Annotated in this window: 57 protein-coding genes, 3 pseudogenes and 2 other annotated features (1 of these 62 running past the window's edge); of the genes and pseudogenes, 50 read left to right on the forward strand and 10 right to left on the reverse strand. The window is 33.7% G+C overall.

Annotated elements, in window-relative coordinates; genetic code table 11:
• Nucleotides 1-296: 296 nt before the first annotated feature.
• Nucleotides 297-1,808 carry a M36 family metallopeptidase gene (locus tag COL05_RS22200; protein ID WP_098670169.1) on the forward strand — a complete coding sequence of 504 codons (1,512 nt, stop codon included), beginning with the start codon at nt 297-299 and terminating at the stop codon, nt 1,806-1,808.
• A gap of 107 nt (nt 1,809-1,915) precedes the next feature.
• On the opposite strand, the gene COL05_RS22205 is transcribed toward COL05_RS22200, so the two are convergent.
• Entirely contained in the window at nt 1,916-2,395 is a 480-nt protein-coding gene (locus COL05_RS22205; protein ID WP_001167914.1) for a hypothetical protein, read from the reverse strand.
• 82 nt (nt 2,396-2,477) lie between these two features.
• Here COL05_RS22205 and COL05_RS22210 point away from each other — a divergent pair, with 82 nt between their 5' ends.
• From COL05_RS22210 to COL05_RS22285, 13 genes are all read left to right on the forward strand, one after another.
• Nucleotides 2,478-3,842, forward strand: a complete 1,365-nt coding sequence (locus COL05_RS22210; protein WP_098670170.1) for a UDP-N-acetylmuramoyl-tripeptide--D-alanyl-D-alanine ligase — start codon at nt 2,478-2,480, stop codon at nt 3,840-3,842.
• Nucleotides 3,843-3,908: 66 nt separating this feature from the next.
• Nucleotides 3,909-4,120, forward strand: a binding site (T-box leader).
• Nucleotides 4,121-4,228: 108 nt separating this feature from the next.
• Nucleotides 4,229-5,527 carry an aspartate--tRNA(Asn) ligase gene (gene aspS, locus COL05_RS22220; protein ID WP_000443908.1) on the forward strand — a complete coding sequence of 433 codons (1,299 nt, stop codon included), beginning with the start codon at nt 4,229-4,231 and terminating at the stop codon, nt 5,525-5,527.
• A gap of 198 nt (nt 5,528-5,725) precedes the next feature.
• Nucleotides 5,726-6,490, forward strand: coding sequence for a vWA domain-containing protein (locus COL05_RS22225; protein WP_098670171.1), 765 nt, complete (start codon nt 5,726-5,728; stop codon nt 6,488-6,490).
• 14 nt (nt 6,491-6,504) lie between these two features.
• Nucleotides 6,505-7,275: a hypothetical protein gene (locus tag COL05_RS22230; protein WP_098670172.1), complete on the forward strand. Its 771-nt coding sequence runs from the start codon at nt 6,505-6,507 to the stop codon at nt 7,273-7,275.
• 29 nt (nt 7,276-7,304) lie between these two features.
• Complete coding sequence (locus COL05_RS22235; protein ID WP_098670173.1) at nt 7,305-7,667, forward strand: EsaB/YukD family protein; 363 nt, start codon at nt 7,305-7,307, stop codon at nt 7,665-7,667.
• A gap of 31 nt (nt 7,668-7,698) precedes the next feature.
• Complete coding sequence (gene essC / locus COL05_RS22240) at nt 7,699-11,706, forward strand: type VII secretion protein EssC (protein WP_142337620.1); 4,008 nt, start codon at nt 7,699-7,701, stop codon at nt 11,704-11,706.
• 127 nt (nt 11,707-11,833) lie between these two features.
• Nucleotides 11,834-12,106: a WXG100 family type VII secretion target gene (locus COL05_RS22245; RefSeq protein ID WP_000807831.1), complete on the forward strand. Its 273-nt coding sequence runs from the start codon at nt 11,834-11,836 to the stop codon at nt 12,104-12,106.
• A gap of 82 nt (nt 12,107-12,188) precedes the next feature.
• Nucleotides 12,189-14,864 carry a tetratricopeptide repeat protein gene (locus COL05_RS22250; RefSeq protein WP_098670174.1) on the forward strand — a complete coding sequence of 892 codons (2,676 nt, stop codon included), beginning with the start codon at nt 12,189-12,191 and terminating at the stop codon, nt 14,862-14,864.
• 23 nt (nt 14,865-14,887) lie between these two features.
• Nucleotides 14,888-17,485, forward strand: coding sequence for a hypothetical protein (locus COL05_RS31035; protein WP_142337621.1), 2,598 nt, complete (start codon nt 14,888-14,890; stop codon nt 17,483-17,485).
• Nucleotides 17,486-17,555: 70 nt separating this feature from the next.
• Entirely contained in the window at nt 17,556-17,993 is a 438-nt protein-coding gene (locus COL05_RS22270) for an SseB family protein (protein ID WP_071708777.1), read from the forward strand.
• Between the two features lie 56 nt (nt 17,994-18,049).
• Nucleotides 18,050-19,378 carry a WXG100 family type VII secretion target gene (locus COL05_RS22275; protein WP_180233476.1) on the forward strand — a complete coding sequence of 443 codons (1,329 nt, stop codon included), beginning with the start codon at nt 18,050-18,052 and terminating at the stop codon, nt 19,376-19,378.
• 16 nt (nt 19,379-19,394) lie between these two features.
• Nucleotides 19,395-19,934 (forward strand): ankyrin repeat domain-containing protein, encoded by a 540-nt coding sequence (locus COL05_RS22280; protein ID WP_000698515.1) that lies wholly within the window; start codon nt 19,395-19,397, stop codon nt 19,932-19,934.
• A complete protein-coding gene (locus COL05_RS22285) occupies nt 19,924-20,268 on the forward strand; it encodes a DUF2185 domain-containing protein (RefSeq protein ID WP_000867689.1) in 345 nt (114 codons plus the stop codon). The genes COL05_RS22280 and COL05_RS22285 overlap by 11 nt, the downstream gene beginning before the upstream one ends.
• A gap of 123 nt (nt 20,269-20,391) precedes the next feature.
• Here COL05_RS22285 and COL05_RS22290 read toward each other — a convergent pair whose 3' ends face one another.
• The gene (locus tag COL05_RS22290; RefSeq protein WP_000621737.1) at nt 20,392-20,577 is read right to left on the reverse strand and encodes a hypothetical protein; all 186 of its coding nucleotides are present in this window, start codon (nt 20,575-20,577) and stop codon (nt 20,392-20,394) included.
• A 300-nt stretch (nt 20,578-20,877) separates the two neighbouring features.
• Here COL05_RS22290 and COL05_RS22295 point away from each other — a divergent pair, with 300 nt between their 5' ends.
• From COL05_RS22295 to COL05_RS22360, 13 genes and pseudogenes are all read left to right on the forward strand, one after another.
• Nucleotides 20,878-21,081: a hypothetical protein gene (locus COL05_RS22295; protein WP_227557631.1), complete on the forward strand. Its 204-nt coding sequence runs from the start codon at nt 20,878-20,880 to the stop codon at nt 21,079-21,081.
• Between the two features lie 2 nt (nt 21,082-21,083).
• Entirely contained in the window at nt 21,084-21,548 is a 465-nt protein-coding gene (locus tag COL05_RS22300) for a hypothetical protein (protein WP_003268550.1), read from the forward strand.
• Between the two features lie 514 nt (nt 21,549-22,062).
• Nucleotides 22,063-23,094, forward strand: a pseudogene (locus COL05_RS22305) (pre-toxin TG domain-containing protein); the annotation flags it as partial.
• A 3-nt stretch (nt 23,095-23,097) separates the two neighbouring features.
• Nucleotides 23,098-23,481, forward strand: a complete 384-nt coding sequence (locus tag COL05_RS22310; protein WP_098148063.1) for an immunity 22 family protein — start codon at nt 23,098-23,100, stop codon at nt 23,479-23,481.
• Nucleotides 23,482-23,651: 170 nt separating this feature from the next.
• Nucleotides 23,652-23,858, forward strand: coding sequence for a hypothetical protein (locus COL05_RS32215; protein ID WP_098148070.1), 207 nt, complete (start codon nt 23,652-23,654; stop codon nt 23,856-23,858).
• Nucleotides 23,859-24,060: 202 nt separating this feature from the next.
• Nucleotides 24,061-24,843, forward strand: coding sequence for a recombinase family protein (locus tag COL05_RS22325; protein WP_098670175.1), 783 nt, complete (start codon nt 24,061-24,063; stop codon nt 24,841-24,843).
• Nucleotides 24,844-25,001: 158 nt separating this feature from the next.
• Complete coding sequence (locus COL05_RS22330; RefSeq protein ID WP_098670176.1) at nt 25,002-26,237, forward strand: IS110 family RNA-guided transposase; 1,236 nt, start codon at nt 25,002-25,004, stop codon at nt 26,235-26,237.
• A 108-nt stretch (nt 26,238-26,345) separates the two neighbouring features.
• Nucleotides 26,346-26,441 (forward strand): polymorphic toxin type 15 domain-containing protein, encoded by a 96-nt coding sequence (locus COL05_RS32010; RefSeq protein WP_257152589.1) that lies wholly within the window; start codon nt 26,346-26,348, stop codon nt 26,439-26,441.
• Entirely contained in the window at nt 26,434-26,817 is a 384-nt protein-coding gene (locus COL05_RS22335) for a polymorphic toxin type 15 domain-containing protein (protein WP_257152590.1), read from the forward strand. Before COL05_RS32010 ends, COL05_RS22335 begins: the two co-directional genes overlap by 8 nt.
• A 13-nt stretch (nt 26,818-26,830) precedes the next feature.
• Nucleotides 26,831-27,373, forward strand: a complete 543-nt coding sequence (locus COL05_RS22340) for a T6SS immunity protein Tdi1 domain-containing protein (protein WP_098670177.1) — start codon at nt 26,831-26,833, stop codon at nt 27,371-27,373.
• A 632-nt stretch (nt 27,374-28,005) separates the two neighbouring features.
• Nucleotides 28,006-28,168 (forward strand): annotated as a pseudogene (locus COL05_RS32470) (PepSY domain-containing protein); the annotation flags it as partial.
• Between the two features lie 99 nt (nt 28,169-28,267).
• Nucleotides 28,268-28,516 (forward strand) — a binding site (T-box leader).
• Nucleotides 28,517-28,632: 116 nt separating this feature from the next.
• The gene (locus COL05_RS22355) at nt 28,633-29,973 is read left to right on the forward strand and encodes a sodium-dependent transporter (protein WP_098670178.1); all 1,341 of its coding nucleotides are present in this window, start codon (nt 28,633-28,635) and stop codon (nt 29,971-29,973) included.
• Between the two features lie 37 nt (nt 29,974-30,010).
• Nucleotides 30,011-30,925, forward strand: coding sequence for an alpha/beta fold hydrolase (locus COL05_RS22360; RefSeq protein ID WP_098670179.1), 915 nt, complete (start codon nt 30,011-30,013; stop codon nt 30,923-30,925).
• Between the two features lie 42 nt (nt 30,926-30,967).
• Here COL05_RS22360 and COL05_RS22365 read toward each other — a convergent pair whose 3' ends face one another.
• Together COL05_RS22365 and COL05_RS22370 are read right to left on the reverse strand one after the other, a co-directional pair.
• Nucleotides 30,968-31,537 (reverse strand): nucleotidyltransferase family protein, encoded by a 570-nt coding sequence (locus COL05_RS22365; RefSeq protein ID WP_098670180.1) that lies wholly within the window; start codon nt 31,535-31,537, stop codon nt 30,968-30,970.
• A 31-nt stretch (nt 31,538-31,568) separates the two neighbouring features.
• Nucleotides 31,569-32,366: a lipid II flippase Amj family protein gene (locus COL05_RS22370; protein WP_098670181.1), complete on the reverse strand. Its 798-nt coding sequence runs from the start codon at nt 32,364-32,366 to the stop codon at nt 31,569-31,571.
• A 180-nt stretch (nt 32,367-32,546) separates the two neighbouring features.
• On the opposite strand from COL05_RS22370, the gene COL05_RS22375 reads away from it, so the two are divergent.
• The 6 genes from COL05_RS22375 to COL05_RS22400 all read left to right on the forward strand — a co-directional run bounded on the left by COL05_RS22375 (nt 32,547) and on the right by COL05_RS22400 (nt 37,958).
• Nucleotides 32,547-33,212 (forward strand): HAD family hydrolase, encoded by a 666-nt coding sequence (locus tag COL05_RS22375; protein ID WP_098670182.1) that lies wholly within the window; start codon nt 32,547-32,549, stop codon nt 33,210-33,212.
• Between the two features lie 205 nt (nt 33,213-33,417).
• Complete coding sequence (locus COL05_RS22380) at nt 33,418-34,857, forward strand: GntP family permease (RefSeq protein ID WP_098670183.1); 1,440 nt, start codon at nt 33,418-33,420, stop codon at nt 34,855-34,857.
• Between the two features lie 52 nt (nt 34,858-34,909).
• Nucleotides 34,910-36,112 carry an alcohol dehydrogenase EutG gene (eutG, locus tag COL05_RS22385; RefSeq protein ID WP_098670215.1) on the forward strand — a complete coding sequence of 401 codons (1,203 nt, stop codon included), beginning with the start codon at nt 34,910-34,912 and terminating at the stop codon, nt 36,110-36,112.
• 149 nt (nt 36,113-36,261) lie between these two features.
• Complete coding sequence (locus tag COL05_RS22390; RefSeq protein WP_098670184.1) at nt 36,262-36,960, forward strand: aspartate/glutamate racemase family protein; 699 nt, start codon at nt 36,262-36,264, stop codon at nt 36,958-36,960.
• Between the two features lie 87 nt (nt 36,961-37,047).
• Nucleotides 37,048-37,521 (forward strand): SAM-dependent methyltransferase, encoded by a 474-nt coding sequence (locus tag COL05_RS22395; protein WP_098670185.1) that lies wholly within the window; start codon nt 37,048-37,050, stop codon nt 37,519-37,521.
• Nucleotides 37,518-37,958, forward strand: coding sequence for a GNAT family N-acetyltransferase (locus COL05_RS22400; RefSeq protein WP_098670186.1), 441 nt, complete (start codon nt 37,518-37,520; stop codon nt 37,956-37,958). The genes COL05_RS22395 and COL05_RS22400 overlap by 4 nt, the downstream gene beginning before the upstream one ends.
• A 51-nt stretch (nt 37,959-38,009) precedes the next feature.
• On the opposite strand, the gene COL05_RS22405 is transcribed toward COL05_RS22400, so the two are convergent.
• Both COL05_RS22405 and COL05_RS22410 read right to left on the reverse strand, forming a co-directional pair.
• Entirely contained in the window at nt 38,010-38,537 is a 528-nt protein-coding gene (locus tag COL05_RS22405) for an HAD-IIIA family hydrolase (RefSeq protein WP_098670187.1), read from the reverse strand.
• 29 nt (nt 38,538-38,566) lie between these two features.
• Nucleotides 38,567-38,998 (reverse strand): GNAT family N-acetyltransferase, encoded by a 432-nt coding sequence (locus COL05_RS22410; protein WP_048540878.1) that lies wholly within the window; start codon nt 38,996-38,998, stop codon nt 38,567-38,569.
• 153 nt (nt 38,999-39,151) lie between these two features.
• On the opposite strand from COL05_RS22410, the gene COL05_RS22415 reads away from it, so the two are divergent.
• The 6 genes and pseudogenes from COL05_RS22415 to COL05_RS22435 all read left to right on the forward strand — a co-directional run bounded on the left by COL05_RS22415 (nt 39,152) and on the right by COL05_RS22435 (nt 43,654).
• Nucleotides 39,152-39,862 (forward strand): ABC transporter ATP-binding protein, encoded by a 711-nt coding sequence (locus COL05_RS22415; RefSeq protein ID WP_098670188.1) that lies wholly within the window; start codon nt 39,152-39,154, stop codon nt 39,860-39,862.
• Nucleotides 39,855-41,054, forward strand: coding sequence for an ABC transporter permease (locus tag COL05_RS22420; protein WP_098670189.1), 1,200 nt, complete (start codon nt 39,855-39,857; stop codon nt 41,052-41,054). The genes COL05_RS22415 and COL05_RS22420 overlap by 8 nt, the downstream gene beginning before the upstream one ends.
• A gap of 282 nt (nt 41,055-41,336) precedes the next feature.
• On the forward strand, nt 41,337-41,924 hold the full coding sequence (locus tag COL05_RS22425; RefSeq protein ID WP_098520439.1) for a YpjP family protein: 588 nt from the start codon (nt 41,337-41,339) through the stop codon (nt 41,922-41,924).
• A 107-nt stretch (nt 41,925-42,031) separates the two neighbouring features.
• Nucleotides 42,032-42,501: pseudogene (locus COL05_RS22430) on the forward strand (HAD hydrolase-like protein); the annotation flags it as partial.
• Complete coding sequence (locus COL05_RS32365; RefSeq protein WP_373605327.1) at nt 42,490-42,672, forward strand: HAD family hydrolase; 183 nt, start codon at nt 42,490-42,492, stop codon at nt 42,670-42,672. The pseudogene COL05_RS22430 and the gene COL05_RS32365, both read left to right, overlap by 12 nt.
• A 49-nt stretch (nt 42,673-42,721) precedes the next feature.
• On the forward strand, nt 42,722-43,654 hold the full coding sequence (locus COL05_RS22435) for an aminoglycoside phosphotransferase family protein (protein WP_098670190.1): 933 nt from the start codon (nt 42,722-42,724) through the stop codon (nt 43,652-43,654).
• Between the two features lie 36 nt (nt 43,655-43,690).
• Here the strand turns inward: COL05_RS22435 and COL05_RS22440 are convergent, their stop codons facing one another.
• Nucleotides 43,691-44,974: a S41 family peptidase gene (locus COL05_RS22440; protein ID WP_098670191.1), complete on the reverse strand. Its 1,284-nt coding sequence runs from the start codon at nt 44,972-44,974 to the stop codon at nt 43,691-43,693.
• 434 nt (nt 44,975-45,408) lie between these two features.
• Here COL05_RS22440 and COL05_RS22445 point away from each other — a divergent pair, with 434 nt between their 5' ends.
• On the forward strand, nt 45,409-46,173 hold the full coding sequence (locus tag COL05_RS22445) for a DeoR/GlpR family DNA-binding transcription regulator (protein WP_098670192.1): 765 nt from the start codon (nt 45,409-45,411) through the stop codon (nt 46,171-46,173).
• Between the two features lie 19 nt (nt 46,174-46,192).
• Nucleotides 46,193-46,813 carry an HAD family hydrolase gene (locus COL05_RS22450; RefSeq protein ID WP_098670193.1) on the forward strand — a complete coding sequence of 207 codons (621 nt, stop codon included), beginning with the start codon at nt 46,193-46,195 and terminating at the stop codon, nt 46,811-46,813.
• Between the two features lie 125 nt (nt 46,814-46,938).
• On the opposite strand, the gene COL05_RS22455 is transcribed toward COL05_RS22450, so the two are convergent.
• The gene (locus COL05_RS22455) at nt 46,939-48,396 is read right to left on the reverse strand and encodes a serine hydrolase (protein WP_098670194.1); all 1,458 of its coding nucleotides are present in this window, start codon (nt 48,394-48,396) and stop codon (nt 46,939-46,941) included.
• 198 nt (nt 48,397-48,594) lie between these two features.
• Here COL05_RS22455 and COL05_RS22460 point away from each other — a divergent pair, with 198 nt between their 5' ends.
• From COL05_RS22460 to COL05_RS22480, 5 genes are all read left to right on the forward strand, one after another.
• Nucleotides 48,595-49,551, forward strand: a complete 957-nt coding sequence (locus COL05_RS22460; protein ID WP_098670195.1) for a thymidylate synthase — start codon at nt 48,595-48,597, stop codon at nt 49,549-49,551.
• 19 nt (nt 49,552-49,570) lie between these two features.
• Nucleotides 49,571-50,059, forward strand: a complete 489-nt coding sequence (locus COL05_RS22465; RefSeq protein WP_098670196.1) for a dihydrofolate reductase — start codon at nt 49,571-49,573, stop codon at nt 50,057-50,059.
• A 155-nt stretch (nt 50,060-50,214) separates the two neighbouring features.
• Complete coding sequence (gene pbpC, locus COL05_RS22470; protein WP_098670197.1) at nt 50,215-52,200, forward strand: penicillin-binding protein 3; 1,986 nt, start codon at nt 50,215-50,217, stop codon at nt 52,198-52,200.
• Between the two features lie 242 nt (nt 52,201-52,442).
• On the forward strand, nt 52,443-53,078 hold the full coding sequence (locus COL05_RS22475; RefSeq protein ID WP_098670198.1) for an FMN-dependent NADH-azoreductase: 636 nt from the start codon (nt 52,443-52,445) through the stop codon (nt 53,076-53,078).
• Between the two features lie 111 nt (nt 53,079-53,189).
• Nucleotides 53,190-53,909 (forward strand): lysophospholipid acyltransferase family protein, encoded by a 720-nt coding sequence (locus COL05_RS22480; RefSeq protein ID WP_098670199.1) that lies wholly within the window; start codon nt 53,190-53,192, stop codon nt 53,907-53,909.
• Nucleotides 53,910-53,950: 41 nt separating this feature from the next.
• On the opposite strand, the gene trhA is transcribed toward COL05_RS22480, so the two are convergent.
• Nucleotides 53,951-54,607 (reverse strand): PAQR family membrane homeostasis protein TrhA, encoded by a 657-nt coding sequence (gene trhA, locus COL05_RS22485; RefSeq protein WP_000136894.1) that lies wholly within the window; start codon nt 54,605-54,607, stop codon nt 53,951-53,953.
• Between the two features lie 213 nt (nt 54,608-54,820).
• On the opposite strand from trhA, the gene COL05_RS22490 reads away from it, so the two are divergent.
• From COL05_RS22490 to COL05_RS22510, 4 genes are all read left to right on the forward strand, one after another.
• Nucleotides 54,821-55,006 carry a twin-arginine translocase TatA/TatE family subunit gene (locus COL05_RS22490; RefSeq protein ID WP_000492443.1) on the forward strand — a complete coding sequence of 62 codons (186 nt, stop codon included), beginning with the start codon at nt 54,821-54,823 and terminating at the stop codon, nt 55,004-55,006.
• 42 nt (nt 55,007-55,048) lie between these two features.
• The gene (gene tatC, locus COL05_RS22495) at nt 55,049-55,792 is read left to right on the forward strand and encodes a twin-arginine translocase subunit TatC (RefSeq protein ID WP_098670200.1); all 744 of its coding nucleotides are present in this window, start codon (nt 55,049-55,051) and stop codon (nt 55,790-55,792) included.
• Nucleotides 55,793-56,132: 340 nt separating this feature from the next.
• Nucleotides 56,133-56,384, forward strand: coding sequence for a DUF2535 family protein (locus COL05_RS22505; protein ID WP_000629012.1), 252 nt, complete (start codon nt 56,133-56,135; stop codon nt 56,382-56,384).
• A 152-nt stretch (nt 56,385-56,536) separates the two neighbouring features.
• Entirely contained in the window at nt 56,537-57,379 is an 843-nt protein-coding gene (locus tag COL05_RS22510) for a DegV family protein (protein ID WP_025991670.1), read from the forward strand.
• A 267-nt stretch (nt 57,380-57,646) separates the two neighbouring features.
• Here COL05_RS22510 and COL05_RS22515 read toward each other — a convergent pair whose 3' ends face one another.
• Nucleotides 57,647-57,671, reverse strand: partial view of an MBL fold metallo-hydrolase gene (locus tag COL05_RS22515; protein ID WP_098670201.1) — the end only. 950 nt of this gene lie beyond the right edge of the window; 25 of the gene's 975 nt are visible here — the last part of the coding sequence; the start codon falls outside the window, past its right edge; it ends in the stop codon at nt 57,647-57,649.

The raw sequence follows: 57,671 nt of genomic DNA on the forward strand, positions 1-57,671 counted from the left end.
ATTAAAGTTTCACTTTATCCGGCTAATTTCCTCATAATCCATTCAATTGATCCCTCTAGTAAAATTTTTTCTCCACACCACGCTAATTAAAATACTGTGTAAATTTCTTTCTAAAGTATTGTTTTTATTTCACACATAAATATTGAGAAAATTTCACTCCCCCTAAATGGAAAGGTAATAGAAATGTTCATAGAGAATTACTCGTAGATTCAATTTTTATCCCCCCATTTTGTGGGGAATGATTGCCTAGTGGTAATGGGATAAGGTTGAGCTACTTTATTAGGGGGAGTGGTTCTATGTTTAATAAAAAAATGGTGGCAATGGCAATGACTGTGCCGTTAGTAATGGGGACAATTTCTACAGTTTCGGCATTGGAAAAACAACAGCAAGTAAAGCTAGAAGCTTATTCGCCGCAGAAAAAAGCAACAGAATATTTAAAAGAAAATGCTGCGCAGTATGGATTAAAAGCAGACCTTTCAGACTTACAATATATTTCTACAACAGAAACGTCAGTAGCTTCATATGTTAGATTCCAACAAGTTGTGAATGGTGCGCCTGTATTTTCGAAACAAATTACAGTTACTCTTAACGGAGAGGGAAAGGGAGTACTTGCTGTTTCTGATTATCAATCTGTTAAAGGTGTGAAGGAAGCTACTACAAAAATTAGTGAAAAAGATGCAATACAAAAATCAATGGCGTATGTTGGAGAAGTAAGTGAACAAAACTTATGGGCTCCTACAGAGAAAGAATTTGGATATATTGTTGAAGAGGGAATTGCTCGTCCAGTATACAAAGTTGTAGTCCATTCTAATAATCCGTTTGGTGCATGGGAAACATTTATTGATGCAGAAAATGGAAAGTTAATTAAAAAAGTTGATATAAACCGTAAAGCAGAAGGATCAGGAAAAGTATTTTTACCTAATCCAGTCGTATCTAGCGGTAGTAAAGTAGGTTTAAAAGATAACAATGATGCAGATTCAACAGCATTAACGAACCAATTAAAGACTGTTACGTTAAAAGGTTTAGATGGGACAGGATTTTTAATTGGAGAGTATGTAACGATTTCCTCAAAAGCAAAAACGAAAGCTACAAACTTACAATTTAACTATACACGTGCAAATGATAGCTTTGAAGATGTGATGTCGTATTATCATATTGATACTTTACAACGTTACATTCAAAGTTTAGGTTTTAAAAATATTAATAATCGCTCTATTAAAGTGAATGTGAATGGAACAACGGCGGACAACTCATTTTATTCTCCGACAACGAAAGCTTTAACCTTTGGTACTGGCGGAGTAGATGATGCAGAAGATGCAGGTATTATCGCACATGAATATGGACATTCAATTCAAGATAACCAAGTTCCTGGCTTCGGTAGTTCTGCAGAAGGTGGAGCGATGGGAGAAGGATTTGGTGATTTCTTAGGTGCTACGTATGAAGATGCAGTATCGACAACAGGCTACGGAAAAGCATGTGTTGGAGAATGGGATGCGACTGCTTATTCTAGTTCAGATCCAACGTGCTTACGCCGATTAGATAATAATAAAGTGTATCCGAAAGATATTACGAATGAAGTACATGATGATGGAGAAATTTGGGCTCAAGGACAATATGAGATGGCGCAAGCATTTGGTCGTGATGTTGCAACGAAAATTATTTTACAATCGCACTGGTCGTTAACACCAAACTCTAAATTCAGTGATGGAGCAAAAGCAATTAAGCAAGCGGATGCTCTTTTATATGGCGGACAACATGCCGCTGATATCGATCGTATTTGGGCAGCGAGAGGAATTAGTACGAATTAATATAAAAAGTCGTGGCATGTATAAGCCACGACTTTTTAATTTGCCTTAGAACTGGTACTAGTAAAGTAAGCTATATGAATGATAATGTGAATTTATTCGCATTTCATTTATTTTTTTTCGTCTTTAAAAACAAAATGCTCTTTAAATTTTCTAGACTCCACTTTTTGACCATTTCGCATGGAGCGGAAAGGGTGTTCTTGCCAAGTAATCATTACATCAACTTCATCTGCTTTTGTAGCAACTGGAAAATTAGCATGTTCAAATCCAGTTTTTCCACTTGCTAAACGGTTTTCCTTTAGGGAGAAGAGTTCATATTTCGTTTTTGTTTTTGGCTCGTTGCGGAATACTTCGACTTGTACATTATATACTTCACTGTTTCCAACATTTTTCAATGAAAATTGATATGTTTGAAATTCATCTTTTTTAGCTTGAAGCATATTCTTGTTTGTTTTTTTCGGTTTATCAATATTCACTTGCCATTGATCAGAGTTTTGAGAGATTGGTAAAGATTTTGGTGAATAGGCGTACGTTTCGTTTACTACAATTAGGCAAAACAATAGGAGAAAGAAACTAATCGCTTTTTGCATATACACACCTCGCTATAAAATTTTTATTAATATGTGTAAATAAAACAGTAAATATGTAATTTAATGGAAAAAAGGTGATACTTTGATTCAAATGAATTTGAAAAAACTTGAAGAAGTAGTAAATGGAGAAGGATTACAAGAATCGTTTCATCTTATAGAGATACATGGTGTCTGCATAGATTCCAAAAACATGAAAGAAGGAAATTTATTTGTTCCAATCATTAGGATGAAAGATGGGCATGAGTATGTGAAAGAAGCAATGGATAATAGAGCTGTCGCTTCCTTGTGGAAAAAGTCTTACGGTACTCCGCCAAAAGGGATTCCAATTATATTTGTGGATGACACTTTGTTTGCTTTGCAACAATTGGCACAATTTTATCGAAGAGAGATAAATGTAAAAGTAATAGGAATTACAGGTAGTAATGGCAAGACTACGGTAAAAGATATAATAGGAAGCATTTTAAGTTCAACTTATAAAGTGCATAAAACAAAAGGTAATTTTAATAGTCAAATCGGTTTGCCGTTAACAATTTTAGAAATGGAACGAAATACTGAGTTCTTAATACTTGAAATGGGAATGAGTGAAAAAGGACAAATTCGAAATTTATCACGAATCGCACAGCCAGATGTAGCGGTGATTACAATGATTGGGCAGTCTCATTTAGAAACGCTTGGATCAAGAAAAGAAATTGCGAAGGCTAAATTAGAGATTATTGACGGGTTAAGAGAAAATGGTTTGTTCTTATATAATGGTGATGAGCCATTGCTTTCTCGAAATAATAAAACGTCGAGTGTAAATTGTAAGACATTTGGTGAAAAGGATACAAATGATTTGTTTCCAACGAACGTACAATTAGATGAATATGGTGTTCATTTTAAATTAAATCATTCAAAAATACAGTACGATGTTCCCTTACATGGAAAACATAATATTTTTAATACGATTGTCGGAATCGCTGTAGGTCAATTTTACAAAGTCCCTATAGAAAAAATACAAGAAGCATTGCAGCAAATAAATATTACACAAATGCGCTTTCAGTTTTTAACCGCTAAAACAGGTTTTACAATTATTAACGATGCATGGAATGCCAGTCCTTCCTCCATGAAGGCTGCAATTGAAACGTTGCAGAAATTAAATGCCTATAAGAAAAAAATGATAGTGATTGGGGATATGTTGGAGTTAGGCAAGAAAGCTGAAACATATCATAGAGAAATTGGTAAAATGTTAAATGAGGAGATTATTCAATATGTATTTACGTATGGAGAGTTAGCCAAAATTGTAGCGGAAGAAGCAAGAAAGAACTATCATACAGGAAAAATAAAGTCATTTGATAATAAAGCCGAGATAGCAGAGGAAGTATTAAAAGTAATAACGAAAAAGGATGTTGTTTTACTGAAAGGTTCACGTGGAATGGCTTTAGAGGAAATTGTACAAAACTGGATATGAAAAATTAAAATATATTTAAAAGTGCTTGCATTTTATAGTGTGAAGAGATAGAATACTCTGTAAATATAAAAAGTGATGATCAGGAAAAGTACATGATGCAAAGGTCTACAGAGAGCAATTGGTTGCTGAGAAGATTGCGATACCGCATGATGGAAAGACACCTGTGAGTGTTGCTTTGAACGTGATAATTAGTAAAAGCAAACGGTACCTACCGTTATCAGGGCTAAGATGGTCATTATGACAATTTGGGTGGTACCGCGGAAAAATCCGTCCCTATTTATAGGGGCGGATTTTTGTATTCTTTTAAGGGAGGTGAGTGACCGTGGATGATGACGATGACAACAACAATAACGTAAATAAATATAAAATTACCGGAGGGAAAAATAATGGAGTCAATAATGAAGCGTTCACTCACAAAAGAATGTACAAAGCAAGGCGGAAAAGTTGTATTACTTCAAGGGTGGGTAAAAAAGATTCGTCATCTTGGAAATGTTAGTTTTTTATTATTACGGGACAGAACAGGGGTAATTCAATGTGTATTAGAAAATGAATTAGCTGGATATAAAGTTGATGTAGAAAGTGTCGTCCATGTAATCGGCGAGATAGTCGAAACAACGAAAACAGAATTGGGTGTTGAATTACTTGCGCATGAAGTGAAAGTAATAAACGGTGCAGAACAACTTCCATTTGAAATAAATAAAAAGAAGTTACAAGTTGGCTTAGATCAACTACTTAATGAGCGGGTATTATCATTAAGACATGAGAGAATTGCGGCGATATTTAAAGTGAAATCTACGTTCGTTCATAGCTTTAGTGAATTCCTTGCAGAGAACGATTTCACACGTATATTTACTCCGAAAATTGTTTCGCAAGGGGCAGAAGGAGGAGCAAATGTTTTTAAGCTTCCATACTTCCAAAAAGAAGCTTATTTAGCACAATCACCACAGTTTTATAAGCAAATGATGGTAGCTGGGGGATTAGAGCGTGTTTTTGAAATTGCACCTGTATATAGAGCGGAACATCATAATTCTTCTCGTCATTTGAATGAATATATATCGTTAGACGTAGAGCTTGGCTTTATTCATGATTTTCATGAAGTGATGCAATTAGAAACGGATGTTTTACGTTATATGTTTCAACAAGTAGCAAAAAATTGTGAAAAAGAACTACAACTATTACAAATAGAAGTACCTGTTATTACAGAAATACCGAAAATTACATTGTTACAAGCACAAGAAATCTTAAAAAGTAAGTATCGTAAAGAATCTCCTGTAGGGGATTTAGATACAGAAGGTGAAAAGTTACTAGGGAAATATGTGAAGGAAACATATAAGAGTGAGTTTGTTTTCATTACACATTATCCGAAAGAAGCGAGACCGATGTATACGATGCCGAATAAAGAGAATCCAGCTATAACTGATTCGTTCGACTTACTATATAAAGGATTAGAAATAACATCAGGAGCACAGCGAATTCATAATTATGAAATGTTACTCGCTTCGTTTAACGAAAAAGGATTACATCCCGATAAGTTTCAATCGTATTTAAATACATTTCGATACGGTTGTCCCCCGCACGGTGGTTTTGGAATTGGGTTAGAGAGAGTTGTATATAAACTATTAGAATTAACAAATGTACGAGAAGCGAGTGCTTTTCCGAGAGATTGTACTCGTCTTATACCATAATATTAAACCCCTTCTATATTACAGAAGGGGTTTATGTATTTCAACATATGTTAAAGGGAATAATAGTTTTTTTGTGTGAAAATATGTAAATTATATTAAGAACATTTTATAATGAATTGAGAAAAAGAAAATTCATAAGTTATAATGAAATATGAATATAAAAAAGTTCATATAATAATGTATGGAAGGGTATGAAACATGTTATATCAAACTCAAGCAACACAACAAACACCAGCTTATATAATTTATCTTCTTGATGTAAGCGCATCAATGAACCAAATGATGGATGCAGGCGGAGAAGAAAAAAGAAGAATTGATATTGTAACGGATGCTCTTTCTTTAGCGATTCGCCAAATGGTATTTCGTTCAACAAAAGGTAGTCGCTTGCTCCCGAGATATAAGTTATCTATTTTAGCCTATAGCGATCATGTTTTTGATTTATTGGGCGGTGTGAAAACAATAGATGAGGTAGCAAGACTGCGTCCATTAGAAAAAATTCAAACGCATCGTTTAACTGATACAGCAAAAGCTTTCTCTGTAGTGGAGAAGTTATTGCAAAAGGAATTACTAAATTTACAAGATGGGCCAGCTCCTGTTGTTTGTCATATGACAGATGGGGCATCAACTGGTGAAGATCCAGAATTAATTGTACGAAGAATTATGAATATGTCTGTACCTGATGGAAACGTACTAATTGAAAATATTTTTATTTCAGATGAAATTATGCAAGAACAAATTTCTAATATAAAGAAGTGGGAAGGGATTATGCCAAATACAGAGATTACAGATGAATATGGTGCAAAGTTGCAAAGACTTTCATCGCCTATCCCTCAAAGCTATCGTGAGATGATGACGGAACATGGGTTTCATATTGCAGATGGTGCTGTGATGATGTTTCCTGGGACAAATGCGGACTTAGTATCACTTGGATTTCAAATGTCTGCTGCAACGCCGGTTCGATAGGAGGGGGGAGTAAGGTGAAATATACCCTATCGCAAAAGGAAGAAACGGTATTGCAAGAAAAGGAAACGAAACATTTTACTTATAGATATAGTTATGTAAGAGCAAAAGAAACGCAGGATTTAAACGAGAGTGGACAAGACTTTCTAGTATTTCTAGATAATGGATCTAGTTTCGTATTTGCCTTATGTGATGGTGTAGGGCTATCTTTTCATGGTGAAATTGCGGCGAAATTTCTTGGTATGAAGTTAGTAAACTTGTTTGATACATGTCAAGAAAGTGGACTGGATATTGCTACATTATTAAATGAACAGTTAAATAATTGGATAGAAGAAGCTTCAGAGGAAGTGAGTGCATTTCGATTGCCAGAAGAAACACCATGGTTACTACGCGATGTTTTGGAAGAAAAGCGAAAAAAAGGTAGTGAAACGATGTTTATTGGCGGAAAAATAGAACTCATTCCAAATCAAGATAAAGTACAAATAACGATAGTTACACATGGAGATTCATTTGTACAATTGTTTCAAGATAAGGAGAATTGTTCGAATATAATGAGGTTTAATAGAAATATAGAGAAAAGATGGTCTACACAGCGAGGCATTATTGGTGGGGAATTGGCGGTTTTTTCAAAGGCATTATCTAGGCAAGAAGCGAATCGGATAGTTATTCACTCAGACGGACTCACGCTGCTTAAGCGGTATAACTTTGAGGAAGTGTTAAAAGAAATTGAGAGGGAACAGAACTCTCCGACAAGCGATGATATTTCATTTTTAGATGTTTCTTGGTAACAAACATGATGGAAAAAAGGTGAATAAATGTGGAAGAGATTATTGTGACATACATAAAACAGTCAAATGAAGAAATTGATATTGCAATTCCAAATGACGTAAAAGTGGTGCAAATTATTGAAGCGATTTTACATCATGAAAAAATAGATGAAGCATTAAGCGGGATCTATGAAATTAGAGTGGCAAAAGATAAAGAAGAGTGGCATTCTATTCGAAATGATGAAACGTTGCGCGATAATGATGTGTGGGATGGACAATATGTAATGCTACATAAAAAAGGAGCAATTATCCCTTCTTTTGAAATGATGCCAGCAAAAGAAGTTTATAATGAACCTGTTAAACAAGATATGTCTTCTAGTGAAGAAGATTATGTATGGAAAATCATTGAGTAATAGTTTTGGGATGGGGAAGGAGAAATGTTTTGTGCAAAAATCACCGTATTTTCAACGCTCTCCGCGTGTGAAAGTAGATATACCAACAGGGGATGTTATTATTCATGATCCACCGAATATACCGGAGGAGCCGAAGTTTTCAATTGAAACAATGTTACTGCCTGCAATGATGACAGTTTTAACATTGGTATTATATTTTGTAATGATGAAATTTATGAAGATGAATTCAAGTTATATGCCATTAATGATGGTTTCAAGTATTCCGATGTTAGGATCATATATAATTACAACGATGGGGCATTTCCGTAAAAAGAAAGAACATCGTCAAATGGTTGAACAATTACAAACAAGATATTTAGAGCAAATTCAAAAGCATCGAGTGGAATTAGATACGTTAAAGGTTGAACAAGCAAAATATTTAATTACACAAAATCCAAGCCCATTAAAAAGTGTACAAAGAATTGAAAACAGGGAAAGTAATTTGTGGGAGAGAACACCTGAAAGTCCAGACTTTTTAGATATTCGTATTGGTACAGGAGAAAGACCATTCCTTGTAGAATTGAAGGTGCCTGAACAGAAAGGTTACGAAGAAAATCCATTAGTTACAGAAGCACAAAATGTGAAAAGAGATTTCAATACGATACCGAATGGACATATTTCAATTTCTTTGAAAAAAAATGATGTAATTGGTGTAGTCGGAAATAAAGAAGATAGACTAAACTTTATTCGAATTGTAACGACACAAATTATGACGCATCATGCACCAAATGAAGTGAAAATAGCAGCATTTTATCATGAGAAGGAGAAAAAGCAGTGGGATTGGATGAGGTGGCTTCCTCATGTATGGGATGAACAGAGAAGTATGCGCTTTTTATCTGAAAATCAACAGGATGCACAGAAACTAGCTGAAGTACTATTTACCCCACTTAATATGCGTAGAATCTATAATTCCTCTGCGCAAGCAGATGCAAAAGTTCCTTTAATTCCGATGTATGTATTTTTCTTATCAGCGAGAGAGTTTTTAGAAGATGATCCTTTAACTCCAATGTTACTTAGAGAAGGTGAAAGTGTAGGAGCTTCTACATTTATTTTTGCGGAACAAAAGGAACGCTTACCGATGGAATGTGATCTTGTAATAAGCTTAAATGGAGAAAATGGTGAGTTAGTAGAAACGTTTTCAAGTTCAGCTGAAAATAGTGGAACAACGCGTGCTAGTTTTAAAGTAGATCGACTTTCATTCGAGCGATGTGAACTAGGAGCGCGAAGCATTGCTCCAATTCGAATGAAAAGTTCTACAGCAGCCAACATTCCGAAAGTATTAACATTTTTAGACTTGTTTCAAGCTAAAAATATGGAAGAGCTACAAGTGCTAGAGAGATGGAAAGAAAATCGATATCCGACTTCATTACCGGTTCCAATTGGTGTAAGAGAAGGAAGTAAACCTGTTTTTCTAAATATTCACGATAAAATAGAGAAAAAAGGGCATGGTCCACACGGTCTAATGGCTGGTACAACAGGATCAGGAAAAAGTGAAGTAATTCAGTCTATAATAGCAGCGTTAGCAGCAACCTATCACCCTCATGAGATGGCATTTATGCTTATCGATTATAAAGGTGGTGGGATGTCAAACACATTTGCGGGATTACCGCATATTATTGCATCTATTACGAACTTAGAGGACCCGAACTTAATTGAGCGTGCCAGAATTTCATTAAAGGCAGAACTAGAACGGAGACAAAAATTATTCATTCAAGCTGGAAATGTTCAGCATCTAGATGAATATTATGAAACAAGCTGGCGTGAAAAAGAACCTTTACCACATTTATTTATTGTTATTGATGAGTTTGCTCAAATGAAAAAGGAACAACCAGAATTTATGGACGAGCTAATTAGTGTCGCTGCAATAGGAAGGACATTAGGAGTTCACTTATTATTAGCAACTCAAAAACCTTCAGGGGTTGTAAATGACAAGATTTGGAGTAACTCACGTTTTCGAATTTGTTTACGTGTACAAGATGACGCGGATAGTCGTGAAATGTTAAAGATTCCAGATGCATCTAAAATCAATGTACCAGGGCGAGGATATCTTCAAGTTGGTAGCAATGAAGTATTGGAATTATTCCAATCTGCATGGAGTGGAGCACCTTATAATCCAGATGAAGAGAAAGTTCTTGATATTGTTGACTTTACAGAAGTGAAGCTTTCCGGTGAAAGAATAAAAGTGAAAAAGCGTCCAAAACCAATGACAAATAGTCCAAAGCAACTACAAGCTTTTATTCAATATGTACAGAGCGTATCAGAAAAAGAAAATATTAAAGCATTACCAGGACCTTGGCTGGATCCATTACCGGAAAAATTATTGTTAAAAGAATTTTATGCTATGGAAGATTGGACAATTGCTGAGTGGAATAAATCAAAAGAATATTTACAAGTAACAGTAGGATTAATTGATGATGTTGCAAATCAAGCTCAATTTCCTCTGAAGTTAGATTTACAAGAAGGGCATTTAAATATTTATGGTATGCCAGGTACAGGAAAAACGACGATGTTGCAAACAATTATTATGTCTCTAGCTGTATCTCATACACCAGCAGAAGTGAATTTCTATATTATTGATTTTGGTCGAATGTTCTTAGATTTTAGAGATTTACCTCATATTGGCGGGATTATACAAGAAGGCGAAAATGAGAAAATGAAACGTCTATTCGGATTTTTAAAGAAGGAAATCACGCATAGAAAAGAGAGCTTTTCTAATATCGGTGCAAAGTCATTCTCTATGTATAACCGAATGGTAGAAAAGAAAATACCAGCAATAGTAGTAATGGTAGATGGTTATATAAGATTCAAAAATGAATTCGAGAAAGAAAATGAAGTATTAGAATTATTATTGCGTGAATCAAGTACATATGGAGTATATTTCTATTTTTCTCTGAATCAAACAATAGATATGTTCGATCGTGTTCGTAATAATATACCGATGGCACTTACATTTGAATTGCAAGATGGAACAGAATATCATAACTTAGTTGGCAGACCTAAATTCCCATTAATTGAAGTTCCTGTTGGCCGTGGATTAATGAAAGGGCAACCGCCGGAATTATTCCAAGCAGCATTGCCGTTTATTGGGGAAAGTGAACTTGAATACTCTCAACAATTAAAAACAATTATTCAAAAAATGAATGGAGTATGGAATGGTGAAAAAGCAAAAGAGATTCCAATGGTACCTAAAGAAATATTTGTAGAACATATGATTGAAAAATTAGAAAGAGCTCATATTTCAGCAGGTATAGAAACAGAGGATATTCGTTTGCAAAGTTTTTCTTTAGATGAAATGAGTCATATATTTATTGGGGGAAGAATAGAAGGTGGAAAAACATCGCTATTACAAACACTTCTATTCACTACTACATACCAATACTCTCCTGAAAAGGTTGAGCTATACTTAGTAGACCTTGGTGAAAGACCTACAGGCTTATTAGCTCTTGGAGATTTACCTCATGTGAAGAAGAAAGTTACAGATGGTATGCAATTAAAAGAAATGTTAGATGAATTGTTAGAGCTAATAAATAATAGAGAACCAATAATGCCTTCTATAGATCCAAACACAACAGTGGAGATTCCATATAAGAGAATAATCATTGCGATTGATGATATCGATCAAATGTTAACTATATTATCTACTGATTATGAGGCGAAAAATAAAATGGAACTAATAGTCCAAAACTGTAAAAATAAAGGGATTCACTTTATGACAGCTGCTACTACGTCTAGCTTAAATAGCTATTCTCATGAAAAATGGTTTGCGGAAATTAGAAAGAGAAGTATTGGATATTTATTGGGAACGACACAAAATAACGATGTGTATTTCTTTAATATGAAACTGCCACATACTGAAATGGATCAAGAATTATTAAGTGGGGATGGATATTGCATACGTAGAAAGCCAATAAAAATAAAATGTGCATATACACCATTACATTTACTTCGCACGATGACAGATAAAATTAGTGTGAAATGGTCTGAATTAAAAGTGAAATAATATTAAAATAGGGTTAAATTACTAGAAAATAGAATATTTTTGTAATTTAACTCTTTAAAAATTGTATGAATATAGTTTATAATCTAATTGTTGTATCATTTATGATTTGAAAGGGGAAATTATTAAGATGGCAGAAATTAAAATCACACCAGAAGAACTTGAAAGAATCGCAGGAAACTTTAAAAACGCAGCAGGAGAAGCACAGAGTCAAATTAATAGACTTGAAGGCGATATTAATAGTTTAGAAGGACAATGGGCTGGGGCAACACAAGCGAAATTCCGTGGAGAATTTATCCAATCTAAACAAGCAATGCAACAATACATTCCAATTTTAGAAGGTATTTCAACAGATTTAAAACGTATCGCTGATAAATTCCGTAACACAGATAACGCATACTAAGAATAGAACAATTGCAAAAGACCAGGAGCTATTGTTCCTGGTCTTTTTTTGAAAAATTGTTATACGAGAGTAAGGGGATAAAATGGGATTCCGACCAGAAGTAGGAGAAAAAATTAATCTTAATAAAGATGTTTATCGTTTTGAGAAACACCCAGCTGTAATTGGTATTGAGATGCCCTATGGTCAAGAGGGAAGACAAGGAACAGTTTATCAATTACAACAGGAAAATGGTGTAGAACGAATTGCATTAAAAGTTTTTAAGGAACGCTATCGTGAGGAAAAACATCAACTAGCATTTTTAAAACCACTTTCTTCCTTAGTGGGTCTGAAAGTATGTTCACGCTATATCGTTACTAAAGAAGAACATACATCTGCTATCGAAAAATCAGAAGATCTTGCCAATAGTATTGTAATGCCTTGGATTGAAGGTCCAACTTGGGCTGATATTTTACAAGAACAACGAATGTTATCAAAAGAACAATGTTTCTTTATTGCAGAAGCATTTCTTACAACGCTTAAAATGATGGAAGAAAATGAAGTTGCTCATAATGATTTATCGTCTAGCAACGTACTTGTACCTTTTTTAAGTGAAAATGCAATTGAAGGCCAACACAATATCGAACTTGTTGATGTTGAGCAAATGTATGGCCCAAAAACGAAAAGACCTTCATTATTGCCAGCAGGTTCAGCGGGTTATGCACCAAAGTATTTGACAAGTGGAGTATGGCAAAAAGAAGCCGATCGATTTGCTGGTGCTATTTTATTAGGAGAAATATTAAGTTGGTGTAGTGAAGAAGTTCGAAATAAAAAATGGACTGATGCAAGTTACTTTAAAACGGAAGAAATGCAGACAGAATGTGAAAGATATACGTTACTTCAGCAAGTATTACATAATCAATGGAACGGGGAAATTGCAAAATTATTTAAGCAGGCATGGAGTAGTAATTCTTTCGCAGAATGCCCAAGCTTTGCACAGTGGTACGATGTATTTAATAGCGCGAGAGAAAGAATAAAAATTGATGCGGAAAGGCAGTCAGCAGAAGAACACTCTCTTTTTGTATCAAAATGTTTGGAAATTGCAAGATTATTAGAAGAGAGAGGATTTAAACAAGCGGCATTATATGAATATAAAATAATTTTCAATTCACTCAATCCATCAACAGCTCTGCAAAAAGAACTCGCATATATCATTCAAACTATGGAGAGTCAAGAGCCTGAAATAAATAATAAAATGGTCCTACAACATTATTTGGAATTAGCTACTGAATTGGAACGAGAAAACAATGCAGCATTTGCTTGTTTCGTCTATTCACGAATCGTACAATTTCCAAACATTGATCAGGCGTTAAAACAGGAAATTGAAAGCATTATTAAAGAGATAGAAGAAGAGCAAGGAACACAGTCGCAGCAAGAAGTAGCAGCTACAATTACAGTGCCAAATAGCATTCTACAAAGCCGAAAACAAACAAAACAACAAGTGGAATATGATATAGATGATGAGATTTTAAATGCAAAAGCATCGAATCAACCACTTACAATAGCGCATGAACAAAGTGAACCATCGGCTTTTTCTACATGGTGGAAAAAGAATAAGAAGCGAATTTTGATTATTGGCTCAACTGCAGTTGTTGTAATAGGTGGTTCAACGTTATTTTATTTCTATACAACAAACGCTAAATATCAAAAGTTTATGGAACAAGCACGACAAGCTTATGATGATAAAAAATATACAAAAGCAGAAGAAGCTGTTGGACAGGCAATTGCTGTAAAGGGTAAGGATGAGGCTTATCTCCAATTAGCAACGATTTACGTTGCTGAAGGAAAAAATAAAATTGCAATCGATTATATTACAAAACTAATAAAAGATAGAGAAATAGATAAAGAAAATAATGAAGCTGCTTATTTATTAGCTTCAGCGAATTTCCGCATTGGGAAATATCAAGAAGCGGTGCAAAATTTTGAACAAGCGTTAGCGAATAATGCAAAAGGAATTGAACCATACAAAAAAGATGCGATGCGGGATTTAGCTGTAAGTCATATGAAAATGAAAGAATTTGAAAAGGCAGAAGATGTTATTGTCAAAATGAGTACGAAAACAAATGAAGATAAAGCAATTGTTTCGTATTTAAAAGGTCAACTATCAACCGCAACTGTACAGTTAGACAAAGCAGAATCTTTCTTTAAAGAAGCTATTATGCAAGATTCAAAGAATGCCATATATACAATTGAACTTTCAAATTTATATGTACTTTGGAATAAAACAAACCTAATTGATAGTGCGAAGAAAGAAATGAATTATCAACAAGCATCTCACATCTTACAAGTTGCAATTCAAAAAGATATGAAAAATATTGAGTTGTTAAATCAACTAGGAATTGTGTATTACGAAGCGGGCCAATTTTATGAAACGCGAGATGGCGCAAAGAGTACCGCTGCATATCAACAAGCGTTAGAAGCTTACAATAGAGTTGTGGGCAGTGGAACACGCGATATAAATACGCTTGTAAATATAGGGATTTTATACGATAAAGTGGGACAAGGAAATGAAGCAGAGAAGCTTTTCACAGAAGCATACTCACAAAACGATGAAAATCCGCATGTGAATTTTGCATTCGGGATGTTTAAAATTAAACAGAAAAAATATGAGGAAGCAAGTCGCTTCTTAAGAAAAACAGTGCAAGCAAATGAAAATGAATCTGAAGTAAGAGCTGCGCAAGAAAAACTAACAGAAATGAAAACAAACGGTTGGATTCAATAAAGATAGGAAAAGGGGAAAAGGACATGGAGGAAAACAATAATAACTTAGGGAAAAAAGTCGCTATATCAGTAATGTCGGTAGCGTTACTAGGAACATCAGGATATCTTGTGTATGACAAAGGCTTTAAGACAGCAGGAAAAGAACAAGTAAAACTAGCAAGTAATACAGAAGAGAAAAAAGATGATCGTATTACAGGGGGCGATTTACAGTCTATGTTCCCAAATTTAGTCGCTGATCCTGCAAAAAAAGATGAAAAACCTGGTGAAAAACCAACTATTAATTTAGCAGACTTAATTGGGAATAATAAATCACCAATTACACCAGTGACGTATAAACCAGATGAAGTATCGGTGGAAAAGAAAGATCCACAAATCAAATTATCAGATGCACCAACTCCACAAAAGTTAGATTTGCCATCTAATATGGGGGGACCTGTGGCGGAACCGGGAAAGGCGAATGATAATAAACAGCAACCAAATGTACAAGAAGGAGACGGACAAAAAACAGATATAGGTACAAAACCAGACACAAACCCAGATACAAAGCCAGATCCAGAACCAACACACCCAACAATTACAGTATCACCAAAAACGGGTGATATTTTAGTTGAGTGGTACGCTGGAAATGGAAAATACTACTCATCTGTTTTCTTTAATGATTTTTATACGAGTCAAAAAGAACTGGATGAAAATGCATTAAATAATTTAACAAGCTACTATAGTAAAAAAGAAGACTGGACGCTCGTTAGCCAATTGAATACACCATCAAAATCAAAATCGATAGCTGAACATAAGTTAGCGTTAGATAATGTAGAACAAATTCTTACAAGTGGTGAATATTCAAATGAGAGAGCACTATTTTATTTACGTAATCAAATGAATGTACTAAATGAATCGGTTACTACACAAGAAGAGTTACAAAGATACATGAGTGAAAATAAGAAAGATTATATTAAATCTGTAGCAGAAAAAGTTTATCAAACAGCAATAAAAGAAAAAAGAGAGTGGTCAAATACAGGAGATGTAGCATCTTTAGAACAAGCATTAAGTAAATTTTATTTAGTTACATCAGTATTTGAAAGTGTAGATCCTGCATTAGTAGAAAAAGCGAATCAAGATGTAGAAGATATTTTCAACAAGCTATTACAAGAAGAATTACAGAACCTTAATATCCAAACATCAGTAGTGATGTCTGCAACTGAGACAAAAGAAAAAGCAAGCCCTGTAAAAGAAAAGACTAGCAGTAATGAAGGAAAAGCAGTGAAAGAAGTTACTAGCAGTAATGAAGGAAAAGTAGTTAAAGAAGAAAATGTAAGTGAAAATGAGGCAACAGCTACATCAAGTGAGAAAAATCTAAAAGAATCAATAACTGAAGGTGCCACAAATAACAATAAAATAAATAATGTAGATTCAAGTAATCAAAAAGAAAAAGTGAAATCTGATCCGGCTGAAGAAGCAATTGCTCAAATTGATGTATATTTAAATCCAGCGAATCCACAATATGAAAATGCTTTACTATTAGCAAATCAGTATATTGACGGTGCAACAGGAGAACAAAAAGAAAAATTAGAACAGCAATTTAGTGCGGCTGTAGAGGGACTTCGTGGACAAATTAAAGATTCTAATTTCAAAGTCGAAGATGCTATAAATAAAGCGAATTTATTAGCAAATACGGCAAGAGTAGAAAAATCTGTTCAAGATGAATCTCATAAATTATTAATGCCGCTAATGTTTGAAAGAAAAGCAAACGATGCTGCAAATAAGGGAGAATATTATACAGCGGTATTAAATATTGCAAATGCAATTCGTACAAAGCACCCATTGGAACGCTCAAGAGAAGAAATGGTTAATTATGCGAATAAATTATGGATAGATACAGAAAATGAATGGAATAAAATAAATGGAACGACAGGATGGCAAAGTGAAGTAAGTAAAAACTTATTACCATCATACACATTACTTGCACAGTTAAAGGATATTGATAAAACGATTGGCCAAATTAGTGGTATGAATATGATTGATAATGCATCCAAAAAAATGGAGGGAATTCAACTTATTCAGTTAGCAGGTGATGAAGCAAATAAAAAAGGTCAAACGAGCCTTTATAATGCTTTACATTATTATGGTCAAGCAGCTTCCCGTGGTGTTGTTGACAAAACAGGATTTTCTAATGTAGCTGGTCTTGTAATTAAAGAAGCAAAACAGTTAGAGAATAAGGATGCTTTAAACAACTATCAAATTTTATATAAAACACCAGGAATTGAAGAGCTAGGAATTAAAGATGAAGTAAAAGTGACAATTGAGTATTTGAGTACATTTGAAGCTGCAAAGGTAAGTGGAAATAAAGATACAATTGAAGATTTAGCTTCAGCAATTGAATTAACTTATCGTTCTATGGAATTAGGATATCCAGAAGCAGATGCTAAAGAATGGATGAATACGGTAGCTCTAAAAATGCTTAATAAAGGTGCAGGTTATATGTCCGCAACTGATACGAATAATGCATATAAATGTTTTGAATTTTTAACTCGTGATAAATATGCAAATGCTATTAATGGAGAAATAACGAAACAAGCAAAAAAGAATGTAGAAACAATTAAATCTATGAACGTTAAAAAATAATTAGATTTAATATTCGCCATCTTACTTTGAGTAAGATGGCGAAATTATTTCGCATAAGGAGTGAAGTTCAATGAGTTTACTAGAAATTTGTCCATTAGATGAGGCGTTAGTGGAGGCTTTACAGAATGAAGAAAAAAGAGTTCGTTTTTATGAGATATTACAGAAATCAAATTTGTACGTTGTTGCTTCGGTAGAGGGCGATACAACTGTAGATGAAGAAGGAAATTTGATTTCAACTGAAAATACACAATTGCAAATTCATTATTTTGAAATGGAAGAAGGATTAATGTTACCACTGTATTCTGATTTGAAACATTTAGAAATGGTTATTCCAGAAGAATGTCCGTATGTCTCTATGAATGCAGTTGAATTATTAAAGACGATAGATTTAGAGGCAAATGTAATATTAAACCCAGGAACAAAATTTCAAAAATTATTTGTAAAGGAAGAAATTGAAGCGATTTGTGATAACAGTATTTTTGATGTTTTTTCTAAAGGGAATAAGTAAAAATTGATGCAGTTCTATTTCTTTTTGGTATAAAATAGAGGAAGGTGGGAGAAGGTTTGGAGATTAAGGTCAAACCTGAACAACTCGAACAAATTGCCAAAAACATATCAGAGATGCAAACACACAGCCAGACCATACAACAAAATCTCAATCAATCTATGTTTAGTATTCAAATGCAATGGCAAGGAGCAACGAGTCAACATTTTTATGGGGAATATATGAGATCAATGAGACTCATGGAATCTTACATACGTAACTTACAAGTTACAGAAAAAGAATTACGGCGTATCGCTCAAAAGTTTCGTCAAGCTGATGAAGAATATCAAAAGAAACAAAATGAAAAATTGAAAGAAGCCCATAAAAAAGAAAAGAAACATGAAAAATCATGGTGGGAAAAGAGAATAGAAGGAGCAGCTGAATTCATCGGAGTAAATGATGCAATTCGTGCAGTTACCGGTAAAGACCCTATTACAGGAAAAGAATTATCATCAAAAGAAAGACTCATCGCCGCAGGATGGACGCTCCTAAACTTTGTTCCTGTTGGAAAAGTGGCAAGTCTTGCTGGAAAAGGAATAAAGTATGTCGCTTCTAGCTTTGGGAAGACGATTGTAAAAGCAGGAAAAAAACTAGGCGAAGGCGTAACAATGGTAGCCGGAAAAGCTGGAAAAGCAGCTGTCGATGGCATAAAAACAGCCAGCCACAAAGTAAAAGAGGGTGTAAACTTTGTAGCCTCCACAGCAAAAGGATTTGCCGACAAAATCGGAAGCCTATGGAACAAAGGTGCCACAACCGTAAAAACAACCGTCTTACAGGGAAATGAAAAGATCCAGCACGCAGTAAAAACATTACTGGAGTACAAATGGATCCCAGGTGAGGGAAAAGGCTTCGCCATGGCTGGAGTAGGAAATGTCTCAGGAGGAGGACAGTATTCTCTGAAAGAGGCTTATCAGTATATGGAGAGTAAGGTTGTTAAGGGTACGGGTGATGTTGGTGATAAAGCCAGTGGAGCTAATATAAAGAAATTAGATGATTTTTCAGGCCCTTTAGAAAATGGTCCATATATTAAAAACGGAAAGCCTAGGGGTAGACCACAATTATCTGGGGAAAAGAAACTTGGATTTGAAAAAGATGTTTTCAATAAACAGATAGACCCAGATGGAATTTTACGAGACCCTAACACTAGTGAGACAATTGACTGGAAACCTGGACGACCACGAAAAGGTAAAGTAGATTTTGGGCATACAGAAGGAAATTCGTATAAGAAAATGTTTGAGAAGTATAAACATGGTGAGATTACTCTTGAAGAATTAAAGGAATTTCAGTTTAACCCAGATAATTTCAGATTAGAAACGCCTTCTGCAAATAGGAGTCATAAATATGAGTAGTTAGGAAGAGGATGTAATGAAAATATTAAATATTTTTGATGCGGTTAGAGAAGGAACTTATGAAGATTTTAAACGATTTTATGATGGTGATATTAATCAAATTGATAGTGATTTAGATATCAATTTATTGTGTATGGCAATGATTAATGATAAAAATTCTAGTGAAAAACTTAAGATTATAAAATTTTTGCTAGAAGAGGATATTGATATTAATTACACTACAGCTAAAAATAAAAGGAATGCATTGCATATGTTTTATTTTTGTGTTTTACGTCCAACAATAGAATATGAATTAGAGATAACAAGGTTACTTATTGATAATGAGATTAATATCAATGCTTTAGATAAATATAATGCTATCCCCTTGAAATATGCTATTACGATAAATAAATTGTCTACAAAAGATAATAAAGAGATGTATAAACTACTTATTAGTAGTGGCTCAAAGTATAATTTGAAAGATGAATTTGGAAAATCATGTGTGGATTATGCCAAAGAGTATTCTTGGAGAAATGATTTATTAACTATTATTGAGGAGTGTGAATATGAAAGTTAATAATTCTGACTTTGGAGGTTTTATTGTTTCTAAGAATGTTGTAGCCGGAAAACCAATACGTTATACATTTAGAGAAAAATCAGAAGTTCCTCAATTAAATGGGTGGACTATTTACTCTTTAGAAGATGATGATGAATATGTAAATGATTCTAGTAATTTTCAAGTTTTAGGAGCAAGCTCTATATTAGAAATAGCACCAGTTATGTTAGAAATTTTTGATGCTCCCTATGGAACAGACCTATGTTGGTTGTATAAAGAAGGGGTTCATGTAGGATTTTATGATTTAATAAGTGAAGATGAGAAAGATATTGGTCAAATTGTAAAAGGAAATTGATGCTATTTTGTGAGTTCCATGGGCACTGACAAAAATGCATTTCCAATAAGAAAAGTCAACAGCGACGTTAGGAGAACGTAGTGGTCTGTTGACTTTTTTTATAGTGTTATTTCATGACAAGAGTTATTTATCATCTTCGTTTAAGTTAATGATTTTATTATTTTTACCAACAATTCGTAGATTATTTAATTTGTTTTTACGAACTTCAAGGATAGCTTTTCCCATGTCTCGTTCGATTCGTTGCTTGTAAAGAAATTCTGTAAATGCTCTAAAGCATTCATTCCCGTTTCCAACATGTACTCGAATCAATCAATCTAAATAAAAAAGCTCGTCTTTTCCATCCCTATTTTCTCAATAAAAACCGACATTCGCTTGCAAATCCTCAATAATATTAATATCATCGGTCATACCATTGATATTATAGTTTGTTCGCTTGATATTTTAGGATTCCCAATATTTAAAGGGAATGATGTTAAGCATACGTTGGAAACAAAAGAAGTAGGGGTAAAAAATACGTAGTTGACTCATATGCACAAAATAAGGGAATAGTATCGAGAAAATTCACTCAACTTAGTGAAGTGCAAGAAAAAACAGCTAAGAGTTATTTAAATGAAATTACAAAAAAAATATCCTTCAGTTTCTAAAATATCAAATGGTCCTTTTAATCCTAACGCTCTCAAAGGGGGGCGACTTAAAGGTGAGTTAATATTAGAAGTACCAGTTCAAAATAAACCAATTTCGCAAACGATTCTTGATGAAGCAACAAAAAATAGGATTATTATTAGGGATATTAAAGGGAAGGTGTATAATTGACTATGAAAATTTATTATTGTGACGAATGGTCGGAAATTAAAAAGAAGCCTTGGAATATTCTAGATGATCGTGATGCATACACATACCATCAAAAACATGAACCATATACGGCGGTATTAACTGAAGATGAAAACCTTAAGTATATTGTAAATGTTACAAATGAATGGGTTTCGGTGGGATTTTATGATGACTTTATTCGTAAGTATTTAAATTATGATTTTGAAGTTATGAGTGAGAGTAAGATATTTTTAAGAACAGCTACGTATTGGGAATATGATGATGAAACTGATACAGAAGTAAGTAGCTTAATTTGGGGATTCCGAGAAAATGGCTATATAGCAATGGAAAAAAGGGATTTAAAGACCGGCTTAGTCGAGGAGCGTGAGATTAGTGATACCCTTGAAAGAAACTGGGATGTATTTCCTGAATTTGGTCATTATATTCATTTGTGTAGAGAGGAAAGATAATGTTTTTAGGAGCACTCTATAGTGCCAAAGCTATCTATAAGAAAGGTATTATATATCATTAACACATAAGGCAAGCGAACTAAAGATAATTAAAATATTGAATTAGAAAAAAGAAAAATGATATATTTGAAAATAGAGACTCCATGAAGGTAATACCATCATGGAGTACTATTACTATGTGCAATGATAGAATAAAAAAGAAGTACGAGCTTAGGTGCGATGACATTTTACTAGGCGATGAATATAAACACATGGATTGTATATGAAACTAATGAACTCGTATAAACTCGTGAGTTTTAAAATAGTAGTTTTTATGATATACAAAAGGTATCACATTTTTTACTGCAAGATTTACAAATTTATAGTACTTAAAAACATATGAACATAAAGCACTTGATTGTCTATGAGAGACAACAAGTGTTTTTTCATTTTAGGATAGAAAAGAGGAGAGTATAATAAATGATAAGTACATGTATTGTTTCAGCAAATAGTATAAGAAAATAGATTCTAAAGAGCAGCTGAATTCATCGGAGTAAATGATGCAATTCGTGCAGTTACCGGTAAAGACCCTATTACAGGGAAAGAATTATCATCAAAAGAAAGACTCATCGCCGCAGGATGGACACTCTTAAACTTTGTTCCTGTTGGAAAAGTGGCAAGTCTTGCTGGAAAAGGAATAAAGTATGTCGCTTCTAGCTTTGGGAAGACAATTGTAAAAGCAGGAAAAAGACTAGGTGAAGGCGTAACAATGGTAGCCGGAAAAGCTGGAAAAGCAGCTGTTGATGGCATAAAAACAGCCAGCCACAAAGTAACAGAAGGTGTAAACTTTGTAGCCTCGACAGCAAAAGGATTTGCCGATAAAATCGGAAGTCTATGGAACAAAGGTGCCACAACCGTAAAAACAACCTTCTTGCAAGGGAATGAAAAGATCCAGCACGCAGTAAAAACATTACTGGAATACAAATGGATCCCAGGCGAGGGAAAAGGCTTTGCCATGGCTGGAGTAGGAAAGGTCTCAGGAGGAGGACAGTATTCTCTGAAAGAGGCTTATCAGTATATGGAGAGTAAGGTTGTTAAGGGTACGGGTGAAGGTAGTAAGAGTACTAGTGGGAATAGTAAGCATTTAAGTGATGTGAAAATTCCATCAGTAAGAAACAATGAGTTTAATAAATGGTTTGATAATCTATCAGCAAAAGAATTTGAGGAAATGTGGAATAATCCTCAGTTGAGAAGTAAAATAGAAGATAGGATTAGACGCCCAGGAGGATACCATGAGTGGCATCTTGTAGCTAGAACTCCTAAATTTAAGCAGTGGGGAATTAGTATGGATGATATTAAAGAAATGAGGTCTCTGACTAAAGATGTTGAATTTGTAAATCCACCTGGTCGTCATGGAAGAAGAGGCTCGACAAAAGCACATAATGAAATGTTAAAGATTATTGATTCTGCTTCTGACTATGAAAGTTTTGTTAAAGGGCTTAATGAATGGGCTGAAAATAGAATGAAAAATGGCATTATGGATTTACCAGAAGGTTTGAGGAGGTAAAAAATGAAAAACGATGTTTCTTTATGGTTAGGATGCTTTAGTGATTTTGATGAACTCGAAACGTACACTGAAATAAAATATAATGAAGATGGAGATAGTATTCCCTCTATTTTTGAGAAAGATTTTAAATTAGGTTATTATGATAGGGACTTAGTTGAAAAAGATTGGATTCCTGATGCTGAAGATGACATAGAAAAGCTGTTAGTAGATTTTTCATATGATAATCAATTAATACAACAGTACAATAACATTAAGTTAAAGTCTAAATACAATACCATCATTTTAATTTATAATTATGATTATAATAAAGAAGGTAAAATTGTTAACATCGTAGATAAGACTACCTACAAGTTGGATTTCATTGGTACGGCAGAATATATAGATTAGTGCGAATAAAGTATATTTGCAGTGAAAAGAATAGGCTGTTAGAAAGTACGTACTTCATGATGGTTGTACCATCATGGAGTACTGTGTGCAATGATAGAATAGAAAACGAAGTACGAGCTTAGGCGGAATGACATTTTACATGGCGGTGAATATAAACACATGGAATGGGCATGAAACTAACGAACTCGTACAAACTCGTAAGTTTTAACGTAGTAGTTGTCATGACATACAAAAGGTGTCATACTGTTACTACAAAACTTACAAATTTATGCTACTTAAAAACATATGAACTTAAAGCACTTGATTGTCAATTAAAGGCAACAAGTGCTTTTTTGCGTTTTAGGATAGAAATGAGTAGACACATTATAATTTTATAAGTGCGCTAAGTGTTAAATTTTTATAGATTGTAATGGCTGTGTACAGGGTATGACGATAGTAGAAGAAAAAATAAAGGGTTGTGTTATTTTTTGAAGTCATCGTAAAGTACGTTTTAACGGATGGACGTTATGCACACGTTATCCGCAAAAAACAGGTAAACGTTACAGGGATTGTAATTGCTGTAACGGGAGGGAGTTTGATATGGAAGGGAAAGTTGTTGGTTATGTACGAGTTTCAACAGAAGGACAAGTGCGTGAAGGTTATAGCTTAACGTATCAAGTAGAAGAAATCGAACGGTACTGCACTGAAAATAAACTACAACTGCTTCACATATACGAAGATAAAGGAATTAGTGGAGCGATAGTAGATGAAGATGGATTAACAGTTGAACGTGAAAGCTTACAAGAACTATTGTCAGATATGGCATATCAACAAGTGAAGCACCTGATAGTACTCAATACATCTCGGTTATGGCGCTCTGATATGGCAAAAGTGTTAATACAACGAGAGCTAAAGAAACATGCGGTTGATGTGAAAGCAATTGAACAACCCAATTACAGTATATATGCACATGACCCAAATGACTTTTTAGTAAATGGCATGTTAGAACTACTAGACCAATATCAACGTCTCGAGATTGCATTAAAGCTAAGTCGAGGCAGAAAGAAGAAATCGGAACAAGGTGGATATGCAGGTGGGGGTGTACTGTTTGGCTACAAGGCAACAAAAGGACAAAAAGTGTTAGAAGTGGATGTTGAGAAAGCAGTAGTTGTACGTAGACTATTTGAATTGCGACACTTTTTTAGGCATTGGTCACTGACTCAATTGGCAGAACGACTTAATTTAGAGGGTTATCGTACAGAGAAAAAGAAGCTATTTACGAAAGTACAAGTGAAACGTATGTTAGACCGTGAGAGCTTTTATCGTGGGTTGTATACATACGGACAAATACAAACAAATGGGAAACATCCAGCAATTATGTAACAGTCGTACTTAAAAAAATCGCTCATTTTACTATATGTACTTATGAAGTTATGAAAATGGATAGGCTTGCGTACCTATGCGCATCGGGAGATGAACGCTCGAACTAAGGTTGCCGACATTTATATATATGACTAAATCATTGAATAGAGGGATGAGTTATGCATAATAGACAGAACTATTTGTATGTAGGAGTAGATTTACATAAGGAGCATCATACGGCTGTTATAATTAATTGTTGGCAAGAGAAACTAGGAGAAATACAATTTGAGAATAAACCATCTGCATTTTCGAAGTTTTTATTAGAAGTAGAGACATATGTGAGTGCTGGGGTATCAGTTGTATTTGGTTTAGAGGATGTTGGTGGTTATGGAAGAGCGTTAGCAAAATATTTAGTAGATCATGAACAAGTAGTGAAAGAAGTAAATCCAGCTTTATCATTTTTAGAACGAAAAAGCCAAGTAATTATACACAAAAATGATAGTTGGGATGCGGAATGTGTGGCACGCATATTGATAAACAAATTTAATCAATTACCAGATGCAAAGCCAAACGATTTATTATGGTCAATACAACAATTGGTTTCAAGAAGGAATGCATTAGTAAAAGTACAAAGTGCATTAAAGAACCAATTACATATTCAATTAAACCATCATTATCCAAGCTATAAAAAGTTTTTCTTAGAGTTAGATGGGAAAACAGCATTAGCATTTTGGCAGCAATATCCGTCACCCTCTTGTTTAGAGGGGGCGAATATAAAGCAATTAACAGCTTTTTTATTAGATGTTAGCAACAATACATGTTCAGTAAAGAAAGCAAGCGACATATTAAAACTTGTAAAAGAAGATGGACATACAATGAAGGAATATCAAGAAACACGAGACTTTTTAGTAAGGAGTATTGTACGGGACATTGAGTTTAAAAAGACAGAAATGAAATACATCGAAAGAGAATTAAAACAGCTAGTAAATCTACTAGAGTATCAATTAGAGACGATGCCGGGAATAGAACTTGTGACGGCATCGGCATTAATTGCAGACATTGGGGATGTAAGGCGATTTTCAAATGCCAATAAATTAGCACGATTTGCGGGGATTGCACCTGTTTACTTTGGTTCTGGTGGGAAAGGTAAGACACACAAAAGCAAACAAGGAAACAGGGCGTTACGCGCTTTATTTTATAATTTAGCTGTACAACAAGTGCAAGTAGCGAAAGGAAGTAAGTTACCCAGAAACCCAGTGTTTCATGCATATTATCAAAAGAAACTTAAAGAGGGAAAAACAAAAGGACAAGCATTGGTATGTATTATGAGAAGGCTTGTAAACATTGTATATAGCATGATGAAATATAAAACAGCTTATGAATTGCCGGTAGTGGAAGAAAAAGAAGTAGTTTAATAAGGTTTTACATGGTTTGCTTTTTTATTGTGAGAGTTTAAGATTACAACATAGGGTACGGGTAATGGTAAGCATTTAAATGATGTACCTAAAATAAAAGAAATTGAAGTGAACTTTAATAGAAATGTAAAACATGATTCAGAAGAGTTTGCGAGCCAATTAAAAGACCAAGAAAAAGGTATGAATGAGCTTAACAGTGGATGAGTATTTAAAAAATCGTGAAAGATACATAGCACAGGGGCGAGCTATTGAAGGGAATGCTGCTCAACAAGCTGCTAGAGAAGAAGCTTATGTACAAAAGGTAAATGAACTACAAAGAGAAGGATTAACGTTATCAAATGCCAAGAAAAAAGCCAAGGAATGGCTAGATACTCAAGCTGCACTTCACAACCCTGACCAGATAGCAGGTGGAAAGGCAGAAATAATAGGAGGTATGGGAGATAAAAGGATTAATTCTTCTATAGGTAGTCAATGGCGGTATAGAATTGATATTGTTGATGAACAAATTAAGGAATTAGCCAAAAACATGACACCAGAACAACTAAAAAGTACTTATTTGAATGTAAAATTAACACATTAGAGGAGGAGTCTAGATGGAACAATATTTAAAAGATTTTAAGTTGCATAATAAAGTTCCGAGTGAAATCATTGAAAAGTATAAACATGTAGTACCTAATGAAATAATAAATTTATGGAGTAATTATGGATTTGGTACATTTATGCAAGGGTATTTTAAAAGTGTAAATCCAGAGGAATTTAAAGAGATTTTGGAGGAGAGTAGTCAAAGATATAAGGATTCAATAGTATTGTTTGCTACGGGTATGGGAGACTTGGTTATTTGGTCAGATGGATATGTTAGATTACTTAATTACAGGTATGGTATAGTAAAGACCATTATGTTTACATTTGAATTTTTCTTTCAAAATATTACTGATTTAGAATTTAGAGATGAAGATTTATCTTGGCAACCTTATCCTGAAGCGCTTAAAAAATATAATGAATTAGATTACGAGGAGTGTTTTGGTTATACACCTCTATTAGGTTTAGGTGGAGCAGAAAAAGTAGAGAACTTAAAAAAGGTCAAATTAAAAGAACATATTCTTATTATTACTAGTTTTATGGGGCCAGTACAATAATAGAATAAGTAGATGTTTTATTACTAGGTAAATAGAGATATAGGATTCGTTCAAATGACTTAGACTTACTACTTAATTTATATTCTACCAGCGAATATGATAACGAAACACATTAACACATATATAAATCAATGAAAAACAAAGTTTATGTGAAGTGGATAGAAAAAATAATAGGGTGTTTGAAAATACATACTCCATGATGGTTGTACCATCATGGAGTACTGTGTGCAATGATAGAATAGAAAACGAAGTACGAGCTTAGGTGAGATGACATTTTACGGGGCGATGAATATAAATACATGGATTGTATATTAAACTAACGAACTCGTACAAACTCGTAAGTTTTAACGTAGTAGATGTTACGACATATAAAAGGTGTCATACTGTTACTACAAAACTTACAAATTTATGCTACTTAAAAATAGATGAACTTAAAGCACTTGATTGTAAATTAAAGGAAACAAGTGCTTTTTTGCGTTTTAGCGTAGAAATTTAAAAGAGCAGTATAATTTTATAAGTGCATTAGGTGTTAAATTTTTATTGTTGTTTTATAGATTGTAATGGCTTTGTACAGTGTATGACGATAGTAGTGAGAAGAATAGAGGGTTGTATTATGTTTTGAAGTCATCGTAAAGTACGTTTTAACGGTTGATGTAAGAGTACATCCAATAACAGGTGGAGCCGTCTACTACAGCGGTAAATAATACTATTCAACAAAAAGAGTCATCGCAAGAACAAGATAACGATGATCCAGAAGAAGGTACTGCTGATAGTGGTGATGATGACGAAGGATAATAAAAAGGTTTCTCAACAAATTTTAATATAACCCTTGACAGTTACAAATATAACCGATATACTTCATATTAATTTCAAAAGAAAATATATTCTAAATATTTAATTGTGTTGAATAGGAGTAGTAAGGTCGTATATTTGTACAGAGAGCTATGGGTTGGTGTGACATAGTCAAATGACATCCTGAACTCGCCTAGGAGCAGTAAGGTGGAACGGAATCACATTCTTAGTAAATCTTAACGGTTAACCTTCGATATTAGGTTTGTAATCAAACGATTACTACTAAGGTGGATTCATAATGGAATCAATAAGAGTGGTACCGCGTTAAGCAAATGGCTTAGCGTCTCTTTATATAGAGACGTTGGGCCATTTTTTTATTTTATAGGAATAGAAATGGAGGGTTTATTCGGATTGGTCTATATAATTTAATTATTTATATAAAATGATTTAATTGGGAGGAAAATAAGATGAAACAGACGGAGCAATGGACTTCGAAATTAGGGTTTATAATGGCTGCAGCAGGATCAGCAATTGGACTTGGCGCAATATGGAAGTTTCCTTATATCGCTGGGAAAAGCGGGGGAGGAGCATTCTTTTTAATCTTTATATTATTTACTGTATTAATTGGATTACCACTACTTATAGCTGAATTTATGATTGGACGCAGTACACAGAAACAAGCAGTTGGAGCATTTAAAAGTATCGCACCTAATACAGGATGGCACTGGATTGGACGCCTTGGCGTTGGAACATGTTTTATACTACTTTCGTTTTATAGTGTTGTAGGTGGATGGGTGTTAATTTATTTATTCAGGGGAGTAACGGGACAACTTATTACTCCGGGACAAAATTACGGAGCATTATTTACTGAAACAATTGGAAATCCGACTTGGGCGATTATGGGACATTTCGCTTTTATGTTCATTACGATATGGGTTGTATCAAAGGGTGTACAAAACGGAATTGAAAAAGCAAGTAAATATATGTTGCCAGCATTGTTCGTTTTATTTGTCGCTCTTATTATTCGTTCGTTAACACTTGATGATGCAATGAAAGGTGTGAAGTTTTTCTTACAACCGGACTTCTCAAAGGTTACTTCGGAAAGTATTTTGTTCGCAATGGGGCAATCATTCTTTGCGATTAGTATCGGGATTTCAATTATGGTTACGTATAGTTCCTATTTAAATAAAAAAGAAAGTTTACCAAAATCAGCAATAACAATTGTTGGATTGAATTTATTTGTTTCATTATTTGCAGGACTTGCAATTTTTCCGGCCGTATTTTCATTAGGAATGGAGCCAACAGAAGGGCCTGGATTACTATTTATCGTATTACCATCAGTATTTAGTCAAATTCCATTTGGTGCGGTTTTCTTAACAGTATTTCTTGCACTATTTACATTTGCGACATTAACATCAGCATTTTCACTATTAGAGACAGTTGTTTCAGCAGTGACAAATGGTGAACAGGAAAGAAGAACGAAATTATCATGGATGATCGGTTTCGGCATTTTCTTAGTAGGTATACCATCAGCGTTATCATTTGGAGTATGGAGTGATATTACGATTTTCGGAAAAAATATTTTTGATGTAGTAGACTTCTTATCTAGTAATATATTAATGCCACTTGGTGCACTATTTATTAGTATTTTCGTTTCATTCAAAATGGAAAAGAAGGTGCTAGAAGCAGAGTTTTTTGTAGGTGGAAATTATGGAAAGAAAGTATTTACTTGTTGGGCGTTTTTACTTCGATTTATAGCACCGCTTGCAATCATCATCGTCTTTTTAAATGTAATAGGGATTATTTAAGGTGAAGTGTTATAATATTCAGTAAAAAAAGAAGGTGATGATCATAAAGGCGAATTTGATAGAAGCAGGGAAATACATGAATATTAGAGGCAAAAAGCTATACGTTGAAACGCATGGAAACCCTAAAAATAAACCAGTTCTATACTTACATGGTGGACCGGGAGAAAGTTGTTATGATTTTTCATTTCATCAGGCGGAACGTTTAAAAGATTCTTTATATGTAATTATGATAGATCAAAGAGGTGTTTGTCGCTCCGAAGAAATTACTGAGGAAGAAGCTTTTGGATTAAAAGATTTAATTGAAGACTGTGAGGAATTAAAAAAAGTATTACAAATTGAGAAGTGGTCTGTAATTGGACATTCTTTCGGTGGATATGTAGCATTGTTATATGCATCGATATATCCAAGTTCAATAGAGAAAATAATATTTGAAGGACCAACTTTCGATTTCGCATTAACAAGTAGGGCTTTGTTACAAAAGACAGGGCATCTATTAAAAAAGTATGGAAAAGAAGAAGTAGCAGAAGAGTCTCTTGCATATTCATCTAGCAATGCTAGTTCAGAAGAGTTGTTAGAGGCTTATATAAGACTAAGTGATGAACTAGAAGAAAAAAGAATGGAGATTTACAATAATAAGGAAGATGTGACAGACGAGAGTTTATATAGTGATGAAGAATGGGAAGAATTTTCAAATCGCTCCATGATTCATTTTGATAGATTAAAAGTAGAAGGAGCATTCCATACTTCATTATTACCTCAGATAAAAGATATAATAAACCCAATGTTATTAATTGTAGGAAAACATGATGTAGTAACCTGTGAAAAACAAATTGAAACGTTTAATAAAGAAGCTCGAAACGGTAAGTATATCGCATTTGAAGAGAGCGGTCATTCACCTCATTATGAGGAAGCAGATAGATTCGCAGACATAGTCATACATTTTTTGAAATGAAGAAAAGGGTGCTTCTATAAATGAGAAGCACCCTTTTTTAATTTATGGATATGTGATTGTGATGTTGGGCCACTTACTTTGCCAATTCTTTTTAATAACTCTGTTTTTGTACATATGTATACGCTCTTTCGATTCCAGAAAATGAGCTGTTGGTCTCACTTGTAAGGAAAGAACATCTTCAATGCCGCACGGAGCTGTTAATATAACTTTGTTTTTTTCGTCTAATGTAACACCTAAAGCCGTTGCTGTTTCAGGGAATTTAGAAATAGCATCAACAGAAGAAGAATACGGTGGCATATTACCCACTACATGCATACGAGCTTGATTCTTTACCGACCAAGGAATCGTAGTATCAATATTCTTTAATTTATTTTCTAATGATTGTTCGTACATCTCATCTTTATGTAGACTATCATAATAAATTACATCAACATCAGGCAGAGCTGTTCTAGTCTCACAGTTATGTAAAGTATCCCAAATTTTAGAGCGGACAAAGCCGGCACAAATCCACCAATCAGGTAACTCTAGTGATTTTGCCATTTGTAATACATCCATCATCCATTCATCGTTTTCTATTAATCGAATTATATCTTGCTCTGTTTGTATTGTCATTTGTTATCCCACCTACTTTTTTAATTGAGGGCTAATTCATTAGTTTTATAATCCATGTGATCCAGTAAGCACCTGGTATGAATAATAGTTGTGCTAATAACGTACCGAAAAGTCTAGAAATCATTAACCAACCATACATTTTACTCATTGCTTCAGCACCTTCTTCTGATTGAAGGGCTCGCTCTGTTAAAAGAGCGATACGTGGATCTAGTAGCACTGTTAATAAAATAGTAGCAAAACCATTAATAAGGCCAGAAGCTGTAGTAGCTTTTGTCGCGTAATCTGGAAGTAAAAAAGAAGCATATAGGGCTGAAAGAACACCAGCTGTATATATAGCAGTAGCAAACATGTTAATAAGCATAATACGTTTTGGAATACCACCAATGCGTAGTCTATGAATCATTTCTAATTTTGGGAAGCGTACATATTTTTTTGTGTACTTTAATTTTTGAATGTTATTTGTTTTCATCATTCGAATGAAAGAACCGTCTGTTTCAAAGTTTTGAATGACGTATCCAAATAGTTTTGTCAAAGTTGGATATAGTATAATCGCAATTAATGTACCGACAGAGGCGGATAATAGAACGAGCCGTATAATATGTTCTAAATTTATGGATGCGTCTCGTTTTGCCTCATCGACAATCCCACCGATTAAAAAGGCTTGTAGCATGTTAGATGTTCTTGAAATAAGTAACACCATGCCTACCACAGACAAAGCGACAGCAATTCTCTTTAAACGTACTCCAGCTAATCGAATACTATAAGAGCTTGTTTCAACCGCGTGAATAACAATTGTGCAAGCCATTATAACAATTAACGTAATTGACATTAGATTCACCAGTTTCTATTAAAATAATTTTAACTTTTTTACTTTATCATATATATCTTTTTTTGTAACTGAAAGTATGTGACATAGAAAAAGGAATTTTCAGAAAAAAGATAATAATGGTATAATAAAGAGATAGGAAACAATGCTATATATACAGTAAAATAAGCGAGGGAAGAAAACATGTATACAACATTTCTAGTTGATCTAGATGGAACATTGACTGATCCGAAAGAAGGGATTATTAATTCAGTACTGTATGCATTAAAAAAGGTTGGTATTGAAGAATTACATATAAAAGAGTTAAATTCATTTATTGGACCGCCCATTCAGCAATCATTCATAGAGAGATACAATATGAATGAAGGAGAAGTAGAACGCGCTGTTTTTTATTTCAGAGAATATTTAAAGCAGCGTGGATTGTTAGAAAATAAGGTATACGATGGTATTCCAAATCTTTTAAAACAATTAAAAGATAACGGAAATCGTTTATTTATAGCAACTTCAAAGCCTACTGTATTTGCAAAACAAGTACTAGATCATTTTCAACTAACGGATTATTTCGAAGATATCATTGGAAGTAATTTAGATGGTACGAGAATAAAGAAAGAAGAGATCATTGCTCATATTTTACAAACAAATGAAGGACTTAATAAAGAAGGAATTGTTATGATTGGAGATAGAAAGCATGATATAATTGGTGCGAATGATAATGAGATTGCTTCAATTGGTGTTTTATACGGTTATGGTAGTGAAACAGAATTGACTGAAGTTGGTGCGACTCATATAGTGAATGATGTAAAAGAATTACATCATTTTTGTGTAGAAAATAGTTTGGTAAAGAAGTAAATATAGAGACTAAAAATCCCTTTATAACAGATGACGATGAAATCGTTTTTGTTTAAAGGGATTTTTCATATGTAATCGAATACTTATAATTAGACATTTTTAGCATGAAAAATTTGTATGAATTAGAGGAGGGATGTCAGAAATAAAAGATTAAAAGAATTTTATCAATAAAATTTAGAATTTTCAGTTTAAGGGAGGGGTATGATTGGAGCTAGTTATTATATTATTAGCACTTAGTTTACTTATGTTTGTAGCTTATAAAGGATTTTCTGTTATATTATTTGCACCGATATTTGCATTATTTGCCGTATTTTTGACAGAGCCTAGTTTTGTATTACCTTTCTTTTCGAATATTTTTATGGAGAAAATGGTAGGTTTTATTAAACTATATTTTCCTGTATTTTTACTTGGGGCAATATTTGGGAAAGTAGTAGAAATGTCAGGAATTGCGGATTCGATTGCAAAGACAATTATAGAGTTAGTTGGTGAAAAACGTACAATATTAGCGATTGTATTAATGGGTGCTATCTTAACGTATAGTGGTGTTAGTGTGTATGTAGTAGTGTTTGCTGTATATCCGTTCGCAGCTAAGTTGTTTCGACAAGCGAATATTCCAAAACGTTTAATCCCTGGAACAATCGTTCTTGGAGCGGTTACGTTTACGATGGATGCGCTACCTGGATCACCACAAATTCAAAACGTAATACCTACGACGTTTTTTAAAACAGACATTTATGCTGCGCCGATACTTGGTATTGTAGGGGCAATTTTTGTACTTACGTTAGGGTTACTATATTTAGAGAGTAGACGGAAGAAGGCGAAAGCAGCTGGAGAAGGGTATTTTGGTTTTAACGATGGGAATACTGAAATGGCAGCTTCTTTACAAGCAGAACAAAAAGATATGCCGTTGGTTAAAAATATTGAAATTACAAGAGCACAGCAAGTAATTGCTTTTGTACCACTTATTTTAGTAGGTGTAATGAATAAAGTTTTTACTATTATGATACCGAAGTGGTATCCCAATGGTTTTGATTTTTCTGCAATTGGTATGAAAGCATTTGGAAAAGTAGAATTAAGTGCAGTAGTTGGAATCTGGTCAGTAGAATTGGCACTTATTATAGGTATAGTAACAACGTTATTATTATATTGGAAACGAGTAGTAACAGGATTTCAAGCTGGATTGAATACAAGTATCGGTGGGGCGCTACTGGCAACGATGAATACAGGAGCTGAATTTGGATTCGGTGGTGTCATCGCAGCACTTCCAGGCTTCGCAATTATGAGAGATGGTATTTCTGCCACATTCACAAACCCTCTAGTGAATGGAGCAGTAACGACAAATATTTTAGCCGGTATTACAGGCTCTGCATCAGGAGGAATGGGAATTGTTTTAAGTGCAATGGGAGATAAGTTTATTGCAGCGGCCAATCAATTCGATATTCCGTTAGAAGTAATGCATCGTATCGTGTCAATGGCATCAGGAGGAATGGATACATTACCACATAACGGGGCTATTATTACTATTCTTACCGTAACAGGTTTAACACATAAACAGTCATATAAAGATATTTTTGCAATTACTGTTTTGAAAACGGTTACTGTGTTTTTAGTTATTGCATTCTATACAGTAACAGGAATTTATTAAGTCGATATGTTATGAACTAAAATATTAATTAGGGGAAGAAGGGGTGGAGTACTTGCAAGAAGTTGCTGAGTTTCGTATGCCGAAGTCTGTATTATATGGAAGAAATTCGCTTGAAAAACTGGGGGAACAATCTAAGAAGTTGGGGAAAAGAGCGTTTATAGTTACGGATACAATTATGGAGAATTTAGGATATGTTGAGAGTTGTATACAACAACTAAATACGAAAGGTATTACTGTTATTACATATAATAAAGTAAATGCTGAGCCTACAAATATACACGTGTTAGAAGCGTTAACTCTTAGTAAAGAAGAAAAGTGTGATTTTATTATCGGTATTGGTGGTGGAAGTTGTATTGATGCAGCGAAAGCAGTTGCGGTATTATATACAAATGGCGGAGACGTGGAAGATTATGTCCAAAAAGATATGGAAATAGAAAATGATCCGCTACCACTTATTGCAATTCCGACAACTTCTGGTACTGGATCGGAAGTAACAAGTGTAGCAGTAATTATGAATAAACGAACAGATGTAAAAATGATGATGAAGCATCCAAGTTTTACCCCGCAAGTAGCGATTATTGACCCAATTTTAACACGTTCGGTACCACCTCACATTACAGCAGCAACAGGGATAGATGCTTTATGTCATGCAGTCGAAGCATATATTTCTAAAGTTTCACAATCACTTACAGATGTATTAGCTCTTTCCGCTATTGAAAGTATTATGAAATATTTACGTATTGCATATGAAGATGGAGAGAATATGGAGGCAAGAGAAGCGATGATGATAGCGTCCTTACAAGCTGGAATCGCATTTTCAAATGCATCTGTTACATTAGTTCATGGCATGTCAAGACCAGTAGGGGCGTTATTTCATGTACTACATGGTATATCGAATGCAATACTATTACCTACAGTTTTAGAATATACAAAAGTGAGTGCAGTAAAAAGACTAGCGGAAATTGGACGTTGTTTAAATAAAGATATGTATTCTTATTGTGATGAAGAAGTAGCCGATTACACGCTCAGGGAAATAAAAAAACTTTGCTTTGATCTTCGTATTCCAAATTTAAAAGAATACGGAATTGGTGAGGTTGAATTTGAAAAAGCTGTTTCTAAAATGGCATCAGATGCAATTGAAAGTGGAAGTCCAGCAAATAACCCACGTGTGCCATCATATGACGAAATTAAACAGTTGTATCGAGAATGTTTTCATTATCAATATGGAGATTCTATAAAAACATTAGATAATTAATTTCAGAATATTCTCATAAAATTTCCTTGGAAATAGTTAAAACAAGACTTTATATTTTGAACGTAAAGTCTTGTTTTATTATGTATAATATACATAATAAAATGTTTGAATCAGGTTGTAAAAATATTGTGAGGTAGGTGTGGGGTTTTATGAAAACAATAGGTTTAATTGGTGGTATGAGTTGGGAATCGACTATTGAATATTATCGAATTATAAATGAAGAAATAAAAAAGAGATTAGGAGGATTACATTCAGCAAAATGTATCCTTAATAGTGTGGACTTTGAAGAGATTGAACGATTCCAGTCTAATGGAGATTGGGATGGAGCAGGAGAAGTATTAGGGAATGCAGCATATTCGTTACAGAGTGCAGGAGCAGATTTTATAATTATTTGTACAAATACAATGCATAAAGTAGTTGAGAAAATAAAGGAGAATATTCATATCCCAGTCTTACATATCGCTGATGCAACAGCGAAAGAAATGAAAAGGAAAGATATTCAAACGGTTGGTTTACTTGGAACTAAATATACAATGGAGCAAGATTTCTATAAGTTACGCATAGAAGAAAATCATATAAATGTAATGGTTCCATCAAAAAAGGATAGAGAAAAGATAAATGAAGTAATATATACAGAACTATGTTTAGGAAAGATAACATCTCAATCTAGAGAGTATTATAAAAAAGTTATAGAAGATCTAGTACAAGAAGGGGCACAAGGAATCATATTAGGTTGTACAGAAATAGGTTTATTAGTTAAGCAGGAAGACGTATCCATTCCGATATTCGATACAACTCATATACATGCAGTTGAGGCAGTTAATTTCGCTTTACGAAATAGAGTATAATTATATTATGTAACCTAGTTCGTGTGTGTGGAAAACATTCAGAAAATATTTTATAATGTAAGTGGTTACATTTAAGGGGGAATGCGTATGTTTTCAGTTCAACCAATCGCATTTGTACATAATGAAAGAAAGGAAATAAAAGATGATGAGTGGGGAGAAGTAAAATCCTATATTACTTTAACTGAAATGTATACAGAAGAAAGTATACAAGGGATTGAAGATTTTTCTCATATTGAAGTTGTTTTTTATTTTCATAAAGTAACTGATGAACAAATTCAATATTTTGCTAGATATCCTAGAAATAATCATGATTATCCTAAAGTAGGTATTTTTGCACAGCGCGGAAAAAATCGTCCGAATCGTATAGGAGCAACCATTGTAAAGGTAATCAAAAGAGAAGGTAAATCAATTATTGTTGAGGGGTTAGATGCTATTGATGGTACCCCTATATTGGATATAAAGCCGATAATGAAAGAGTTTATGCCGAAAGAAGAAATCGCACAGCCTAAATGGGCAACGGATATAATGAAACAGTATTGGAAGGGGAATGGAGTAAAATGAGAATATATGAGGCAACAATTGCGGACTTAGATGGACTAGCATCAGTTTTTAATAACTATCGTATGTTTTATAGACAAGATTCCGATCTAGAAGGAGCAAAAGTATTTTTACGAAATCGAATCGAGAAAAAAGAATCAGTTATTTTCGTAGCAGTTGAAGACGGGGAATATATTGGATTCACACAATTATATCCATCATTTTCTTCTATTTCGATGAAAGAATTATGGATTTTAAATGATTTATTTGTACAAGCTACTAAGCGCGGGGCAGGAACAGGAAAAAAATTATTAGAAGCTGCTAAAGGATTCGCCTTAGAACATGGTGCAAAAGGTGTAAAATTACAAACAGAGATTGATAATTTATCAGCACAGCGATTATATGCTGAAAATGGTTATTTGAGAGATAATCGTTATTTCCATTATGAATTAACGTTTTAAAAAAGTTATATAAAAAGAGACGTTTTCNNGAAAACGTCTCTTTTTATATGATTATAGTTGATTTAAAACCCAATTTGTAGCATCTTCAAAGTTTTCTGCAATGTAGTTTGGTTCAATATGTGCCCATTTGTCCCGGTACGTATGTAAAGCATCGTATCCAGCGCCTGTGCGCACGAATATCGTTGTCGCATGCACTGTTGCTCCTGCAACGATATCGGTCCAGCGATCACCAATTACAGCGCATTTTGTTAAATCAAGCCCGTGTTTTTCAGCTGCTTGTAGCAGCATACCTGTACTTGGTTTACGACATTCACAACCATCACCGTGTTTGTGAGGACATACGTATATATCATCAAAGCCGAAACCTTTTAATTCTTGTGCGAAATCAGCAACAGTTGCTATCCCGTCTGCGATACCTGGCTGATTTGTGAAAGAGAAAATTTTTATATTTTGAGCTTTTAGTTTTTGTAAAGCTGCTTTTGTAAACGGAAATAATGTAAAAGATCCCGGATAATGTATTGTAGTGTCACCACCAATTGTACCATCACGATCAATAAAAATAGCTTCGATGTTTGTCATAGTTTTAGTCCTTTCCATTTATAAGTAGTTTAAAAGTGTTTCACAAATCGATATCCATTCACTTCATATCCTAATTTTTTGTAAAAAGGATGTGCTTCCAATCTTTTTGTTCCACTAACTAGCCATGTGCCGATACAATTATGTTTCTTTGCTAATTGCTCTGCGTAATCCATTAATACTTGCCCAATGCCTTTCCGTCGTATTGTAGAATCAACGCTAATAATTGAAATTTCCCCGTACCGAGTTACATCTTCTAAATTTTCACGTATACGAAACCCAAGTAATCCAAATATAGTGTCCTCTTCTTCATAAACATATAGAAAATCAAAAGGACTCATTTGTACGAATTGTAATCGATTGTTCATATCTTCATACGAAATAGAGGAACCTTTTAGTTCTGTTGTTAAAGAGCAAAGTGCATCTATATCGTCTATCGTAGCTTCACGAATTTGAAAAGACATATTATCCACTCCAATTAAATGTAATCAAACATTAAGTATTCTGTTAAAAAATATTTATTCCTGCTATGAAAATAAATATTTTATAATGATATATAGATAGTTATATGTTATTCTTTTCCTAGTTTGTATTGGAAATGGAAAGAAGGGGAATGTATGTTAGAAGTAAATATCCGTTCTGCTGGATATGAAATAGGTGAAAAAACAATTCATGATATTGCCTTTTCGATTGAGCAAGGCGAATTAGTTGCTCTTATTGGCGCAAATGGTGCCGGGAAAAGTACAACGATTAAAACGATGCTTGGGTTACTTGTAAATGTGAATGGTGAAATATCATTTGGTGAAAAGAAAAATCCGTATGCATACGTGCCCGAACATCCAACTTATTATGATTATTTGACGCTCTGGGAACATATTGAATTATTAATGGCTGCTCGAGGGAACGAAGTAGGGAGCTGGGAAAGGAAAGCGGAAGAGTTATTACATATGTTTCGAATGGATAAGCATAAACATGAGTATTTATCAAAATTTTCAAAAGGGATGAAACAAAAATCGATGCTCATTTTGGCGTTTTTAACTGAACCAGATTTTTATATCATTGATGAACCTTTTATCGGTTTAGATCCAGTAGCTACGAAAGAATTTTTAAGTTATTTATATAAAGAAAAAGAACGTGGCGCGGGTATATTACTTTGTACGCACGTATTAGACACAGCTGAAAGAATTTGTGAGAGATTTTTACTCATTTCACAAGGTACATTAGTTGCAGATGGACATTTAGAAGCAATCCAAATGTTAGCAGAAATGCCAGGGAGTTCATTATTAGACTGTTTTGATGTAATTGTAAGGCGTGAACAACATGATTAAACAACAATTTTATAAAAGATTGCGCCATGAACTGGGCCGCAAATGGAAGTCCCTACGTTCTATAACGGATTGGACAGTTGCGTTATATATTATTATTCCAGCATTTATATTTATGGGGATTTATTATCGTTCACTATGGACGGAAGAATTATCGATGGGAGAGACTATTTATTTCGGATTAGGTCTACTCGCATTTTATGTGATGACATATGGAAGAGGAGTTCGCTCATTTTTTGAGCAAGCGGATAGTTTATTTTTAATTTCGTATCCCGCTCACATGCAAAAATTAATCCAGTATGGCATGACATATACGTTTATTCGAATAGCAATAACGAATGTAGTAGTAGTTGTTGCGATGTTACCAGTATTGATGAAAAGTATTGGAGTGACGAAGATACAAGTCGTATTATTTTGGCTATTCTTTACTGTATTTCGATTTCTGTTGTCGTTATTAACGAGATTTATTCATGTACGTGTGGGAAAACGATGGCTACTATGGATTATAAAAAATGTAATATTTTCTATAAGTCTATCCTTTTTCGGATTGAGTTTGTTTCTTATTTATAAAAATCCATTTTATTCTATACTAAGTATCGGTCTAGCAGTTTTTCTAATTATTGTATTGATAAAAGAGAAATTAAATTATAAAAATTGCTTTTTTAAAGAAGTTGAGAAAGAAAAAGAAGAAAGTATGCGCTGGACGAGTGGGATTATGCAAGTTGGTGGTCATACGGCTAAACCGAGTAGTTCGAATAAAAAGGCGTGGATGTTTCCACGTTCTAAAAAGTTTTTAGGGAAGAAAAAGGATTCTCGTATTGTTGAATCCTTTTTAAAGGAATTTTTCCGTACAAGTAGTGCACGAATATTTTATATTCAAATTGTATGTATAAGTACTGTAAGTATTATTATGAGTCCGAAGTGGATTGCCGCTATCATTCTTGCATTTGCTTTAGTTGGAATTTCCCGTTATGCGCGCGACTATTGGAATGAATTTACGAAAAAAATGTTTCTTCATTTATATTGTGATGAAGGAAAATTACTATTGTTAAGATGGAAGGCAGATCGATATTTATTACTTCCAGTAATCCTTTTATATGGGTTGGTTATCCTTTCTCATTTTTATTTAGTACCAGCTGCAATTGCCGGGATTATTTTTATAGTATGGATTGGTTGGGTTGTATTTTTACCATAAAAAAAGAGCCGGAAAATGGCTCTTTTTCTAATCTGTCACACATTGATAAAGAAAATATGCTAAAACGAGTATGCTTGCGGCGGAATACATGACATCTAAAGACATATGATCGCCTCCTCATTGTTGTTGTATTTTATTGTATGAAATCTTACAATTTCATATTCAAGTGAAAAATATGTGAACGTTAACAAAATTGTAAAGTGCAAAAATTAAAATCATTTTGTATAATAGAAGAAACAACTGTTATATAAAATATAATGAGTGAAAGGGGAGGGAACATACATGCCAAATTGGTTTAGAAAAACCTTAGTCGCCTTAATTACCGTATTTACATTTGGTTTAGTGACGCCTCCTTCCATATTGCTTGATAATGCCAAAGCTGCGGACAAGCCTACGAGCACAGCTGGGCAACAAAATTTGGAGAGTACGTCCTATACATATGAAGAAACGAATGACAGGTTAACCACCGATACTTTTATTACGTATGCAATGCAAGAAGCAGAGAAGCAGTCGATGCAAAAGTTTGGGACTAAAATTGGTCCAGTAATTGAAGATGAATTTAAAGATGTAATATTACCGAAAATTGAAGAGGCAATTGCTGAGCTTGCCAATGATGTACCAGAAGATTCACTACAATCATTAGCGATTTCCCAAAAACCAGCTGGTGGGAATAATGAAAAAATCTTTCACGTTTATGACACGAAATCAGGAAATGACTTATTGCGATTTCATGTAAGGAGAGATCATCCACCGCAAGATGGTTACTATTTTAATTTCCACTATCACCGTTTTGATGATGGTTACTCTGGACACTATGAGTTAGGGAATATTTATTGGAATACGAATGTACCACCAAAGTGGCTTTCTTAAAAAGAACAAGAGAAAATCTTGTTCTTTTTTTATGTGTATAGAAGGGTAAGACAACTAAGGTGTTGAATAAGATAGGTTTAGAAAAAAGAAGAAAAGGGAGTATGGGCATGCAAAAATATATTGTGTTTGACTTTGATGGCACATTAGTAGATTCACAAAATATATTTGTACCAATTTATAATCAAATTGCTAAAAAGCACGGATATAAAACGGTAAAGGAAGAAGAAATTGAGTATTTACGTAAATTAACGATACCAGAGAGATGTAAACAACTCCATATACCATTGTATAAACTACCGATATTAGCACTAGAGTTTTATAAATTGTATCAACCTGCCATAAAAGATCTTATTTTGTTCCATGGGATGAAGGATGTATTAGATGAGTTACATAAAAAAGGCTACGAAATTGCAGTCATATTATCGAACTCAGAAGAGCATATTCGGGCATTTTTACACAATAATGATATAGAAAATATACAAGAAGTATATTGTTCTAAAAATTTGTTCGGTAAAGATAAAATTATAAAAAGATTTTTAAAATCGAAAAAATAACTGAGAAAGATATGTTATACGTCGGTGACGAACAGCGAGACGTAGCAGCGTGTAAAAAGGCTGGGGTGAATGTAATATGGGTATCTTGGGGATATGATGTTATTGAAACAGTGAAAAAAGATGCACCAGATTATATGGTCAATACACCGATGGAAATTGTGCAAGTAGTACAAGGGGCGTATTCATCATATTGAATTTTGGATAGCGTATACACCAAATGTAGAAATGTAAGGGGGAATATACATGAAAACAATTACAACATGGCAAAACAATATACAAATAGTAAAAGATGCAGTTAATATTGAAGAAATTTCTAAAGGTTTCTCACCGGATAAGAAATATATCATTACGAAAGCGAATAATGAAAAATATTTATTACGGACAGGCGATATAAAAGAGTATGAAAGAAAGAAAATAGAGTTTCAAATTTTAAATGAAATGCAAAAACGTAGTGTACAAGCTCAAAAACCAATTGAAATGGGTTTATTAGCAGAAGAAGGTTTATGTTATGGTATTTTTTCATATATAGAAGGAGAAGATGCGAGGAAGCTATTACCTACGTATTCACCAAAAGAACAATATGAAATTGGCATAGAGGCAGGAAAAGATTTAGCAAAAATGCATACATATGAAGCTCCTGAGGATATTCCTCCATGGTATGAAAGAGCAATGAAAAAACATTGGAAATATGTAGAGGCATATAAAACATGTGGAATAAAAGTAAAAAATGATGATAAAATCATTAAATTTATAGATGAAAATGAAATATATTTGAAGAATCGCCCAAATCGATTTCAACACGATGATTTTCATTTAGAAAATATAATTGTACGTGATGGGAAATATGTAGGTGTTGTTGATTTTAATGGCTACGACTGGGGCGATCCGCTTCATGATTTCGTGAAAATTGCACTATTTGCAAGGGGCATTAGTATTCCGTATTCAATCGGACAAATAGAAGGATACTTTAATGGGCGAATACCAGAGGAGTTTTGGAAATTATATGCGGTGTACGTTGGCATGACAGTTTTCTCTTCAGTTGTATGGACATTACGAGCAGCACCACACATGTTAGATGATACGTTAGAACGCCTTACTATCGTATTAGAGGATCATAAAAACTTTGAGCTATTAAAGCCAATTTGGTTTCAACCAGAAAAGATTAAGATGAAATAAAAAAGGTAGGTGTGATTCACATCTACCTTTATTTTTTTACCATTCTTCGTTTTGAAGTAGTTGTAATGCTAACTTTAAATCTACATCTTCTTGTATATGTTCCGGAGTCCACGGGATATGTATATGCGGTTGTATGCCAATGCCGGACATTCCTTCACCTTTATCTATAGTAGAAAGTCGTGAAGTAGGGTAGTAAAGGGCGAATGTATCTACCCATTCCATTACGGCTAAATTGGAATAATCATTTAAACCAGCAGTTGGACGACCTATTACTTTTACTTTCAATGATTTTTTGGAAACTTCTACAAAAGAATCACCAGAACTTCCGCATGTGACATCTGTTAATATAACTACTCTACTAGGTGATTTTCTTCCGTGTATTTTTAATGATTGAAGTTCTTTTGGTAACCCAGAAGTATCAAATGTAACGAATCCTTTTTTATAATTCTTTTTTAAATCTTGAACAAATATATCTGTGAATAATTTGGAAAGTTCGTCTAAAGAATCATAATCTTCCCTTTCGATGTCTTTCATACGCAAATGAAAGTTTCGTTTTGTATGATTTAATTGCATTGTATCTGAAGAATCTAAAAGGGAAATCTCTTTGTCTTCGAATAAGTAAGGAAGTAATTTGAAAAATGCATCATCACTCCCGCCACGATTCAATCGCACATCTATTATTAAATTCGGAAAAGTATTAAGCTCATCTTTATGTGAGTCTAATAATTTATTAATAGCTTCAGTATTTGCGAAATCCGTCAAAGTAATTAAGAGTGTATCTTCATTATGCTGTTTAATTGAATAAATAGGCGTGTATTCGTTTTGTTTATATTTTTGTAAAGTAATGGTCTCGGTTACCCCATTTTCATTTATAAGTGTACAATTTGACGATTTTAATAAAACATAATTCCATTTTTCTCGTTCATATGAAGTTTCGTTTAAATACTTTTTATATTTTATTAATAGCTCAGGAATTTTCATATAATCTAATGCTAGTATAGACTGTCCTTTTTTTACTCTTATTTCTTGTGAAGTGGATGTAATATATAGGCAATCTCCGTATCTTTTCACTTGGAAACCAACACTGTTAAGAGGTGGATTGTTAGAGTGCATTTTGAAGAACATATGATTATCTTTAAAATCTAGTAAGTAATCACTTACAATTTCAGTGAAATGAACCGGTGTCAGTTCTCCTTGTTTCTCTAATTTCTCGATTGTTTGTAAATAAGTAATAGGATCGTCCCATCCTTTCTTATCTATACAGCCTGAATAATCATGATGAGTAATCGAAACAACTTCTTTGAAAATTTCTGTGTACATTGCTTTTCCTCCAGATAATTTAATTAGTTAAATTATAGAATTCTGTATCCTTTAGGTATTAACCTTTATTTGGATGGAATTGAATATAGAGAGAAGTGTATCGTCGCTCTGTAAAAATTATTTTCTCGGTCTACTTGATATGTGTCAGTTCATCTTTTATGAACAATGAGTAAAAAATAAAATACATGGACATTTTTTTCTATTCAAAAAAGAAAGCTTAAATATATTTACGTATGTATATAAAGCTAAATGCTTCAAACGATAAACTTTTAAATTACTCATAAAATCGTTTGGAATTATAAAGGAATTAACAATAAAGTTTCATTGAGTTTACTTAATTCAACTTAAATTATAAGGGTTTTATACTTATATAACTTAAAGTAACTTGTATATAAGCTTAATTTAACTTAAAATATTACTTAAGGAGGTTACTTATGAATCAAGAAGAACGATTGATACGATCCCTTAATTATTTAGAAATAAATAAAACGATGAATATAAAACAAATGTGTGAAATGTTTCATATCTCACGAGATACTGCAAGAAGAGATATAGTAAAACTTTCAAAAAATAATGCAATAGTTAGAACCTATGGTGGAGTGGCTTTAGCCACATTTCATAAAAAAATTGATAATTATCAAGAACGTTCACAGACTGAATTAGAAATGAAAAAATTGATTGGAATGAAAGCTGCAAATATGATAGCAAACAATGACATGATTTATTTAGATGTTTCAACTACAGTCAACTTTGTAGCTCAACATCTACGATCAAAGAATGTAACTATTGTGACGAATTCAATTGATAGTGCTTATATGTTAGCTCAATCTGAAGATGCAACTATTCATGTTTTGGGAGGGACTTTGAACAAAGATTCTCGACATACGACGGGGAGCTATACCACAGAAAAAATCAAAGATTATCACTTTGATAAGGTGTTTATTGGAACTGCTGGTATTACGGAAGACGGAATATATTATGGTTTTGAAGAAGATATTTATTTCAAGCGTGAATTAATAAAACATGCTGATCAAATTATTTTAGTAGCAGATCATACTAAATTTAACCAGCGACAGAATTATAAGGCTTTAACGTTTGAATTTATTGATACATTCGTTACAAACCAAGTGATGCCTAATGATTTATATGGTACTTTGAAGGAAAACGGTGTTGAAATTGTAATTGCAAATAAAGAGTGAAAAATGGGGAGGTTTTATTTTGATTACATCTCTTATCTTTGATGTGGATGGTACAATTTTAGATACAGAAAAAGTGATACTAAAATCGTTACAAAAAATTTTAAAAGAAGAATTGAAGAAGGATTATGCGTTACAAGATTTAAGATTTGCATTAGGGATTCCAGGGAAAGAAACATTAAAAAAATTAAACGTACCAAATATCGAAGTTGTTCATTCTAAATGGTCCAAAGCTGTACTAGATTTTTCTCATGAAGTTTCCGTATTTGATGAATTAGAAGAGGTAATTAAAGAATTATCTCTTAGTAAATTAAAGATGGGTATTGTTACATCAAAGACTAAGCAAGAATTAATAGAAGAGTTCGAGCCATTTGATTTGAGTGGTTACTATGAATATATAATTTGTGCATGTGATACTGATAAACATAAACCACACCCTGAGCCATTATTAGCTTGTTTACGACAGTTAGATGTTTCTAATGATGAGGCAATTTACATTGGGGACTCTATATACGACATGCAATGTGCAAAAAGTGCTGGTGTTAAATTTGCACTTGCTTTATGGGGATCAAAGACTAGGGAAGGTTTTGAAAAAGCTGATTATGTATTAAATAAACCAAAAGATATTTTGAATTTAATTTAAAGAAGACCGAGCTTAATAAAGACATGAAGTTATTCATAAAAAAGTCGATTTCCTGTACGTTAGGAAATCGACTTTTTTATTTGAAATATTCATGACTAACCTGGAAATTATCAGTGTTAAAATATTTATTTAATTTTCGTAAATACAAGTGGCTGCGTACTTAACATAGCTGGTACATGTAACTGAAGGGATGGAAATTCACCACTCACATTCATTTCATAAGCGAATAATAAACTCATTTTCATTTGGAATAAATCAACTTTTGCAGAGAAGATGTCGTAATGATGATGCGCTAATTGAATGTCCATCTCCATAAATTGTACATATAACGAATTATCTCGTTTGTATACTTGTAATGTTCCGTATGCAGGATGTTCGAAAGTACCAGTATAATCGTCTAACTTGTGAGAAGGTGTAGTCCCTTTCGTTTGTTCAGGAATGGATTCGGTTGCTTCTTTCATCATTTCCTTCATTTTTTCAGTATCTTCTACAGCACGTTTATGCCAATCAATGCATTCTAATTCAAGTAGTTCGTCATAAATTTGATTAGCGAGATAAGTAGGAAGTAGTGTGCCTCCAGCATTTGTTAAAATGACAAGGCCTATGTTTTCTGTTGGTATGAATGAAACAAGTGCTGAAAACCCATCAATATTACCGCCATGATGAATTACCTTATTACCACGATAAGCGCTAATAAACCAACCAAGGCCGTAACTATTCAATGGAGATTCAGGAAGTGATAAAACTGGTTGATCTGGAATGGAATTATGTGGTGTATACATTTGTTGTAATAATTCAGAGGAGATTACTTCATGATCTCCAAATTTCCCTTTGTTTAAGTGAAGAAGGACCCAATTTGCCATATCTTTAATTGTAGAATTAATGCACCCAGCAGCGCCAACTGTATCAATGTTACGGAATGGAACTTCTTTTATTTCACCTTCAATTTCAATGTAAGGTAAAGCATAATCATCTGTATTTTGTGAATCTGTAACAGAGAAGTTTGTTTGATCCATATTTAAAGGTTCTAAAATATGTTCTGTAGCGTATTGCTCCCACGTTTGATTTGTAATGTTTTCTACAATATAACTAATTGTTGCATACATTAAGTTGTTATATAGAAAGGAAGTTCGAAACGGTGCATCAAGCGGTAAATGTTTTATTTTTTCAACAAGATCTTTTCGAGATAAGGAAGAGCTATACCAAAGAGCTTCATGGCGGCTTACACCGGTTCGATGAGAAGCTAAATCTCGCCCGGTAACTTGTGAACTAGCAAGTAGATCAGATAAAGAGAAGTTAGGTATATAAGACTGGACAGGATTATCCCAATTAAACTTTTTTTGCTGTGCTAACAAACTTAATGAAAGTGTGCCAAAAGCTTTCGTTGAGGAACCAATTGCGAACCGAGTATTCGGTGTAACAGGCTCTTTAGTCTCTATATTACGATAGCCGAAACCTTCTGAAATAATAACTTCACCGTCTTTTATAACAGCTACAGCAGCGCCAGGAACGTTTAAATCCTTCATCATTTTTTCAACCGTTGTTTGTAAAGAAGTCATAACAGGCGTTTCAATTTTAGACATACTTCTAACCTCCAAATATAAATTTTGTTCTACCGCACTATACTTTCGGTAATAGAAAATAAAAACCTTTATAAATGTGGAAAGTTAATAATTTTGTAAGAATTACTGAAATAAATTTTATTAATCAAGATTATTAAATTTACTGTTTTTCATGTTATGATAAATTGCATATAAGATTGAAAGAAGGTTTTACTACATATGAAACATGCTGAAAATGAATACTTAAATTTATGCCGCCATGTAATGGAGCATGGTACGAAGAAAGAAGATCGTACAGGGACAGGCACTGTGTCTGTATTTGGATATCAAATGCGTTTTGATTTAAGTAAAGGTTTTCCTTTATTAACGACAAAGAGAGTGCCGTTTCGCCTTGTAGCAAGTGAGCTACTTTGGTTTATGAAAGGTGATACAAATATTCGTTATTTATTGCAGCATAATAATAACATTTGGAATGAATGGGCATTTAAGAGTTGGGTAGAAGGTGACGAGTATACGGGTCCTGACATGACTGATTTCGGTCTTCGCTCACAACAAGATGAGGAATTTAAAGTTCAGTACGATGAGCAAATGGAATTGTTTAAAAAGAACGTTTTAGAAGATGATGATTTCTCAAATAAATATGGTTATTTAGGAGACGTATACGGTAAGCAGTGGCGTGCCTGGAAAACGACAGCTGGTGAGACGCTTGACCAATTAAAAGATGTAATTGAAATGATTAAAAAAACACCAGACTCACGTCGTCTAATTGTATCTGCTTGGAATCCTGAAGATGTACCAAGTATGGCATTACCACCGTGTCATACGTTATTCCAGTTTTATGTAGCAGACGGTAAACTTTCTTGTCAGCTATATCAAAGAAGTGGTGACATATTCCTTGGAATTCCATTTAACATTGCGAGTTACTCACTACTAACACATTTAATTGCGCATGAATGTGGTCTTGAAGTGGGAGAATTTGTTCATACAATTGGAGATGCACACATTTATACGAATCATTTTGAGCAAGTAGAAAAGCAATTGGCACGTGAACCACGTCCATTCCCAAAACTTACATTAAATCCAGATGTAAAATCTGTGTTTGATTTTGAAATGGAAGATTTAACGATTGAAGGATATGATCCACACCCAGCAATTAAAGCACCGGTTGCAGTGTAATTGTAGAGGAGATGAAAAGATGATAGTTTCATTTATGGTCGCAATGGACGAGAATAGAGTAATTGGTAAAGATAATAATTTGCCTTGGCGTTTACCGAGTGAATTACAATATGTAAAGAAAACAACGATGGGACATTCGCTTATTATGGGAAGAAAAAACTATGAAGCGATTGGTAGACCACTGCCTGGAAGACGTAATATCATTGTAACTCGTAATGAAGGGTATCATGTTGAAGGCTGTGAAGTAGCACATTCTGTAGAAGAAGTGTTTGAGCTATGCAAAAATGAAGAAGAGATTTTTATTTTTGGCGGAGCACAAATTTATGATCTCTTTTTACCTTACGTAGACAAGTTATATATAACAAAAATCCATCATGCATTTGAAGGAGATACATTCTTCCCAGAAATAGATATGACAAATTGGAAAGAAACTTTTGTTGAAAAAGGATTAACGGATGAAAAAAATCCGTATACGTACTATTATCATGTATATGAAAAGCAACAATAATAATAGAGGTTGATGTGAATATTCGCATCAATCTTTTTATTTGTATCCATCAATATAGGTTTATAGATGAGATTCGATAGTGCTATAATGAAAGGGAGCATGTAAAAATGCTAATATTTTCTAAAGTATTTGTATAGAAAGAGGAGGAGAATCGATTGAGAAAGATATGGGGGATTCTTTTTCTTTGCTTAACATTCATGTTAGTCGGATGTGGTAAAGAAGAAAAACCACAACAAGCATTTGATACATATGCAAAAGCATGGAATAAACAAAAATTTGCAGAAATGTATGATCAATTATCAGAAAAGGCAAAAAAAGATATTTCAAAGAAAGAATTCACTGAGAAATATGAAAAAATTTATTCTGGCATTGAAGTGAAAGACTTAAAAGTAGAAGCAGGAGAAGTAAAAGAAGATAAAAAAGATGAAGGTCCTGTTCCTTTTAAAGTAAGCATGGATACAGTTGGTGGTAAAATCAATTTTGCCCATGAAGCAAAAATGGTGAAAGAAAAAGATGGAGATAAAGAATCTTGGAAAATAGATTGGACTCCTGATTTTATATTCCCAGGTATGACAAAAGATAGTAAAGTGCGTATGCAAACGACAGAGCCAAAACGTGGTGAAATATACGATCGTAATGGAAAAGGTCTTGCAACGAATGGGAAAGCTTCTGAAATTGGAATAGTTCCAGAAAAATTAGACGATACTGCTCCGCAAACGAAAGAGACAGTAGCGAAGTTATTAAATATGTCTGTAGAAGAAATTGATCAAAAACTAGCTGCTAAATGGGTAAAACCAGGGTATCTCGTACCAATTGGAATTTTGCCTGAAGGGGCAACACAAAATACGTACATTGATTTAGCAGGTGTTTCAACAAAACCGGTAAATGTTCGTACATATCCGTTAGGGGAAGCAGCAGCACATCTTACTGGTTATATAGGAAAAGTGAATGCTGAAGATTTAAAAACGCTACAAAAGAAAGGCTATCAAGCAGATGATCCAGTAGGTAAAGCTGGTTTAGAGCAAGTACTGGAAGAAAAGCTACGTGGTAAAAAAGGTGGCCGTGTCTTTGTAGAAGATGCACAAGGGAAAGAAATTAAAAATTTAGCAAAAACAGATGCTGTTGATGGGGAAAATGTAACTTTAACGATTGATAGTGCTGTTCAAGAAAAAACTTATAATGAAATGAAAGGTGAGGCTGGTTCAAGTGCGGCAATTAATCCGAAAAGCGGAGAAACACTTGCACTTGTAAGTAGCCCAGCATATGATCCTAACATAATTGCAAGAGGGACATCAAAAGCACAACGCGATGCATGGAATAACGATCCGAAAAAACCGATGACGAATCGATTTACACAATTATCAGTTCCAGGATCTGTATTTAAGCCGATTACAGCTGCAATCGGTCTTGAAACGAAAACAATCGATCCAAAAGAAGAATTGAAGATTGAAGGATTAAAATGGACAAAAGATTCTTCTTGGGGTAATTATTATGTAACGCGTGTAAAAGATGCAAATCCGATTGATTTTGATAAAGCAATGAAATACTCGGATAATATTTATTTTGCACAAGAAGCTTTAAAAATCGGAAAAGATAAATTTATGAATGGAGCGAAAAAATTCGGATTCGATGAGAAATTACCAATTGAATATGGATTCCCAGCTTCTAAAATCGCCAATGATGGTATTAAAAATGATATTCAAATGGCAGACACAGGTTATGGACAAGGACAAGTTTTAATGACACCGCTCCATTTAGCATTAACGTACGCGCCAATTGTTAATGATGGAAACATACCTTCTCCGTATATTATTAAAACAGATAAGCAACCAAAAGTTTGGAAAGAGAATGTCATTTCAAAAGGCAATCAGGATATATTAAAAACTGCTATGACGAAAGTAATTAATGATCCAGATGGTACTGGAAAAATTGCTAAAATTGATGGAATGACTCTTGCTGGAAAAACAGGTACAGCGGAATTAAAAGTATCGAAAGAGGCTGAAGGAAAAGAACTAGGCTGGTTCGCTGCATTTGATTTAAATTCACCAGATATGATTATTACGATGATGATTGAAGATGTAAAAGGTAGAGGCGGAAGTAATATTCCTGCTGAAAAAGTGAAACATGTTTTTCAAAAATAAATTGTAATAAAAGGTTATCTCTATAATTTATAGAGATAGCCTTTTTGTATGAAAAAAATTTTAATATCTTTATACTCGATTTTAAAGAAACAAAATAAATCATTAACTTACGAAAAAAAAGTAGCTATTTTTTATTGACATTAGATATAACTTTTTGTATTATACTTACATAAGGTAAGTTATTTACTTTCGAATTATAAATCTCATATTAAAGATAAAATGTGTAAAAGGGAGAGAATACAATGACAAAAGTATTATTTATTACAGCAAATCCAAATTCAGCAGAAGGTTCTTTCGGAATGGCAGTAGGGGAAGCTTTTATCGAAGCTTACAAAAATGAGCATCCACAAGATGAAGTGGTAACAATTGATTTATTCAATACTACAGTACCAGCAATCGATGCAGATGTATTTGCTGCTTGGGGTAAATTTGCAGCAGGTGAAGGCTTTGAAACTTTAACTGAAGTTCAACAACAAAAAGTAGCCGCAATGAACACAAACCTAGAAACATTTATGCATGCAGATCGTTATGTATTCGTAACTCCAATGTGGAACTTTAGCTACCCACCAGTAGTAAAAGCATACTTAGACAACTTAGCAATTGCAGGTAAAACATTCAAGTATACTGAAAATGGTCCAGTTGGCTTATTAGAAGGTAAAAAAGCACTTCACATTCAAGCAACAGGTGGCGTTTATTCTGAAGGAGCATACGCAGCTGTAGACTTCGGTCGCAATCACTTAAAAACAGTATTAGGATTCATTGGTATAAATGAAACTGAATATATTGCAGTTGAAGGTATGAATGCAAACCCTGAAAAAGCACAAGAAATTAAAGAAGCAGCAATTGCTAATGCTCGTGAATTAGCAAAACGTTTCTAATCTATAACACTTAAAAATGTCCAAACACTTGCTGTTTGGACATTTTTTCTTCTTTTTCCTTCGTTTGTCTAGTATAATGAAGGTCGGAATGATAATAGGTGGGGGTTCTGTATGATTCAAACGTTTTTTAAAATCTTTTATTTAATTTTAATTGTAATTGCGATTACACCGAGAATGTGGCGCCTTAAAAGACAAGTAATTACGATGTCGCCAAAAGAAAAAGATAATGCTGTGTACAAAACGACAAATTGGTTTGGTAAGAAAATGGTACGTGTAGCTGGAGGAACAGTAGAAGTTAAAGGACTTGAAAATATTCCGAAAGACAAGCCGGTACTAGTTGTAAGTAATCACCAGAGTAATATGGATATCCCTGTTTTACTAGGTTATTTAAATAAACCAATTGGATTCGTTTCAAAGGCAGAGATTAAGAAGTTCCCGGTTGTACCAACTTGGATGGAACTTATGAATTGTGTATTTATGGATCGTAGCGATCGTCGTCAATCACTTCAAGCGATTAAAGATGGAATCGAGCTATTAAAGAATGGACATTCTATCGTAATCTTCCCAGAAGGGACGAGAAGTAAAGGTGGCGAAATCGGAGAGTTTAAGGCTGGAAGTTTTCACCTTGCAGTAAAATCTGGTGTAGCAATTTTACCTGTAACATTAGATGGAACATATAAAATGTTTGAAGCGAATGGAAACCGTATGAAACGAGCTCATGCAACAGTAACAATTTCTAAGCCGATTACACCTGAAGAGTATGCGAATATGGATATTAAAGAGTTAACGAAGCATACACAAGATGTTATCGCATCACAATTACATAAATAATAAAAAAGGTTTCAGCTTATATAAGCTGAAACCTTTTTTTATTATGCTGTTGGTAAGACATAAAAGAGTACGCAGAAAAACATCATCGCACTACCACCTAAAACGAAAAGATGCCAAATGGCATGGTTGAAAGGTAACTTTTCCCAAAGGAAGAATATAGCCCCTACAGAATATAAAATTCCGCCCGCTAACAGTAGTGAAAAACCGTGCCCAGTTAGATTTTCATAAAGTGGTTTAATAGCAACGATTATGAGCCATCCCATAATGATATAACATAACGTTGAGGCCTTAATAAAGCGACGTACAAAGAAAATTTTAAAGATGATACCTCCGATTGCGAGTGTCCATATAATAGCAAGTAACGTCCAGCCTAATGGTCCACGAAGTGTAATAAGTAAAAAAGGAGTATATGTGCCTGCAATTAATAAATAAATGGCTGAGTGATCTAATATAGTAAATAATTTTTCTACTTTTGGATGGTGAATGCTATGTAACAATGTTGAAAACAAGTACAGTAAGAACATGCTTACACCATAAACCGTAAATGCAACAACAGCAGATGCAGTACCATGCTTAGAGGCATGAATAATCAATATGATTAAGGCAGGGATGCTTAAAATGGCACCGATACCATGTGTGATTGCATTTGCAATTTCTTCTTTTACAAATTGGGTCATTCGTGTCATTTTTTCAGTCATAATGCCAATCCTTTCTACTATTATAAAATAATATGTCGTTTCCCTTACCATATCATACACAAGAGCAATAGAAAATGAAATTTGTATAATTGATTATATTTTTGAATTTTTTTGACAAAAAGCAATGGTTTTGTTGACGTTTTCAAACTTTTTTGACAAAATAAAATTATGCAATAGTAGGACAAGGAATCTACTAATAAAGGGGATGGAGAAATGTTTTCAAATATTGGCTTTCCAGGATTAATTTTAATTTTAGTAGCTGTACTTATTTTATTTGGGCCGAAAAAATTGCCGGAAATCGGAAAGGCTTTAGGGGAAACGTTAAAAGAATTCAAAAAATCAACGAAAGAATTGACTGACGATGCATTTCAAGAGAAGGAAAAGAAAGAAAAAATGTAATGAATTTTCCTTGTAATGGATAAATAAAGTGTGGTGAACGAGATGGAAGATCGGGAAATGAGTGTAGTAGAACATATAGTTGAGCTTCGCAAACGAGTAATATATACAGTGTTATCCTTTGTACTATTTTTAATTGTTGGGTTTACTTTTACGAAGGATATTTATTTTTGGCTTGTAAAAGATTTACCAATGAAATTAACTGTTCTCGGTCCAAGTGATGTATTGTGGATTTTTTTCTCGATTGCTACAGTATTTGCTATCGTTTGTACAATTCCTTTTGCTGCTATACAAATTTGGTTATTTGTAAAACCAGGTTTACATCCAAATGAACAAAAGATGACAGTAATGTATATACCGGTATTGTCTATATTATTTATTGCAGGTTTATGCTTTGGATATTTCGTTGTAATGCCGTTTTTATTTCATTTTTTAACTACGATAGGTAATGAAATGTTTAATACGATGTTTACGACAGAAAAGTATTTTCATTTTGTTCTTAATTTAACAGTTCCATTTGCTGTAATTTTTGAATTGCCTGTAGTAGTAATGTTTTTAACGAGTATTGGACTATTGACGGCGGAACTTCTAATAAAAATAAGAAGGTATGCTTACGTAGCATTGATTATCATTGCGTCGTGTATATCACCGCCAGATTTTTTATCTCATAGTTTAGTTGCGGTACCGCTTATTTGTATTTATGAAATTAGTATTGCTTTATCAAAGATTGTTAGTAAGCGAAAAAAGAAAAGAGAAGAAGAAATTCAGTCGAAAAGTGCCTCGTTATAAAGGCACTTTTTTTATTTATTTGTTATACTATAGCTATAAACGTATACAATATAGAGAAGAAAAAAATATAGAATCTCCAAAATTTAGACAAACTTTGCGCTTTTATAAGTTTATACTGAATATATTAAGCAATATACGGATAACGAGTCCTCGTCTTATTAGAAATTTAGGATGGGGGATGGATTAGGTGAAGATGAATAGAGTATAAATCTTCTAACCATAAGAACTACAGAGATTGTCTAAGGATACTTTTGTATCATGGGAGTCGCCACTTTAAACAACGTGTTACAGCGTAAAGTAGAAGAAGTTCAAAAATCCAATGAAAAAGAGGATTGATATTGTGATTACGAAAAGTTTTTATTTCACTCATTCAACAGGGGATTGTATTAAAATATTTGAAATCCCTGTCCTACAGGCACAGCATCCATTGTCGTTTCTAATTCAGTCTCGTCTTCAATTATTTATTGCAAAAATTCAAAAACAAAAACACCCAAGATTTTCGTATTCTTTCCGTGAATATTTACAAAATTGTTTGAAGTGGAATGATTATTTAAATGTATATAAAACAAATACTCTTGAAAAAAATGCATGATATAGAGTGTGGACAGGGTTAGGAGCTCTGTCTTTTTTATTTTAGGTATAAAAATATAATTAATTTGATGAAATTTCGTTCCAAATTGTTGAAAGCAATGGGAATACTAGTATAATAACAAGGAGAGCGTATTGGAAAGGGAAGAATATAATATGCAAAAAATTAAAATTGTAACAGATTCAACGGCAGATTTATCACAAGAGGTAATTGAGAAGTATGACATTCATGTTCTACCATTATCAATCTCTGTAAATGGACAAACATATTTAGATCGCGTTGATCTACAACCAGATGAATTTATTGAAGAAATGATTAAATCAGAGGAACTACCAAAAACATCACAACCAGCAATGGGTACATTTGTAGAAATGTATGACAAGTTGGGGGAAGATGGAAGTGAAGTACTTTCCATTCATATGACAAGTGGAATGAGTGGTACTGTAGCAACTGCAAATAGTGCTGCATCAATGACCGACACAAAAGTAACAGTTGTTGATTCGCAATTTATTACACATGCTTTAGCATATCAAGTAGTTGAAGCTGCGAAAATGGCAAATGAAGGACGCTCACTAGAAGAAATTTTAAAACGTGTAGATGAAGTAAGAAAGAATACTCGTTTATATGTAGTAGTAGATACATTAGAAAACTTAGTGAAGGGTGGGCGTATCGGTAAAGGAAAAGCGTTTATCGGTTCGCTACTTAATATAAAGCCAATTGCTAGTCTTGAAGATGGTGTTTATAACCCTGTAACGAAAGTACGTAGCCAAGGTCAAATTGTAAAAACGTTAGCTAAGTTATTTGAGGAAGATACAGCTGGAAAAGTTGTAAAAGCTGTGGCAATTCCACATGCGAAAGCAATTCCTTTAGCTGAAAATGTAAAAGCGGCTGTAGAAAAAGTAAGTGGATTTGCTAAATCAGAAATTTTCTTTACAACGCCTATTATTAGTACTCATACAGGTCCGGGTGCAATCGGATTTATGTATTTAGCAGAGTAATAAAAAAGCTACTTGAAATAAATTTCAAGTAGCTTTTTTTATACCTCTATTTACGGGCGATTGGTTAAGTAGGAGATGAAGAACTCCCGCTTATTAAAGTTTCACTTTATGTGAATAGAAAGTAAGAAATAAGAAGGGCTATACAGGCGCTACCACTAATAATATAGCGAGTCTGTAAATATTCATTCATAAAAAACACCTACTGATTAAAGTTTCACTTTATGATTTTCTATAGTATATGTTGAATATAGAAAATAAGTAGTTATGTTATACTTGTAACGTTTCAATTTTT

It is taken from the genome of Bacillus sp. AFS059628 (assembly GCF_002571225.1).
GTDB lineage: Bacteria > Bacillota > Bacilli > Bacillales > Bacillaceae_G > Bacillus_A.

Excerpts from the sequence above, each read along its gene's own strand:
- COL05_RS22200 (WP_098670169.1), top strand. The coding sequence starts at position 297 with ATGTTTAATAAAAAAATGGTGGCAATGGCAATGACTGTGCCGTTAGTA.
- COL05_RS22205 (WP_001167914.1), bottom strand. The coding sequence starts at position 2,395 with ATGCAAAAAGCGATTAGTTTCTTTCTCCTATTGTTTTGCCTAATTGTA.
- aspS (WP_000443908.1), top strand. The coding sequence starts at position 4,229 with ATGGAGTCAATAATGAAGCGTTCACTCACAAAAGAATGTACAAAGCAA.
- COL05_RS22225 (WP_098670171.1), top strand. The coding sequence starts at position 5,726 with ATGTTATATCAAACTCAAGCAACACAACAAACACCAGCTTATATAATT.
- COL05_RS22245 (WP_000807831.1), top strand. The coding sequence starts at position 11,834 with ATGGCAGAAATTAAAATCACACCAGAAGAACTTGAAAGAATCGCAGGA.
- COL05_RS22250 (WP_098670174.1), top strand. The coding sequence starts at position 12,189 with ATGGGATTCCGACCAGAAGTAGGAGAAAAAATTAATCTTAATAAAGAT.
- COL05_RS31035 (WP_142337621.1), top strand. The coding sequence starts at position 14,888 with ATGGAGGAAAACAATAATAACTTAGGGAAAAAAGTCGCTATATCAGTA.
- COL05_RS22270 (WP_071708777.1), top strand. The coding sequence starts at position 17,556 with ATGAGTTTACTAGAAATTTGTCCATTAGATGAGGCGTTAGTGGAGGCT.
- COL05_RS22280 (WP_000698515.1), top strand. The coding sequence starts at position 19,395 with ATGAAAATATTAAATATTTTTGATGCGGTTAGAGAAGGAACTTATGAA.
- COL05_RS22285 (WP_000867689.1), top strand. The coding sequence starts at position 19,924 with ATGAAAGTTAATAATTCTGACTTTGGAGGTTTTATTGTTTCTAAGAAT.
- COL05_RS22295 (WP_227557631.1), top strand. The coding sequence starts at position 20,878 with ATGAAATTACAAAAAAAATATCCTTCAGTTTCTAAAATATCAAATGGT.
- COL05_RS22300 (WP_003268550.1), top strand. The coding sequence starts at position 21,084 with ATGAAAATTTATTATTGTGACGAATGGTCGGAAATTAAAAAGAAGCCT.
- COL05_RS22310 (WP_098148063.1), top strand. The coding sequence starts at position 23,098 with ATGAAAAACGATGTTTCTTTATGGTTAGGATGCTTTAGTGATTTTGAT.
- COL05_RS32215 (WP_098148070.1), top strand. The coding sequence starts at position 23,652 with ATGAAACTAACGAACTCGTACAAACTCGTAAGTTTTAACGTAGTAGTT.
- COL05_RS22325 (WP_098670175.1), top strand. The coding sequence starts at position 24,061 with ATGGAAGGGAAAGTTGTTGGTTATGTACGAGTTTCAACAGAAGGACAA.
- COL05_RS22330 (WP_098670176.1), top strand. The coding sequence starts at position 25,002 with ATGCATAATAGACAGAACTATTTGTATGTAGGAGTAGATTTACATAAG.
- COL05_RS22340 (WP_098670177.1), top strand. The coding sequence starts at position 26,831 with ATGGAACAATATTTAAAAGATTTTAAGTTGCATAATAAAGTTCCGAGT.
- COL05_RS22355 (WP_098670178.1), top strand. The coding sequence starts at position 28,633 with ATGAAACAGACGGAGCAATGGACTTCGAAATTAGGGTTTATAATGGCT.
- COL05_RS22360 (WP_098670179.1), top strand. The coding sequence starts at position 30,011 with ATGATCATAAAGGCGAATTTGATAGAAGCAGGGAAATACATGAATATT.
- COL05_RS22365 (WP_098670180.1), bottom strand. The coding sequence starts at position 31,537 with ATGACAATACAAACAGAGCAAGATATAATTCGATTAATAGAAAACGAT.
- COL05_RS22370 (WP_098670181.1), bottom strand. The coding sequence starts at position 32,366 with ATGTCAATTACGTTAATTGTTATAATGGCTTGCACAATTGTTATTCAC.
- COL05_RS22375 (WP_098670182.1), top strand. The coding sequence starts at position 32,547 with ATGTATACAACATTTCTAGTTGATCTAGATGGAACATTGACTGATCCG.
- COL05_RS22390 (WP_098670184.1), top strand. The coding sequence starts at position 36,262 with ATGAAAACAATAGGTTTAATTGGTGGTATGAGTTGGGAATCGACTATT.
- COL05_RS22395 (WP_098670185.1), top strand. The coding sequence starts at position 37,048 with ATGTTTTCAGTTCAACCAATCGCATTTGTACATAATGAAAGAAAGGAA.
- COL05_RS22400 (WP_098670186.1), top strand. The coding sequence starts at position 37,518 with ATGAGAATATATGAGGCAACAATTGCGGACTTAGATGGACTAGCATCA.
- COL05_RS22405 (WP_098670187.1), bottom strand. The coding sequence starts at position 38,537 with ATGACAAACATCGAAGCTATTTTTATTGATCGTGATGGTACAATTGGT.
- COL05_RS22410 (WP_048540878.1), bottom strand. The coding sequence starts at position 38,998 with ATGTCTTTTCAAATTCGTGAAGCTACGATAGACGATATAGATGCACTT.
- COL05_RS22415 (WP_098670188.1), top strand. The coding sequence starts at position 39,152 with ATGTTAGAAGTAAATATCCGTTCTGCTGGATATGAAATAGGTGAAAAA.
- COL05_RS22420 (WP_098670189.1), top strand. The coding sequence starts at position 39,855 with ATGATTAAACAACAATTTTATAAAAGATTGCGCCATGAACTGGGCCGC.
- COL05_RS22425 (WP_098520439.1), top strand. The coding sequence starts at position 41,337 with ATGCCAAATTGGTTTAGAAAAACCTTAGTCGCCTTAATTACCGTATTT.
- COL05_RS32365 (WP_373605327.1), top strand. The coding sequence starts at position 42,490 with ATGTTATACGTCGGTGACGAACAGCGAGACGTAGCAGCGTGTAAAAAG.
- COL05_RS22435 (WP_098670190.1), top strand. The coding sequence starts at position 42,722 with ATGAAAACAATTACAACATGGCAAAACAATATACAAATAGTAAAAGAT.
- COL05_RS22440 (WP_098670191.1), bottom strand. The coding sequence starts at position 44,974 with ATGTACACAGAAATTTTCAAAGAAGTTGTTTCGATTACTCATCATGAT.
- COL05_RS22445 (WP_098670192.1), top strand. The coding sequence starts at position 45,409 with ATGAATCAAGAAGAACGATTGATACGATCCCTTAATTATTTAGAAATA.
- COL05_RS22455 (WP_098670194.1), bottom strand. The coding sequence starts at position 48,396 with ATGTCTAAAATTGAAACGCCTGTTATGACTTCTTTACAAACAACGGTT.
- COL05_RS22460 (WP_098670195.1), top strand. The coding sequence starts at position 48,595 with ATGAAACATGCTGAAAATGAATACTTAAATTTATGCCGCCATGTAATG.
- COL05_RS22465 (WP_098670196.1), top strand. The coding sequence starts at position 49,571 with ATGATAGTTTCATTTATGGTCGCAATGGACGAGAATAGAGTAATTGGT.
- COL05_RS22475 (WP_098670198.1), top strand. The coding sequence starts at position 52,443 with ATGACAAAAGTATTATTTATTACAGCAAATCCAAATTCAGCAGAAGGT.
- COL05_RS22480 (WP_098670199.1), top strand. The coding sequence starts at position 53,190 with ATGATTCAAACGTTTTTTAAAATCTTTTATTTAATTTTAATTGTAATT.
- trhA (WP_000136894.1), bottom strand. The coding sequence starts at position 54,607 with ATGACTGAAAAAATGACACGAATGACCCAATTTGTAAAAGAAGAAATT.
- COL05_RS22490 (WP_000492443.1), top strand. The coding sequence starts at position 54,821 with ATGTTTTCAAATATTGGCTTTCCAGGATTAATTTTAATTTTAGTAGCT.
- tatC (WP_098670200.1), top strand. The coding sequence starts at position 55,049 with ATGGAAGATCGGGAAATGAGTGTAGTAGAACATATAGTTGAGCTTCGC.
- COL05_RS22510 (WP_025991670.1), top strand. The coding sequence starts at position 56,537 with ATGCAAAAAATTAAAATTGTAACAGATTCAACGGCAGATTTATCACAA.